Source organism: Stenotrophomonas sp. TWI1409 (genome assembly GCF_039673015.1).
Classification (GTDB): domain Bacteria; phylum Pseudomonadota; class Gammaproteobacteria; order Xanthomonadales; family Xanthomonadaceae; genus Stenotrophomonas; species Stenotrophomonas maltophilia_A.
In genome coordinates this window covers 1-50,749 of the sequence record NZ_JBDJKU010000031.1, presented here as the reverse complement: position 1 = coordinate 50,749, position 50,749 = coordinate 1, and the positions used below count along the sequence as shown (strand labels likewise).

The window sequence follows — 50,749 nt, the reverse complement described above, 5'->3', positions numbered from 1 at the left end:
GGGGATCGCTCGACTCGTCTGTCGGCTAGTATCCGCAGATGCATGCTTGACGGTCCCTCCACCCTGGCTCCTACATACCTCGTAGGAGCCGGGAGGAACATACAAGCCATGCTCGACTGGGGCTTTCCCTACAAGCCTTACCGCACTCAAGCGATATCCAAGCTGCCTCGCCAGCCAATGCTGAGGCATGCCCAGTCCACGTCTCCTGAGAGGCCGTTGGTCGCAACTGCGGAACGTCTACGCGATCACCACTGTCACTCACCAGCGCCATCGGCACTTTGATGATCCACACCAGGCCGCCGTCGTTGTAGCGGGCCTGCAGTGGATTCAGCAGGAGGGTCGATGCCTTAACCTCGCATGGGCGGTCATGCCAGATCATGTGCATTGGTTGATGCAACTGCGCTCAGGAACCCTTGCCGCGTCGGTCCAGATGATGAAATCCCGCTGCAGCCGACTCATAGGCATCGACGGGCCGCTCTGGCAGCGTGGTTACCATGATCACGCTGTGCGATGTGATGAGTCCCTGAGAAACCAAGCTCTGTACATCGCAGCGAATCCTGTGCGCGCCGGGCTGGCGGCACAGCTCGGCGATCATCCGTTTGCCTGGTGCCGGTGGTTCGATCGATCGCCCTAGAGGCGAGTCAGGGATGGCCGACCCTGTAGAGTCGAGCGATGCTCGACTGGGGCTTACCCTGGGATCCGCAAGTCGAGCATGGCTCGACTCTACAGAAAGGCAGTCGAGCATGGCTCGACTCCACAGTTGGGGGCTTACCAGCGCGGGGTCTTGGTCAGCGGCGGGGCCTGGTGCTGGCGGTCGTAGGCGCGCAGCTCGTCACGGATGTGTGCGATGCGCTGGCGGCCCAGGGCATTGCGGCTGTCATCGAGCACCACGCCATCCAGCAGTTCAGCCATGCGCTGCACCGTCGGCAGCATCTTCTCCCAGGCGTCCAGCGCGGTCAGCGGCGCCGGCAGGGTCAGGAAGAAGGCGATGGCCGGGGTTTCCATGGCACGGATGTTGGCCATGTCGAAGCTGCCCGGCTTCATGATGCTGGCCATCGAGAAGATCGGGCCGCGCTCGGGGTGGCCTTCCACCAGACGGTGGAACACGTTCATGTGGCCGAACACCAGGCCGGTCTTCTCAGCCGCCACCACGATGTCCTCACCACGAAGCTGCTCGCCGGCCCGGGCAGCCACGAACAAGGAGACGATCTTGTCGAAATCCTGGGTGGCGCGCTTGCCGAGATCACTGGCGCCCGGGTCGGTTTCGCCCAGACCAAGTTCGGCCTGCTCGCCTTCCGTGCCCATGCCCGGTTCGACGCGGCCATCGGCCACGGCGACGCCGTCTTCGCCCAGTACCGGTTCGCGGCGCTCGCCGCTGGTCGGTTCCGCGCCTTCCACGCGGCGCCCCTGGGGCTTCTTTTTCGGACGGCCAAACAGGAAGATCGCGGCGATCAACAGCAGGCCGGCGGCCAGGATGCCGATGCGCAACAGTGCCGTGTCGGACATTCGATAGGTTCTCCGGCTAGTTCATTCAGGTAACTAGGATGGCACGTCAGGCCGCGCCCGCCAATCGCGCGGCTTCTTCCAGGTCCACGCTGACCAGGCGGCTGACGCCCGGCTCGCGCATGGTCACGCCCGACAGCTGGTGCGCGGCCTCCATCGTCGCTTTGTTGTGGCTGACGAACAGGAACTGCACCTTTTCGCTCATCTCCTTGACCATGTTGGCCAGGCGGCCGACGTTGGCTTCGTCCAGCGGCGCGTCCACCTCGTCCAGCAGGCAGAACGGCGCGGGGTTCAGCTGGAAGATGGCGAACACCAGCGCCACCGCGGTCATCGCCTTCTCGCCGCCGGACAGCAGCGAGATGCTGGACACGCGCTTGCCCGGCGGACGCGCCATGATGGTCACACCGGTGTCGAGCAGGTCTTCACCGGTCAGTTCCAGGTAGGCGTGGCCGCCACCGAACAGGCGCGGGTACAGCGCCTGCACGCCAGCGTTGACACGATCGAAGGTGTCCTTGAAACGACCGCGGGTCTCGCGGTCGATCTTGCGGATCGCATCTTCCAGGGTTTCCAGCGCCGTGGTCAGGTCGGTGTGCTGCGAATCCAGGTAGTCCGAGCGCTGCGAAGCCTCGCCGTACTCGTGGATGGCGGCCAGGTTGACCGGCTCCAGCCGGCGCATGCGGCCATCGATCTGGTGCACGGCCTGCTCCCAGTCACCCAGGCGGGCGTCCTCGGGCAGTGCGTTGAGCACGTCCTGCAGCACGAACCCGGCCTTCTCCACCGCGCCCTGCAGGGTATCCGCGCTGAGCACCAGCGCCTGCTGGTCCAGCTTGCGCTGCGAAATACGCTCGCGCTGGGCCAGCGCCTGTTCGTCACGCTGGTGACGGGTCTGCTCGTAATTGCGCAGCTCGGCGTCGATGCCGTCCAGCAGCGTGCGCGCCTCGGTCAGCACGCGATCGGCACGCACACGCTCTTCCAGTGCGTTCTGGTGCTCGGCCTGCAGCGACTCGACCGGCGAATCACCTTCGTCCAGCTGCGAATGCAGTTCGCCCAGTCGCGAATCCAACTGCCCGCGCTGGGTACCCATGCGTTCCAGCGCTTGGCTCAGTGAAGCCAGCTGCGCCCGCTGCGATTCCAGGGTCAGCGCCAACGAGTGCGAGCGCTCGCGCACCGCTCGCGCGGCGTCTCTGGCCAGGTCGCGGGCCTCGGTCAGCTGGCGGCGCTCACCCTCCAGCCGTTGCCGGGTCGATTCCAGGTCGCCCATGCTGCTGACCGCGTTTTCCAACCGCGACCGCGCTTCACGCGCCTGCTCGTTGTTGGCTTCCAGCGTTTCCTGCAGCTGCTTCAGTTCACCTTCGATGCGGTCGATGCGCGTTCGCGCCGCCTCCACCTTGCCCTGCTGTCCCTGCAATTGGCCAGCCAGTTCAGAGACCGCACGATGGGCCTGGTACAGCGCACGCTGCGCGTCTTCGCGCTGCTGCTCAGCGGCCTGCAACTGCTCGCGGAAACCACTCAGCTGTTCTTCCAGCTCGGCTTCGCGATCCTGCAGTTGCTCGATCTGCTCACGCAGCTCGTTGATCTCACGTTCGCGCAGCAGCGCGCCCTGCTGGGCCGCACCGGAGCGCGACACGCGCAGCCAGCCCTGGCCCAGGCGCTCGCCGCTCTGGGTGATGATCGAATCGCCTTCCGGAAGACTGCCCTGCAACACCTTCGCCTCGGACAGGTCCTTGGCTGCGTGCAGGTGCGCCAGCAGGCGACGGATCGCGGCCGGGCCACGCACGCGGGCCGCCAGCGAGGTTGGCGCGACCTTCAGGTCCGCGCCATCGTTGGCAACCAGCGCGATGTGGCCCTCGCCCAATTCGCCGAGGGCATCGACCAGGCTGGCCGGATCATCAACCAGCACGCCTTCGATCAATTGGCCGAGCGCGCTTTCCACCGCGTTTTCCCAGCCGGCATCAACGTCCAGGCGTTCGCCGACACGCGCCGCCGAATCCAGTCCACGCGCCTTCAACCAGGCCACGGCCGCGCCCTGCTCCTGGCCCAGCGCGGCCTGCTGCAGGGTTTCCAGTGAAGCCAGGCGACCGCGCAGGCCATTGGCCTGCTTGCGCAGTTCGGCCAGTTCGTTCTGGCCATTGCGCTGCTGTTCCTGCACCGCCGCCACGCCCTGCTTGCGCAGCTCGACGTCTTCACTCAGTTCATCCAGCGCGGTCTTCTGCGTGTCGTGCTGCAGGTGCAGCTGCTCGAAGGCTTCTTCCAACGCGTCCACGTCCAGCCCGGCGCGCTCGGCGGCCAGGGCTTCACGACGCCGGTCGGCATCGAGGATCTGCTTGTCCAGGTAGTCCACGCGCGTGCGCTCGACATCGCCGGCGCGCGACGCCTCCGAACTCTGCGAGGTGTGCTGCTCCCAGCGCTGCTGCCAGCTGGCCAGCCGGTCCTCGGCCTCGCGCAGGCTTTCCTGCTTGATCTCGTTCTCTTCCTGCAGTTCTTCCAGCTGCGGGGTGGCGGCCTCCACCGCCTCGCGCAGCACCATCAGCTTGGCCTCGTCGCCGCTGATGTGCTGGCCCAGTTCGGCCAACGCCTGGCGGGTTTCATCGCGCGCCTTGTGCAGGCGCTGCGACAGCTCGCGCTGGTGCTGGATCTGCTGCTCCAGGCGCGCCAGCGTGCTGCCGACCTGGTAAACCGCAGCCTGCGCGGTGTTGAGCGCGTCGGCGGCCTCTTCGCGTCGAACGCGCGAGGTCTCGATGCGGGCCTCGGCATCACGCTGATCGGCGATCAGCTGCTGCAGCTTGGTCTCTTCCTGCGACAGCCCTTCGCGCAGCTTGGACAGGCGACCGTCCAACCCGCGGAATTCCAGGGCCTTCCACTCGGCATCCTTGACCCTGCGCTCTTCCTGCAGCGCCTGGTACTGCTCGGCCTGCTTGGCCTGGCGCTTGAGGTGTTCGAGCTGCTTGCTGATCTCGTCGCGCAGGTCGCCCAGCCGGTCCAGGTTCTCGCGGGTGTGGCGGATGCGGGTCTCGGTCTCCTTGCGGCGCTCCTTGTACTTGGAGATGCCGGCCGCCTCCTCCAGGTACACGCGCAGGTCTTCCGGGCGCGCCTCGATGATCTGGCTGATCATGCCCTGTTCGATGATCGAGTAGCTGCGCGGGCCCAGGCCGGTGCCGAGGAACAGGTCGGTGATGTCGCGGCGGCGGCACTTGGTGCCGTTGAGGTAATAGTTGCTGGTGCCGTCGCGGCTGACCGTGCGCTTGACCGAGATTTCGTTGAACGAGGCGTACTCGCCCGAGATCGTGTGGTCGGAGTTGTCGAAGATCAGCTCGACGGTGGCCTGCGAGACCGGCTTGCGGGCATTGGAACCGGAGAAGATCACGTCGGTCAGCGAGTCGCCGCGCAGGCGGCTGGCCGAGCTCTCGCCCATGACCCAGCGCACGGCGTCGATGATGTTCGACTTGCCGCAGCCATTGGGGCCCACCACGCCGGTCATGTTGGTCGGCAGGTGCAGGGTGGTCGGATCGACGAACGACTTGAAGCCGGACAGCTTGATCGTGGAAAGACGCATAGGGGTTCCGGACTGGGGCCGGCAAGCGGCCTGCGTTTACCCTCCAAGTCATTGATCCTGCTGGGATCGATGCCCGTGGAACGGGTGTGACGCCCTGAGTATACCGATGTGGCCGTGTTCTACGAATGGGCGTGGAACATTGTCCAGCCCCACCCCGTCGGCCGGACGTGGCCCGACGCCACGAAACGGAGCCATAAAACAAAACGGGCACCCTTGCGGGCGCCCGTTCTGCGGTGATTCCAGGCCTTGCGGCGTGGGATCAGGCTTCGGCGACGACGACGACCTTGACGGTGGTCTCGACGTCGGCGTGCAGGTGGACCAGCACGTCGTATTCGCCGATGTTGCGGAAGGCGCCTTCGCCCAGGATGACTTCGCTCTTGCTGACCGGCAGGCCGGCAGCGGTGAAGGCATCGGCGATTTCGCGGGCGCCGACCGAGCCGTACAGCTTGCCTTCGGTCGAAGCGTTGGCCGGGATGGTCACGCTCGCGCCTTCCAGCTTGGCCTTGCGGGCGTCAGCGTCGGCGTGGATGGCCTGGGCCTTGGCTTCGTATTCGGCGCGCTTGGCTTCGAACTCGGCCTTGTTGCTCTCGGTGGCCGGAACGGCCTTGCCCTGCGGCACGAGGAAGTTACGGCCGTAGCCCGGCTTCACGTCGACCAGGTCGCCCAGATTGCCGAGGTTGGTGACTTTCTGCAGGAGGATCAGCTGCATGGTATTGCTCCAGATAAGTTATTCGTTAGCGAGGCGATGCCCCGCAACAAAGGCTGTCCGAATAGCTGGCACAGCGGGGGCGGCACCGGGCCGCCCCGCCGGGCATCAGACGTCGTGGTTGTCGGTGTACGGGATCAGGGCCAGGAAGCGAGCGCGCTTGACGGCGGTCGCCAGCTGACGCTGGTACTTCGACTTGGTACCGGTGACGCGGCTCGGCACGATCTTGCCGTTCTCGGTCAGGTACTGGCGCAGGGTGTTGAGATCCTTGTAGTCGATCTCCTTCACACCTTCAGCCGTGAACTTGCAGAACTTGCGGCGACGGAAGAACTTGGACATGGGAAGGCTCCTTAGGCGGCGGAAGCGGCGTCGTCGCCGGCTTCGTTGTCAGCGGTGGTGGTGGACTCGCCTTCTTCGTCGTCACGACGACGGCGCTCACCGCGCTCCGGCTTGTCACCCTTCTCGTCCTTGCTCTTCATGATCAGCGACTGCTCGGTGTCAGCCTCGTCACGCTTGATGACCAGGTTGCGCAGCACGGCGTCGTTGAAGCGGAAGCTTTCGGTCAGTTCGTTCAGAACGGCCTGGTCGGCTTCGATGTTCATCAGCACGTAGTGGGCCTTCACCAGGTTCTGGATCGGGTACGCCAGCTGGCGGCGGCCCCAGTCTTCCAGACGGTGGATGGTGCCGTTGCCGTTCTCGACCAGCGACTTGTAGCGCTCGATCATGGCCGGGACCTGCTCGCTCTGGTCCGGGTGGACCATGAACACGATTTCGTAATGACGACTCATGTTTTTTCTACCTTTCGGATGTGGCCTCGCGGCCGGACAGCCCCCCGCCGTTGAGACCGCGGTGGGGCAAGGATTCCCGCCAGGAAGGCAGGAAGCCGCGCATTATGGCGCAGATGGGGTGACTGGGCAACCGGCGGGTCACAGGGCAACCTGAACCGGGGGCAGCCTTCATGCCAGCCAAGGCTGGCCGCTACCGGAGCCCCGCACAGTCCACGAATCCGCCTGGATTCACCCCAGGTCGACGTGAAGGCGGTGCTGGCCGCATTCCAGGCACTGGAACAGGCAGCCAATCATCTCCCCGTCCCGGCTCAGGTGTTCAAGCACCCAGTCGGCGTCGCGCGGATTGACCTCGACCACGTCGGGCCGGACCTCGTCGAGGATGGGCAGCAGATCTTCGCTGCCGGCGTAACCGAGGAAGGCGCAGGGCCGCTCACAATGGCTGAGCCAGACCGACTGCTGCCAGGACGAGTAGCCCGGGGTGCGCTCGCAGATCTCCAGCAGCAGCTCGCGGGCGATGGTCGGCGGCGGATCGGCCGGATCCGGGGATACCCCCTCGATATCGCTCCAGCCGGTGAATTCACCCTCGTAACTGACCGCTGCCCTGCCATCGGCAATACACCAGGGGCACAGGTAATCGGGGCTCAGAACGGAGTAGAACGGCCCCCGGTAGCGCAGTGTGCGCGGCTGACCGCAGCAGTCGCAGACCCCGTCGACCTCTTCGAAGGAGAGGGCGTAGGCATTGGGGTGATAAATGAAAAGCGGTCGTTCCATCCGTGGATCCCTTCCCTGCCGACCAAGGTTGGCATCTACCAGCGCCCGGCCATGCCCGGCGGACGCCAGAACCAGCCCTCAGGCCTTGTCGGCGTCGGTGGTGAAGCTTTCACCGCAGCCACACTCGGCGGTGGCGTTCGGGTTGCTGAACGTGAACGTTTCGCTCAGGCCGTGCTTGCCGAAGTCGATCACGGTGCCGTCCACCAGCGCCAGGCTCTTGGCATCGACATAGATCTTCACGCCGTCCTGGTCGAACACGGTATCGCCCTCGCGCTCGTCGCGGGCCAGGTCGGTGATGTGACCCCAGCCCGAGCAACCGGTCTTGGTCACGCCGAAACGCAGGCCCAGCGCGCCGGGGGTCTGGGCGACAAAGCGCTGCACGCGCTCGAAGGCAATGGGGGTCAGGCTGACGGCCATGGGGCTACTCCATAGGTACGGGGACATTATAAGGAGCCGTTGCCACGAAAAATGCCTCGCAAGCAGAACGCTGCAACCGGTAAACTCCCGTGTTCACAGATCGAGTCGATCAGCAGAGGATTCAAGTCATGACGGTGGTCAGCGTTGAACATGCGCTTGCCGGGAAGATCCCGGAAGGCGGCGAAGTCACGGTACGCGGATGGGTGCGCACGGTGCGCGGTTCAGCGAATCTGGCCTTCGTGAATGTGAGCGACGGCTCCTGCTTCGCCCCGATCCAGGTCGTGGCCGGCGACAGCCTGGCCAACTTCGACGAAATCAAGCGCCTGACCAGCGGCTGCTCGGTCATCGCCACCGGCACCCTGGTGAAGTCGCAGGGCAAGGGCCAGTCGTTCGAGATCCAGGCCAGCACGCTGGAAGTGGTCGGCTGGGTCGAAGACCCGCTCACCTACCCGATCCAGCCCAAGCCGATGTCGCCGGAGTTCCTGCGCGAAGTGGCGCACCTGCGCCCGCGCACCAACCTGTTCGGCGCGGTCACCCGCATCCGCAACTGCCTGGCCCAGGCCGTGCACCGTTTCTTCCACGAGAACGGCTTCAACTGGATCAGCACCCCGATCATCACCACCTCCGACGCCGAGGGCGCCGGCCAGATGTTCCGCGTGTCCACCCTGGACATGGTGAACCTGCCGCGTGACGAGAAGGGCGCGATCGATTTCAGCCGCGACTTCTTCGGCAAGGAAACCTTCCTGACCGTGTCCGGCCAGCTGAACGTCGAGGCCTACTGCCTGGCGCTGAGCAAGGTCTACACCTTCGGCCCGACCTTCCGCGCCGAGAACAGCCACACCACCCGCCACCTGGCGGAGTTCTGGATGATCGAGCCGGAAATCGCCTTCGCCGACCTGGCCGAAGACGCGCGCCTGGCCGAAGAGTTCCTGAAGTACCTGTTCCGTGCGGTGCTGAACGAGCGTGGCGACGACCTGGCCTTCATCGCCGAGCGCGTGGACAAGAACGCGATCACCAAGCTGGAAGACTTCATCAATGCGCCGTTCGAGCGCATCGACTACACCGATGCGGTCAGCCTGCTGCAGAAGTCCGGCAAGAAGTTCGACTTCCCGGTCGAATGGGGCCTGGACCTGCAGACCGAGCACGAACGCTGGCTGACCGAAGAACACGTCGGCCGCCCGGTGGTGGTGACCAACTATCCGGAGCACATCAAGGCCTTCTACATGCGCCTGAACGACGACGGCAAGACCGTTGCCGCGATGGACGTGCTGGCCCCGGGCATCGGCGAGATCATCGGCGGCAGCCAGCGCGAAGAGCGCCTGGACGTGCTGGACGCGCGCATGGCCCAGTTCGGCCTGGATCGTGAGCACTACAGCTGGTATCGCGACTTCCGCCGCTATGGTTCGGTGCCGCACGCCGGCTTCGGCCTGGGCTTCGAACGCCTGGTGGTGTACGTCTGCGGGCTGTCCAACATCCGCGATGCGATCCCCTACCCGCGCGCCCCGGGCAGCGCGGACTTCTAAGCCCCACACGACCACGGAGGTACCGCTCCCATGACCCTGTTCTTCGCCCTCTGTTTCGTCGGCGTTGCAGTGGCCGGGTTCAGTGCCTTCGTGATCTTCTGGCCGCTGACCCTGGTGCACGTACGCGATCGCCATCCGGCGCTCGCCGAGCGCTTCGGCAGCGGTGCCTTCCTCAAGCCCGATGCCCTGGCCTGGCTGCTGCGCCGTGACTATCGCCAGCAGCCGGACCGCTCGCTGTCCGGGCTGGCGACGCCGGCCTGGGTATCGCTGCTGACCCTGCTGGCCGGACTGGGCATGGCCGCCCTGCTCTGGCTGGCCTCGCTCTGGTAACACATCCATGAATGACATCACCGCCTCGCGCGACAGCTGGTGGCTGGCCAGCCTCGGCAACACCCTGATCTGGGCGCGCCTGCGCGTGCGCCCGGCCGGCACCGCCGAAGTGCTCGACAGCGATGGCAACACGCTGAGCTATGACAGCGAAGACACCGCGCGTTCGCAGCTGTTCGACGCCGAATTCGTCGAGTACGACGGCCTGGACGAGGAAGACGCGCTGGTGCGCGGCTTCAGTCTGCACGAAGTGCAGCCGCCGCAGGCCGACAGCGATGAGGGCCTGCGCGGCCGCATGATCCAGTCGCTGGGCGGGCGCGCCTGACCCCTGCATGTTCACCCCGCGCGCCTTCGCCGAGACCGACCTGCTCTGGCTGGACCGCCTGCTGGCGCGCGACCCGTTCGTTACCGTGCTTACGCCCGGCAGCGATGGCCTGCCGGAGCTGACCCGGATGCCGGTGCTGTACCGGCGTGACGGCGACCAGATCGAACTGCGCGGCCACTGGGCGCGCGCCAACCCGCAGTCGCGCCACCGCGGCGCGGCCAAGGTACTGATCGATGGTCCGCATGGCTACGTCTCGGCCAGCTGGTATCCGGACAAGGAACCCGCTGCGCGGGTACCCACCTGGAACTACGCCGCTGCCGAGCTGCGTGGCCAGCTGCAGACCTTCGACGATACCGAGGCGCTGGCCGAACTGGTCGGCGGGATCAGCGACCGCTTCGAAGCGAGTGTCGGCCAGGCCTGGCAGTTCGATGCCACGCGTGCCGAACATGGCCCGGAGCTGCGCGCCATCGTCGGCTTCCGTTTCCAGGTCGAACAGGTGCAGCTGAAGCTCAAGCTGAGCCAGAACCATCCCGATGCGAACCAGCGCGCGGTGATCACCGAACTGGAACAGCTGGGCACCCCCGCTTCCACCGAGTTGGCGCAGTGGATGCGCTGGCACCGCGAACAGGCCGCCCGCAGCGACTGAACGCCCCAGATTCCCGCGACGACGCAGCCGGGCGGCTGCGGCGAGCCCCCACCCGACGCCAGGGACCCATACATGAAAGACATCCACAAACTGCTGCAGAACAACCGCGACTGGGCCGACCGCATCGAGAAGGAAGACCCCGAGTTCTTCCACCAGCTCGCCAAGCAGCAGCACCCCGAATACCTGTGGATCGGCTGTTCCGATTCGCGCGTGCCGGCCAACCAGATCATCGGCATGGCCCCGGGTGAAGTGTTCGTGCACCGCAACGTCGCCAACGTGGTCGCCCACACCGATCTGAACTGCCTGAGCGTGGTGCAGTACGCGGTAGACCAGCTGAAGGTGAAGCACATCCTGATCGTCGGCCACTACGGCTGCGGCGGCGTGCATGCCTGCCTGCACAACACCCGCGTCGGCCTGGCCGACAACTGGCTGCGCCACGTTGGCGACGTGATGCAGAAGCACACCGGCATCCTCGATGCGATCGAGACCGACGAGCTAAAGCACGCACGCCTGTGCGAACTGAACGTGATCGAGCAGGTGGCCAATCTGTGCCGCTCGACCATCGTGCAGGACGCCTGGGCCCGCGGCCAGAAGCTGATGGTGCACGGCTGGGTCTACAGCCTGAAGGACGGACGCGTGCGCGAGATGGGCATCGACGTCGGTTCGCAGGAAGAACTGCAGCCGGCCTACGAAAAGGCCCTGTCCTACGTCCCGCGCAAGGGCAAGCGCGACTGATCCCTTACGGATGACCACCATGCTCGCTTCGCCGATCAACCTGCACGCCTGGATCGAAGAAAACCGCCACCTGCTGAAGCCGCCGGTGGGCAACAAGATGATCGACAACGGAGACTTCATCGTGATGGTGGTGGGCGGGCCGAACTCGCGTACCGACTTCCACTACGACGAAGGCCCCGAGTGGTTCTACCAGCTCGAAGGCGAGATGGTGCTGAAGGTGCAGGAAGACGGCGCAGTGCGCGACATTCCGATCCGCGCCGGCGAGATCTTCCTGCTGCCGGCAAAGGTTCCGCACTCGCCGCGGCGCCCGCCCGGTGGTATCGGTCTGGTGGTCGAGCGCAAGCGCCTGCCGCACGAGATGGACGGCGTGATCTGGCATTGCGAACGCTGCAACCACAAGCTGCACGAAGAGTATTTCCCGCTGCAGAACATCGAAACCGACCTGCCCAAGGTATTCGCGCGTTACCACGCCAGCCTGGAACTGCGTACCTGCAGCGAGTGCGGGCACGTGGACCCGCTGCCGGCGCCAGCGGTCGGCTGAGCCTCGAACGGTAGTCGCCCACCCTGGTGGGCGCATGCTCGCCCCCGCTCTGGTAGATGCCCACCTTGTAGATGCCCACCTTGGTGGGCGCTTGCTTGTACGTGCGCCAACCAAGGTTGGCGACAACCGGGTCATGCGGCGCTGGCGTTGGGTTGGCAGCTACCGGGCCATGCCCCAGGCGCTACACTGGCGGTCCCGTTGCAGCCTGTTGCCCGACCATGTCCGACCTGCTCAGCCGCACCCACGCCATTGCCCTGGACGCCGCCGATCCGCTGCGCCCGCTGCGCAATGAATTCCTGATTCCGCGCCATGGCGGCGGCGAGCAGACCTACTTCGTCGGCAACTCGCTGGGCCTGCAGCCGCGTGGCGCGCAGGCGGCCGTGCAGGAAGTGATGAAGCAGTGGGGTGAGCTGGCGGTGGAAGGCCACTTCACCGGCCCGACGCAGTGGCTGTCCTACCACCGCCTGGTGAGCGCGCAGCTGGCCCGCGTGGTCGGTGCGCTGCCCAGCGAGGTGGTTGCAATGAACACGCTGAGCGTGAACCTGCACCTGATGATGGTCAGCTTCTACCGGCCCACGGCCGAGCGCCCGGTGATCCTGATGGAAGCCGGCGCATTCCCGACCGATCGCCACGCGGTGGAAGCACAGATCCGCTTCCATGGTTTCGACCCGGCCGAGTGCCTGGTGGAAGTGCAGCCGGACGAGGCCAACGGCACGATTTCACTGACCGCGATCGAGCATGCCATCGCCGAGCACGGTTCACGCCTGGCGCTGGTGCTGTGGCCCGGCGTGCAGTACCGCACCGGCCAGGCCTTCGACCTCGATGCGATCACCCGCGCCGCACGCCTGCAGGGCGCGCGTATCGGCTTCGACCTGGCACACTCGGTCGGCAACCTGCCGCTGCGCCTGCATGACGTGGCCCCTGATTTCGCCGTGTGGTGCCACTACAAGTACCTCAACAGCGGCCCGGGCGCGGTTGCCGGCGCCTTCGTCCACGAGCGCCATCACCGCGACACCAGCCTGCCGCGCTTTGCCGGCTGGTGGGGCCATGAGGAATCCACCCGCTTCCAGATGGCACCGCAGTTCACGCCGGCCATCGGTGCCGAAGGCTGGCAGCTGAGCAATCCGCCAATCCTCGGCCTGGCGCCGCTGCGCGCCTCGCTGGACCTGTTCGAGCGCGCCGGCATGGAGGCGCTGCGCAGCAAGTCGCTGGCACTGACCGGCATGCTCGAAGCACTGGTCCGTGCGCGCCTGTCCGGCGTGCTGGACATCATCACCCCGGCCGAGCCGCAGCGCCGTGGCTGCCAGTTGTCGCTGCGCGTGATCGGTGGCCGCGAGCGCGGCCGTGCGCTGTTCGAGCATCTGCGCGGCATCGGCGTGCTCGGCGACTGGCGCGAACCCGACGTGATCCGCATCTCGCCCACGCCGCTCTACAACCGCTACCTGGACGTGCACCACTTCGTCGAGGAAGTGGAAGCCTGGGCCGGCCTCTAAGCCGGCCCCTCCCCTACTGCTGGACAGTTCGTTGATCGCACACGCTTCCCGCTCGTTGAGCATTATCGGTGCCGGCCTTGCCGGGTCCCTGCTGGCCATCCTGCTGTCACGCCAGGGCTGGCGCATCACCTTGTACGAACGCCGCGGCGATCCACGCGTGGCCGACTACGAGAGCGGCCGCTCGATCAACTTGGCGTTGGCCGAGCGTGGGCGCAACGCACTGCGTCAGGCGGGCGTGGAAGACGAGGTGATGGCGCGCGCGGTGATGATGCGCGGGCGCATGGTGCACCCGCGCGAGGGCGAACCGCAGCTGCAGCGCTATGGCCGCGACGACAGCGAAGTGATCTGGTCGATCCACCGCAGCGACCTGAACACCACGCTGCTGGAGCTGGCCGAACAGGCCGGCGCCACCGTGCACTTCCATCGCCGCCTGCACACCGTCGATTTCGATGCGGGTTACGCACGCTTCATCGATGACCGTGACGACAGCCCGCACGACATCCGTTTCGACACCCTGATCGGTGCCGACGGTGCCGGTTCGGCACTGCGTGCGGCGATGAACCGGCGCGCGCCGCTGGGTGAGGACATCGCCTTCCTCGACCACTCCTACAAGGAGCTGGAGATCCCGCCGGCTGCCGATGGCAGCTTCCGCATCGAGCGCAATGCACTGCACATCTGGCCGCGCGGCCACTACATGTGCATCGCCCTGCCCAACCATGAAGGCACCTTCACCGTCACTCTGTTCCTGCCCAACCAGGGCGACCCCAGCTTCGCCACGGTCAACACCGGCGCACAGGCCGAGGCGCTGTTCGCGCGCGAGTTCGCCGACACCCTGCCGTTGATCCCGAACCTGCGCGCGGACTGGGAGCAGCATCCGCCGGGCCTGCTTGGCACGCTCACTCTGGAACGCTGGCACCAGCAGGGCCGCGCCGTGCTGATCGGCGACGCCGCGCATGCGATGGTGCCGTTCCATGGCCAGGGTATGAACTGCGCGTTCGAGGACTGCGTTGCGCTGGCCCGTCACCTGATGGAGGCCGATGATCTGGAAGGCGCGTTCGCCGCGTTCGAAGCCGAGCGCAAGCCAAATGCGCGCGCAATCCAGCAGATGGCGCTGGAGAACTACCTGGAGATGCGCGACCGCGTGGCCGATCCCGCCTTCCTGCTGCAGCGCGAGCTGGAACAGGAACTGCAGCGGCGCTGGCCGACCCGCTTCGTACCGCACTACACGATGGTCACTTTCCTGCACACGCCGTACGCCGAGGCGCTGCGCCGCACCGAACTGCAGCGCGACATGCTGGTGGCCGCCACCGCCGGTCACGATTCACTGGACAACATCGACTGGACCGCACTGGAAGCACAGATCCACGCCCAGCTGCCGGTCCTGGAGGGCGCGCACTGATGGCTGACAGCTTCCTGTTCTACGACCTGGAAACCTTCGGCCAGGACCCGCGGCGCACGCGCATCTCGCAGTACGCCGCCATCCGCACCGACGCCGACCTCAACGAAATCGACACCCCGGTCAGCTTCTTCGTGCGCCCGGCCGATGACCTGCTGCCCTCACCGATGGCCACCCTGGTCACCGGCATCACCCCGCAGCAGGCACTGGCCGAGGGCATCAGCGAGGCCGAAGCCTTCGATCGCATCAACGAGCAGCTGTCGCGCCCCGGCACCTGTGCGCTGGGCTACAACACGCTGCGCTTCGACGATGAGTTCGTACGCTACGGGCTGTTCCGCAACTTCCACGACCCATACGAACGCGAGTGGCGCAACGGCAATTCGCGCTGGGACCTGCTGGACATGCTGCGGCTGATGCGCGCGATGCGCCCGGAGGGTATCCAGTGGCCGCTACGCGAGGACGGCGCCACCTCGTTCAAGCTCGAACACCTGGCCGAAGCCAACAACGTGCGCGAAGGCGATGCGCACGAAGCGCTGTCCGACGTGCGCGCCACCATCGGCATGGCGCGGCTGTTCAAGCAGTCGCAGCCACGCCTGTGGGACTACGCACTGAAGCTGCGTGACAAGCGCTTCGTCGGCAGCCTGCTGGACGTGGCCGCGATGAAGCCGGTACTGCACATTTCCATGCGCTACCCGGCCAGTCGCCTGTGCGCAGCCCCGGTGCTGCCGCTGGCCGCGCACCCGACCATCAACAACCGGGTGATCGTGTTCGACCTGGAAGGCGAGATCGACGACCTGCTGGAACTGCCGGCCGAGGTGATCGCGCAGCGCCTGTACATGCGCGCCAGCGAGCTGCCCGAAGGCGTGGCGCGGGTGCCGCTGAAGGAAGTACATCTGAACAAGGTGCCGGCGCTGATCGCCTGGAACCACCTGCGTGCCGATGACCACGCGCGCCTCGGCCTGGACGTGGCTGCGATCGAGGCCAAGGTGGAACGGCTGCGCGCGTTCGCCCCACAGCTGGCCGAGAAGGCCCGGCAGGTCTACAACCAGCCCCGCGCCGCCATCGTGGCCGACGTCGATGGCTCGCTGTACGACGGCTTCCTCGGCAATGGCGACAAGCCGCTGCTTGCACTGGCACGCACCACCGCGCCGGAGCAGCTGGCCGCGCTGGAAGGCCGTTTCCGCGACCCGCGCCTGCCGGAGCTGCTGTTCCGCTACCGCGCGCGCAATCATCCCGACAGCCTCGCGCCGGCTGAACGCCAGCGCTGGCAGGATTACCGCCGCCAGCGCCTGCTCGGAGATGGCGGGCTGGGCGAACTCAACCTGCCCCAGTACCAGCAGCAGCTCGATGCACTGGCCGCTGAAGCGCCCGACGACGCGCGGCGCCAGGCCCTGCTGCAATCGCTGCGCGACTGGGGCCAGCACCTGCAGGAGACCTTGTGAGTACCTATTTCTCGGACGCCAGCTTCAAGTTCCTGCGCAGCCTGGCGCGGCATAACGACAAGGCGTGGTTCAACGACCACCGCCAGCAGTATGAAGACCACGTGCGGCAGCCATTCCTGCGCCTGCTGGGTGACCTGCAGCCGGCGCTGGCCGAGGTCAGCGACCACTTCCGCGCCGATACCCGCGGCGTCGGCGGCTCGCTGTTCCGCATCCATCGCGACGCGCGCTTCTCCAACGACAAATCCCCGTACAAGACCTGGCAGGGTGCACGCCTGTTCCATGAGCGCCGCCGCGAGGTGGCCGCGCCCTCGTTCTACGTGCACCTGCAGCCGGGCGAGAGCTTCGTCGGTGCCGGCCTGTGGCATCCGGAACCGGAGACCCAGCGCCGCGTGCGCCACTTCATCCTCGACAACCCGGGCAGCTGGAAGGCCGCAGCGCATGCACCGGCCCTGCGCAAGCGCTTCGACTTCGAAGAGAGCGAGAAGCTGGTGCGTCCGCCGCGCGGCTTCCCGGCCGACTTCGAATTCATCGACGACCTCAAGCACCGCAACTGGGTGATGTGGCGCTCGCTGGACGACGCCACCATGACCAGCCCGCGCCTGCTGTCCACGCTGGGCAAGGACCTGGCCGCGCTCGGCCCGTTCGTCGACTACCTGTGCGCGGCGCTGGACCTGGAATTCTGATGCCGTTGGCACAGCAACGCCGCACGCTGGGCCGCACCGGCCTGGCGGTTTCGCCGGTGGGCCTTGGCTGCTCCGGCTTCTGGGGGCATCGCCGCTTCCCGGAACAGTCGGCCGCGCACGTGGTCGAGCAGGCACTGGCACAGGGCGTGAACCTGTTGGACACCGGCCACAACTATTCCGGTTTCCACGCCGAGCCGCGACTGGGCCGCATCCTGCGCCCGTTGCTGAAGCGATACCCGCGCGAGTCGCTGGTGATTTCCAGCAAGGGCGGCACGCTGACCGGCCAGGCCGGCGTCAGCGGCGCCGAGCAACGCAATTTCTCGCCGGCAGCCATCACTGCCAGCTGCGAGGCCTCGCTGCGCAACCTCGGCCTGGATTACCTGGATATCTACCAGCTGCACGGTGCCAGCCAGCACGACATCAACGATGACCTGCTGGCCGCGCTGCAACGCCTGCGCGAACGCGGGCTGATCCGGCACACCGGCATCAATACGCACACGGCATCGACCCTGCGCTGGATGATCGACCATCCCACGCTGTTCGACGTGGTGCTTCTGGACTACAACGCCCTGCAGCAGGACCGTGAACCCCTCATCGACCAGTTGCACGCGGTGGGCATCGGCGTACTGGCCGGCACCGTGCTGGCGCAGGGCCATCTGCTGCCACCACGCCCGCGCCTGCCACGACCGGCGGATGCCTGGTACCTGGCCAGGGCCTGGCTCAAACCGAGCAGCCGCACACTGATGCACAGCGCACGCAACATGCGGAAGGCACTCGCCGCCATCCGCAGCCAGCGCCCGGCCCAGACCGCGTTTGCCTACGCCCTGGGCCATCCCGGCGTGGCCAGTGGCATCCTGGGCACCACCCGCACCGGCAGCCTGGACGAAGTACTGGCGACGCGGCTTGAGGCACTGACCGCAGCCGAACGCCAGCAGCTGGTGGACGCCTTCGGTGATGGCCGCGGATCTCCCAGTCATTGAGTCTTCACCCCATGCTGCTGCGGTTGCGGCAGTCTGGGCGGCATGAAGAAACTCACCGCACTCGTTGGGCTGCTGGTCCTGGCCTTGGCCGCCTGGTGGTTCGGCGGCCCGTACATGACCGTCAATGGCCTGTCCAAGGCCATTGAGCAACGCGACACCGCGCGCCTGGAGCGTTACGTCGATTTCCCGCGCGTGCGCAGCAGCCTGCGCGCGCAGCTCAATGACTATCTGGTGCGCCAAGCCGGCCCGGATGTGGCGGCCAGCCCGTTCGGTGCCCTGCTGTACGGGCTGGGCGACCAGCTTGGTGGTGCCGCGGTGGACACCATGGTGACCCCGACCGGGATCGGCGCGATGCTGCAGGGTCACGTGCTGTGGAAGCGCGGCCGCAATGAACTGCAGGGCGGCGATGCCTTCGGCGCGACCGAACCCGCACGGCCGCTGAAGCATGCCGAACATCATTTCGAAGCGCTGGACCGCTTCGTGATCGATGTCGATCGCGGCCCCGGCCAGCCGCCGATGAAGGTGGTGCTGGAACCGCAGGGCCTGCGCTGGAAAGTGGTGGACCTGCAGCTGGGGATGTCGGGCAGCCCTTGACGGGACCCGTGGCCTGACGGCAATGCCAACCAAGGTTGGCGACTACCAGGGCACGGCGCTCTGGTAGGTGCCCACCTTGGTGGGCATGGATGCATGGCAGTGCCAACCAACGGTTGGCACCCACCCGGCATGGTTTCACCCCTCGTTGGCAACGCCATGCGGCACGTGGCCGGCGGCTACATGCTCTCGGGCGCTGTCGATGTTGTGCTGCGAATCATCGAAGAAGATGTCGGCGCCGAACGCCTGCAGGAACGGGCCCTTGTGGCGGCCACCGAGGAACAGCGCTTCGTCCAGGCGCACACCCCACTCACGCAGGGTGCGGATCACCCGTTCGTGCGCAGGTGCCGAACGCGCGGTCACCAGTGCGGTGCGGATTGGTGCACTGTCTCCGGCCGGGAACACTTCCTGCAGCGTGTGCAGCGCCGACAGGAAGCCACGGAACGGCCCGCCGCTGAGCGGCTCGCGGGCGCGCTCGCGTTCGTGGCGGCCAAAGGCTTCCACGCCCTGCTCGCGCGAAATGCGCTCACTCTCGTCGCCGAAGATCACGGCGTCACCGTCAAAGGCGATGCGCAGCTGGCCGGCCGGGCGACCGGTATCGATCTGGTCGGCCGCCGCAGCGGCGGTCTCGCCCGGCGGCTTGGGCAGGATGGTCGCCGCCGCGATGCCATGGCGCAGCGCGCTGCGCACCGATTCGGGGTTGGCCGACAGGAACAGGTCGGTGCCGAATGGCTTCACGTACGGCCAGGTCGGCTCGCCGGCGGTGAACGTTGCGCGGATGATGCCCAGGCCGTAGTGCTGGATCGAATTGAAGATGCGCAGGCCGGTATCGGCCGAATTGCGCGACAGCAGGATCACCTCGACCCGCGGGTTCTCCGGGCTGGCGCCCTGATTCAGCGCCAGCAACTTGCGCACCACCGGGAAGGCCACGCCGGGCCCGAGGATATCGTCCTCGTGCTGGCGCTGGAATTCGGCATAGGCCGCCACGCCATCGCTCTCGAACAGCGCATGGCTTTCCTCGAGGTCGAACAGGGCGCGCGAGGTCACCGCGACGGTCAGCAAACGGGGGGAGTTGTCGCCCATCGGTGGGGGTCCTTCAAGCGGTCGGCGGGGCCGGCCGCCTATTGTCGTCAAAAAACGAACTGTTCGCTCAGGATCCGGTCTTCCAGGTTGTGCTCCGGGTCGAACAGCAGGGTCACGCGGCGGTCCTTCGACTCGCGGATGGTCACCTCGACCACGTCGCGGGTCTCGTGCGAATCCGCTGTAACGCTGACCGGGCGCTTGTACGGATCAAGCACGCGGAAACGCACCTCGGTGTCGGCCTTGAGGATCGCCCCGCGCCAGCGTCGCGGCCGGTAAGGGGCCAGCGGCGTCAGCGCGATGGTATGCGAGCCCAGCGGCAGCACCGGTCCGTGCGCGGAATAGTTGTAGGCGGTACTGCCTGCCGGGGTGGCCACCAGCACGCCGTCTCCGATCAGTTCGGCCACACGTTCCTGGCCGTTGAGGTCGATGCCGATATGCGCCGCCTGCCGGGTCTGGCGCAGCAGCGACACATCGTTGTAGGCCAGCGAACCGGTACTGGTGCCCGACTCGGTCAGCGCCACCATTTCCAGCGGGCGCAGGTTGGCCGGTTCGGCACGGGCAATGCGGGCCTGCACGTCGTCGTCGCCGCGGTACTGGTTCATCAGGAAGCCGACGGTGCCCAGTTTCATGCCGAACACCGGCTTGCCCAGGTGCCCGTGCCGATGCAGGGTCTGCAGCATGAAGCCGTCGCCGCCCAGTGGGCACAGAACGTCGGCCTGCTCCGGCGCGTGATCGCCATAGCGCGAGACCATGGCCGCGCGGGCCATCTGCGCGGGCTCGGTGGTGCTGGCCAGGAAAGCGATGCGGGGGGTGTCGCTCATCGGTGGATCCGGGGGGGACTGGTGAAGAGCATAACCGAGCGCCGGGGGGTGGACCGCGCGGGGCGGATGACCGGCATATCCGCCGGGACACGCCGTAAACCCGTCCCTGGGGGCTCGATCGCGCCATCCATGGCGCTCACGGTCCCGGCGGATATGCCGGTCATCCACCTGACAGGTCGACGGCCGGCGTCGGGTCAGTGATCGCAGAAAAACAGGCAGAAACAGAACGGCCCCGCTTTCGCGGGGCCGTTCCTCCAACTGCTGCAGATCAGGAGCCCCCCCTGAGTCCGGGGGGCGCGCCACCGGCGCGGGGGTCTGGGAGCATGGTTGGCATGGGGCCCACGGTTTGCAGAGCAAACCGTGGGGCGTCAGCGCGAATGCGCTTACGCACCATGCGCGGCCAGCTGGCCCAGGCGCTGGACGGCGACCGAGACGGTCGGGTAGTCCAGGGTCTTCTGCTCGGCCAGTTCGGCCAGCATCGCCAGGGTGAAGCGCAGGCTGTTGTCGTCGCGACCCATCCAGGCCGCCACCTTGGCTTCGGCACTGCCACCCTTGGTGCCCAGCACCTGGCCCGCCAGGTTGCGGTGGTTGGCGGCCAGCTCGTCACGCAGCACGCCACGTGCCACGGCGTGCCAACGGCCATTGACCTCCAGCGCGTCGACCTGCTCGAACAGCCATGGCAGCTGCAGGGCATCGCCCAGGCGGAAGTGGACCTTGGACACGTCCACCGGCTTCAGCTTGCGGGTACGGGCCAGTTCGATGATGTCGAACGCCGGCTCCAGGAAGTGCAGTTCGGCCAGCTGCTGTGCCAGCGCGGACGGCAGGCCCTTTTCCTTCCACTCGGCCACCAGGGCTTCGTAGGTCGGACGCTGCGAATCCGGCAGCACACCCGAAGCAACGCGGATGTCGTTGAACGGACCCTGGTAGCGGTTGACCGCTTCGGTGATGCCCGGCATCGCGCCCGGGCGCGACAGCAGCCAGCGCACGAACGAGCGCTGCAGCTTCCAGATCACTTCCAGTGCATCGATCTGCACCGACTCCGGCACCTTGCCGTCGAGGGCATCGATCTGTGCCCACAGCGCGCGCGCATCCAGCGTTTCACGGCTGATGGTGTAGGCCTTGGCGACCTCGGCGATGGAACGACCGGTGTCTTCCTGCATGCGCATCAGGAAGGTGGCGCCCATGCGGTTGATGGTCTGGTTGGTCACGGCCGTGGCGATGATTTCGCGCTTCAGGCGGTGACGCTCCATTGCGTCGGCGTACTTCTTCTGCAGCGGGGTCGGGAAGTAGCGCTGCAGCTCCTTGGACAGGTACGGATCTTCCGGAATGTCCGAATCCAGCAGCTGGGCGAACGCCACCAGCTTGGAGTAGGACAGCAGCACCGACAGCTCCGGACGGGTCAGGCCCTGGCCGCGTGCCTTGCGCTGCGACAGCTCGGCATCGGACGGCAGGAACTCGATCTGGCGATCAAGCAGGCCCTGCTGCTCCAGGGTACGGATGAAGTGCTGCTTGGAACCCAGGCGCTTGACCGCCATCCGCTCCATCAGGCTCAGCGCCTGGTTCTGGCGGTAGTTGTCGTTGAGCACCAGCTCGGCGACTTCATCGGTCATCGAAGCCAGCAGCTTGTTGCGCTGCTCGACGGTCAGCTTCTTGGCCCGCACCACATCGTTGAGCAGGATCTTGATGTTGACTTCATGGTCGGAGGTGTCGACACCGGCCGAGTTGTCGATGAAGTCGGTGTTGAGCAGCACGCCGGCCTGGGCAGCTTCGATGCGGCCCAGCTGGGTCATGCCCAGGTTGCCGCCCTCGCCCACCACCTTGCAGCGCAGCTCGCCACCGTTCACGCGCAGCGCGTTGTTGGCGCGGTCGCCGACATCGCTGTGCTGCTCGCTGGCGGCCTTGACGTAGGTACCGATGCCGCCGTTCCACAGCAGGTCGACCGGTGCCTTCAGGATCGCGCTCATCAGGTCGTTCGGCGACAGCGCCTTGACGTTCTCGTCCAGGCCCAGCACTTCACGCACCTGCGGGGTGATCTCGATCGACTTCAGGCTGCGCGGGTACACGCCGCCACCCTTGCTGATCAGCTTGGCATCGTAGTCCGCCCAGCTCGAACGCGGCACGGTGAACAGGCGCTCACGTTCGACGAACGTGGTGGCTGCATCCGGGTTCGGGTCCAGGAAGATGTGGCGGTGATCGAACGCGGCGACCAGGCGGATGTGGCGCGACAGCAGCATGCCGTTGCCGAACACGTCGCCGGACATGTCGCCGACGCCGACTGCGGTGAAGTCCTGGCTCTGGCTGTCACGGCCCAGCGCACGGAAGTGGCGCTTGACCGACTCCCACGCACCGCGTGCGGTGATGCCCATGCCCTTGTGGTCGTAACCCACCGAACCACCAGAGGCGAACGCATCGCCCATCCAGAAGCCGTGCGCGATGGCCAGGCCGTTGGCAATGTCGGAGAAGGTCGCGGTGCCCTTGTCGGCAGCCACCACCAGGTACGGATCGTCCATATCGTGGCGCACGACATCCACCGGCGGCACTATCTTGTTGTTGACGATGTTGTCGGTGATGTCCAGCAGGCCCTGGATGAACAGCTTGTAGCAGGCCACGCCGTTAGCGAAGATCGCGTCGCGGTCGCCGTTCACCGGCGGGGTCTTGGCGAAGAAGCCGCCCTTCGCGCCGACCGGCACGATGACGGTGTTCTTGACCATCTGCGCCTTGACCAGGCCCAGCACTTCGGTACGGAAGTCTTCGCGACGGTCCGACCAGCGCAGGCCACCACGGGCGACCGCGCCGAAGCGCAGGTGGGTACCTTCCACGCGCGGGCCGTAGACGAAGATTTCGCGGTACGGGCGCGGCTTCGGCAGGTCCGGCACCAGCGCCGAATCGAACTTGAAGCTGATGACATGGCCGTGCTGGCCGTTGGCATCGGTCTGGTAGTAGCTGGTACGCAGGGTCGCGTCGATCACGCCCATGAACGAGCGCAGGATGCGGTCCTCGTCCAGGCTGGACACGCGGTCCATCAGCTTCAGCAGCGCATCGCGCGCGGCCTGCATCTGCGCGTCGCGGTCACCCTTGCGGGCATCGACCACGGTCTTGAGCACCTTCAGGGTGGCGTCGTCGCCAGCAGCCAGCACATCGAAGTGGGCCTTCAGCTGGGCCTGGCCGGCGGCGATATCGTCCTTGCTCTCCTGGCCGGTAGCCGGATCGAAGCGGGCTTCGAACAGCTCGACCAGCAGGCGGGCCAGCAGCGGGTAGCGCGCGAAGGTGCCTTCCACGTAGGCCTGCGAGAACGGCACGCCGGTCTGCAGCAGGTACTTGCAGTAGCCACGCAGCATGGCGACCTGGCGCCAGTGCAGGCCAGCGGCCAGCACCAGGCGGTTGAAGCCGTCGTTCTCGGCATCGCCGTGCCAGACGCGGGCGAAGGTCTCGCCGAAGGCTTCATCGACGCTGGCGGCATCGATCGCGCCGGCGGTCGACTCGACCTCGAAGTCCTGCACGTACACCGGCGCGTTGTCGACCGACAGGCGGTACGGACGCTCGGCGATCACGCGCAGGCCCATGTTTTCCATCATCGGCAGCGCGTCCGACAGCGGAATGTCGTCCAGCTGGCGATACAGCTTCAGGCGCAGGCCATCGCCGCTTTCGCGCGGCACGGCCTGCAGGCTCAGGCGCAGGTCGTCCGGGCCGGTCAGGGCATCGAGCTGGCTGACATCGTTGGCGGCAACGGCGGTGCTGTTGTCTTCAATGTAGCCGGCCGGCAGTGCCTTGCCGATACGGGCAGCGATGCGCAGGCCTTCGGTTTCGCCATGGCGGGTCACCAGCGCTTCGCGCAGGTCGTCCTGCCAGTTGCGCAGCACCTGGGCCAGCTTCTGCTCCAGTTCGGCGGTATCGACGTCCAGCATTTCGCCCGGCTTCGGGCGCACGATCAGGTGCACCTGGGCCAGCGGCGATTCGCCCAGCACCACCGAGCTGTCCACGTACTCGCCGTGCAGCGCGTCCTTCAGCATCGCTTCGATGCGCAGGCGCACGTCGGTGTTGAAGCGCTCACGCGGCAGGTAGACCAGCGCGGAGATGAAACGACTGTACTTGTCACGGCGCAGGAACAGGCGGCTGCGCACGCGCTCCTGCAGGCCCAGCACGCCCATGGCAGTGCGGAACAGTTCGTCCTCGCTGGACTGGAACAGTTCTTCGCGCGGCAGGGTTTCCAGGATGTGGCGCAGGGCCTTGCCGCTGTGGCTGGCCGAGGCCAGGCCCGACTGCTTCATCACGTGCTCGTGGCGCTGGCGCACCAGCGGGATTTCCCACGGGCGACGGTTGTAGGCGCTGGAGGTGAACAGGCCGAGGAAGCGCTGCTCGCCGATGATCTTGCCCTTGGCGTCGAATTCCAGCACGCCGATGTAGTCCATGTAGCCGGCGCGGTGCACGCGCGAACGGGCATTGGTCTTGGTCAGGATCAGCGCGTCCTTCAGCCCGGACGTGGTGTTCAGGCCCTGCGCGGCCAGGGTCTTGACCGGACGGGCGGCGGACTTGTCCTTGCCGCGCATCAGGCCCAGGCCGGTGTCGTTCAGCGGCGCCAGCACCTCTTCCTTGCCCTGCTTCTCGACGCGGTACTCGCGGTAGCCGAAGAAGGTGAAGTGGTTGTCGGCGGCCCAGCGCAGGAATTCCTGTGCTTCCTTGCGCGACGCGTCGTCGACCGGCAGCTGGCGGCTGCCCAGGTCGTCGGCCAGCGCCAGTGCCTTGTCCTTCATCGGCTGCCAGTCGCGCACGATCGCACGCACTTCGTCCAGCGCCTTGCTGATGGCCTGCTCGATGGCCGCCATGGCTTCAGCCGGCTGGCGGTCGATCTCCAGCAGCATCACCGACTCGGCATCACCCTCGCCGACCTTGACCAGCTTGCCGGCCTTGTCGCGGGTGAAGCGCAGCACCGGGTGGCCCAGCACGTGGACGCCCACGCCCTGTTCGGCCAGCGACATGGTGACGGTGTCGACCAGGAACGGCATGTCGTCGTTGACGATCTGCAGCACGGTGTGCGGCGATTCCCAACCGTTGGCCTTCGCGGTCGGATTGAACACGCGGACGTTGGCCTTGCCGGCCTTGCGGGCACGGGCGAATTCCAGCGTCTCAGCCGCGAGAGCGGCCCACTCTTCAGCGCTGTGGTGCGGGAACTCGTCCGACTCCATGCGCTTGTAGAAGTCAGTGGCGAAGGCCACCGCTTCGGCCTGTGCGGCCGCGGGGTAACGCTTGCGCAATGCCGTGTACACCGGCTCCAGGGAGAAACCAGCGGTCACTGCGACCTCCGACTCTGCTGGTTTGGTCTTGTTTTTCACGGTCTTGGCTGCGGTTTTTTGCGGTTTCATGGCAGAGCGATGCGCTTGCTCAGTTGGGAAAATGAAATTGTAGCCCTACCGCACGAAAAGGCCTTGCTGCAGGACGGAATAAGCAGATTCGGGTTTGCTGCGGTTTAGACGCCTATTCAGTTCGCACCGGTATGGTGCTGGCGCCCGCTTCAGCACTGCCGACAGGATCGGCAAAGCGTGTTACCGGAAGACACACGCGGCGACGCCGATTCGATTCCACAATCCTGAACTGGACGGTATAGTCCACCGCGTGAACCCGGCCTACCTCCCCGTTGCCCTCGACGCACGCGATGAGCGCGTGTTCGATGCCGTGCGCGAGCTGTTGGCCCAGCAGGGCATGCAGATGAGCATGGACGCTGTGGCCCAGCATGCCGGCTGCTCCAAGCAGACCCTGTATTCGCGCTACGGCAACAAGCAGGAACTGCTGCGCCGGGTGATGCAGCGCCATGTCGGCCACGCTACCGGAGCCATGGTTCGTGCACTCCGCACTGACGACCTGCGTGCCAGCCTGCTCCAGTTCGCCACCGACTTCCTGGAGCATTTCAACCAACCGCACGTAGGGCAGGCCTGTCGGCTGATCGCCGCCGACGCGGCCCAGTTTCCCGAAGAGGCGCGTACGCTGTACCGGCATGGCGCCGGCGCGCTGACGCTTCATCTTGCTGAATGGATTGAAACCGTTTGCATGCGTGGCCAGCTCCGGCATGACGACCCGCACTTCATGGCCGAACTGCTGCTGAGCATGATCGCCGGTCAGGATTTCGACAAACAGCGTTTCCATACCCCCCATCGTGATGACGCGCAGCTGCGTCGGCGCTGGGCAGAGTTCTCCGTCGACAGCTTCCTGCGCGCGTTCGCGCCTCAGCCGTCGGCGGCCCCGTCTTCAAACCAACCCCGGAGTTCCTCCTGATGACCGCCCCACTCCGCACCCTTGCCCTGACGTGCGCCGTTGCTGTCGCGCTGGCTGCCTGCAAGAAGCCGGAACAGCAGACGCCCCCGCCGCCGGAGGTGGGCGTGATCGACGCCAAGCCGCAGACCCTGCCGCTGCAGCGTGAGCTGGTCGGCCGCCTGTCGCCGTTCCGCAGCGCCGACGTCCGCGCGCGCGTGCCGGGCGTACTGCTCAAGCGCGTCTACCAGGAAGGCTCGCAGGTCAAGCAGGGCCAGCCCCTGTTCCTGATCGACCCGGCGCCGCTGCGTGCTTCGCTCAATGCCTCCGAGGCCCAGCTGGCCTCGGCCCGCGCCACCTACGCCAACGCCAAGGTCGCCGCCGACCGCGCGCGTTCGCTGGCGCCGCAGCAGTTCGTCTCCAAGTCCGACCTGGACAACGCCGAATCGGCCGAGCGCACCGCGCTGGCCGCGGTCAAGCAGGCCGAAGCGGCGGTGACCTCTTCGCGCATCAACCTGGGCTACACCGAAGTGACCGCACCGATCAGCGGCGTGGCCAACAAGCAGCAGGTCACCGAAGGTGCGCTGGTCGGCCAGGGCGATGTGACCCTGCTGACCACCGTCGACCAGCTCGACCCGCTGTACGTCAACTTCTCGCTGAGCGTGGACGAGTTGACCCAGCTGCGCGCGCAGCAGGCCAAGGGTGCGCTGGCGCTGTCTGGTGACGGCAAGGCTACGGTCAACGTCAAGCTGGCCGACGGCAGCACCTACAGCGAACCGGGCACGCTGGACTTCTCTTCGACCACGGTCGACCCGGCCACCGGCGCGGTGTCGCTGCGCGCGCTGCTGCCGAACCCGCAGCAGATCCTGCTGCCCGGCGCCTTCGTCAGCTTCCAGGCCAACCTCGGCGAGCGCAACAACGCCTACCTGGTGCCGCAGCAGGCGCTGCTGCGCGACACCACCGGCGGCTACGTGATGGTGGTCGGTGCCGACGGCAAGGTGGTGCGCAAGAACGTGAAGACCGATGGCGCGCAGAACGGCAACTGGCTGGTCAGCGACGGCCTGGCCGCCGGTGACAAGGTGATCGTGGCCGGCGTGCAGAAGGTCAAGGAAGGTGCGCCGGCGGTGGCCAAGCCGTGGACCCCGGGGCAGGACGCCAACGGCAAGCCTGCCGCAGGCGGCGCCGCTCCGGCGGGCGCAGCACCGGCCGCAGGCAAGGCACCGGCCGACGCGGCCAAGCCCGAGCAGGCCGATGCGGCCAAGCCGGCCGCCAACGATTCGAACAAGCAGTAACGGGAACCTTCCGTCATGCCTAAATTTTTCATCGAACATCCAGTCTTCGCCTGGGTGGTTGCGATCCTGATCTCGCTCAGCGGCGTGATCGCGATCCTCAACCTGGGCGTGGAGTCCTATCCCAACATCGCCCCGCCGCAGGTCACCGTCTCGGCGACCTACCCGGGCGCCAGTGCGGACACCACCGAGAAATCGGTCACCCAGGTGATCGAGCAGCAGCTGACCGGTATCGATCACCTGCTGTACTTCAGCTCATCGTCCGCCTCCAACGGCCGCGCGCAGATCACCCTGACCTTCGAGACCGGTACCGATCCGGACATCGCCCAGGTGCAGGTGCAGAACAAGGTCTCGCTGGCCACGCCACGCCTGCCTTCGGAAGTGACCCAGCAGGGCGTGGTGGTGGCCAAGGCCAACGCCGGCTTCCTGATGGTGATCGCGCTGCAGTCCGATACGCCGGCCATCAACCGTGACGCCCTGAACGACATCGTCGGCTCGCGCGTGCTCGACCAGGTCTCGCGTATTCCCGGCGTCGGCAGCACCCAGCAGTTCGGTTCCGAGTACGCCATGAACATCTGGCTCAACCCGGAGAAGATGCAGGGTTATGGCCTGTCGGCCAGCCAGGTGCTCGCCGCGGTGCGTGCGCAGAACGTGCAGTTCGCCGCCGGTGCGCTGGGTTCGGACCCGTCGCCGGAAGGCCAGCACTTCACCGCCACGGTCTCGGCTGAAGGCCGCTTCAGTTCGCCGCAGGAGTTCGAGAACATCATCCTGCGGGCAAATCCGGATGGTTCGCGGGTGCTGATGAAGGACATCGCCCGCGTTGCCTTCGGTGCCAACAACTACGGTTTCGACACCCAGTACAACGGCAAGCCGACCGGTGCCTTCGCCATCCAGCTGCTGCCGGGCGCCAACGCCCTGAACGTGGCCGATGCGGTGCGCGCCAAGATGGACGAGCTGCAGCCCAGCTTCCCGTCCGGGGTGACCTGGTTCTCGCCGTACGACAGCACCACCTTCGTCAAGATCTCCATCCAGGAAGTGGTCAAGACACTGTTTGAAGCAGTGTTCCTGGTGTTCCTGGTGATGCTGATCTTCCTGCAGAACTTCCGCGCCACCCTGATCCCGACCCTGGTCATCCCGGTGGCCCTGCTCGGCACCTTCCTGGGCATGTGGATGATCGGCTTCACGATCAACCAGCTGACCCTGTTCGCGATGGTGCTGGCGATCGGCATCGTGGTCGATGACGCGATCGTGGTGATCGAGAACGTCGAACGCATCATGACCGAGGAAGGCCTGGCGCCGAAGCCGGCCACGCAGAAGGCGATGACCCAGATCACCGGCGCGGTGGTGGCGATCACCGTCGTACTGGCCGCGGTGTTCATCCCGTCCGCCCTGCAGGGCGGCGCCGCCGGTGAGATCTACAAGCAGTTCGCGCTGACCATCGCCATCTCGATGGCGTTCTCGGCGTTCCTGGCTCTGGGCTTCACCCCGGCGCTGTGCGCGACCTTCCTCAAGCCGACGCACAACGACAACCCGAACATCATCTACCGCACCTTCAACAAGTACTACGACAAGATCAGCCATACCTATGTGGGGCACATCACTTCGGCGGTGCGCCATGCACCGCGCTGGATGATCCTGTTCGTGGTGCTGACCGCACTGTGCGGCTTCCTGTTCACCCGCATGCCGGGCAGCTTCCTGCCGGAAGAAGACCAGGGCTATGCGCTGGCGATCGTGCAGCTGCCGCCGGGCTCGACCAAGGGCCAGACCAACGAAGTGTTCGCGCAGATGCGTGGCATCCTGGAAAAGCAGGATGGCTATGAAGGCATGCTGCAGGTGGCCGGTTTCAGCTTCGTCGGTTCCGGCGAGAACGTCGGCATGGGCTTCATCCGCCTGAAGCCATGGGAGGAACGCAAGTTCACCGCGCCCGAGTTCATCCAGAACATGAACGGCGCGTTCTACGGCATCAAGGAAGCGCAGATCTTCGTGGTCAACCTGCCCACCGTGCAGGGCCTCGGCCAGTTCGGCGGCTTCGACATGTGGCTGCAGGACCGCAGCGGTGCCGGCTACGAGCAGCTGACCCAGGCGCGCAACATCCTGCTTGGCCAGGCTGCGCAGAAGCCCGACCATCTGGTGGGCGTACGCCCGAACGGCCTGGAAAACGCCCCGCAGCTGCAGCTGCATGTCGACCGCGTGCAGGCGCAGTCGATGGGCATGTCGGTGTCGGACGTGTACAGCACCATCCAGCTGATGCTGGCCCCGGTGTACGTGAACGACTTCTTCTACGAAGGCCGCATCAAGCGCGTGACCATGCAGGCCGATGGTCCGTACCGCACCGGCCAGGAATCGCTGAAGAGCTTCTACAGCCCCTCCAGCCTGACCAAGAACGCCGATGGCACCAGTTCGATGATCCCGCTCAATACGGTGGTCAAGTCCGAATGGGTGTCGGCACCGCCGTCGCTGAGCCGCTACAACGGCTACTCGGCGATCAACATCGTCGGCTCGCAGGCACCGGGCACCAGCTCGGGTGAGGCGATGCAGACCATGGAAGGCATCGTCAACGACGATCTGCCGGCTGGCTTCGGCTACGACTGGTCGGGCATGTCCTACCAGGAAATCCTGGCCGGCAACGCGGCGACGCTGCTGCTGGTGCTGTCGATCGTGGTGGTGTTCCTGTGCCTGGCCGCGTTGTATGAAAGCTGGTCGATCCCGGTGGCGGTGCTGTTGGTGGTGCCGCTTGGCGTGCTTGGCGCCCTCGGCCTGTCGATGCTGCGTGGCCTGCCGAACGATCTGTTCTTCAAGATCGGCCTGATCACCGTGATCGGCCTGGCCGCCAAGAACGCGATCCTGATCGTGGAGTTCGCGGTGGAGCAGCGCGCAGCAGGCAGGACCCTGCGCGATGCCACCATCGAGGCGGCACGCCTGCGTTTCCGACCGATCCTGATGACCTCGTTCGCGTTCATCATGGGCGTGATTCCGATGGCGATCTCCACCGGCGCCGGCGCCAACTCCCGCCACGCCATCGGTACCGGCGTGATCGGCGGCATGCTGTTCGCCACCCTGCTCGGCCTGCTGATGATCCCGGTGTTCTTCGTGGTCGTGCGCCGCATGCTGGGTGACAAGCTGGATGAGTCCTCCAAGGAATTCATGGAGCGCCAGCGCGACGCGGAAGCCGCGCATCGTCCGGATCGTTGATCCGGTAGTGAGTTGAAACGAAAAGGCCCCGGAGCGATCCGGGGCCTTTTCATTCGTGCCATGAAGCCGGTAGTCGCCAACCTTGGTTGGCGCCGCTGGATCCATGCCAACCAAGGTTGGCGCATGCCAAGCCGGCGTCTCAGCGCAGCAGTGCAACCACCACGCACACCACCACGAGAGCCAATGCAGCCCATTGCATCGGCACAAAGAAGAAATGATGGGGTGCAGCCATACCCTTCTGCCGGGGCGCACGGTTGAGCCACAAACCCAGCAATACGTTCACCGCTGCGCCGATGCCTGCACCCAACAGAACCTGGGGCAGCGGCGTGTTGCCCCTGGAGCCTTCATGCGGAAAGAAGTACGCCAGCAGCAGGATGGCTGCAATCGGCGTCACCAGCGTCATGAATCCCCAACCTCGATAGATCATCTTTGCAGACCGCGTAAAAACCGGCTTGCATTGGACCAGATCGGGTATCGCTCGGCCAAGAAGACCGTGTATCCACGCATGGCGTGGATCTACTGGCCGCGCCGCCGTTGCAGCGGCGCGGCCGGTCGAACTCAGCGCAGCCCGGTCTCGTTGCGGGCGATCACCAGGCGCTGGATTTCCGAGGTGCCCTCGTAGATCTCGGTGATCTTGGCATCACGGAAGTAGCGCTCCAGCGGCATTTCCTTCGAGTATCCCATGCCGCCATGAATCTGCACGGCCTGATGGGTGATCCACATCGCCGCTTCCGAGGCCGTCAGCTTGGCCACCGCCGCTTCGGTGCTGAAGCGCTTGCACTGGCCCTTCACCCACGCCGCGCGCAGGGTCAGCAGCAGCGCTGCGTCCAGCTTGCACTTCATGTCGGCGATCTTGGCCTGGGTCATCTGGAAGGTACCAATGGCCGCGCCGAACGCCTTGCGCTCCTTCACGTACTCCAGGGTCGCTTCATAGGCGGCACGGGCGATGCCGATGGCCTGCGAGGCGATACCGATGCGGCCAGCATCGAGCACGCTCATGGCGATCTTGAAGCCCTCGCCTTCCTGGCCCAGCACGTCTTCAGCCTGCGCCACGTAGTCGTTGAACTCGATCTCGCAGGTGGCCGAGGCGCGGATGCCCAGCTTCGGCTCGGTCTTGCCGCGGCCGAAGCCGGCCTTGTCGGTGTCGATGAGGAAGGCGGTGATGCCGCGTGCGCCCTTGTCCGGCTCGCTCATCGCGAACAGCACGATGTACCTGGCCACCGGGCCGGAGGTGATCCAGCTCTTCTTGCCATTGATGACAAAGGTGCCGTCTGCCTGCTTCACCGCGCGGCAGCGCATGGCCGTGGCGTCGGAGCCGGACTGCGGCTCGGTCAGCGCAAACGCGCCGATGGCCTCGCCCTCGGCGATGGCACGCACGTAGGTCTGCTTCTGCTGCTCGGTACCGTGGGTGAGGATGCCATTGCAGAACAGCGAGTTGTTGACCGACATGATGGTCGAATGGGCCGCGTCGGCGGCGGCGACCTCCACCATCGCCAGCACGTACGCCACCGGGTCCATGCCCGCGCCACCGTATTCGGTCGGCACTTCGATGCCCATCAGGCCGTTCTCGCCCAGCAGGCGGATGTTGTCGAGCGGGAACTCGCCGGTACGGTCATGGTGCTCCGCGCTCGGGGCGATCTTCTCCTGCGCGATGCGCCGCGCAACGTCCTGCAGCATCAACTGCTCTTCGGTAAAGCTGAAATCCACAACACCCTCCCGGGTACATGAAGTTATGGGCTACATACGGCGCGCCCAGGTGCCCCGATTGTACCGGGGCCCGGCTGTTTCCGTACGCTGGCGACTTGACCGCGACGGGCCCTTTCAGCGAATATATCTCTATATCGCGATAGGTAGATATTTATGGATCTTGAAGACTGGTCGACCCGCCTGAAGGTGTTCGCCGATGCGACCCGCGTGCGCCTGCTGGCGCTGCTGGAGCAGGAGGAACTGACCGTGGCCGAACTGTCGGCGATCACCCGGCTGGCACAGCCGCGCGTCTCCACCCACCTGGCGCGCCTGAAGGAAGCCGGCCTGGTCCGCGACCGCCGTGCGGGCGTATCGGCCTATTACCGCTTCGACGAGGCCCAGCTGGACCCGGCGCAGCGTGCATTGTGGCATGCCTTGAGCAACGGAAGCGATGACCCGCTGCTGCGCCAGGACGCTGAACGCGTCGCTGCCGTGCTGGCCCACCGCGCCTCCGACCAGAACTGGGCCGACAGCGTGGCCGGCGACATGGAACGCCACTACTCCCCGGGGCGCACCTGGGAAGCCCTCGCCCGCACCGCGCTGCCGCTGCTGGAGACCGGCGACGTGCTGGACATCGCCTCTGGTGACGGCGTGCTGGCCGAACTGGTGGCCCCGCATGCCAAGCGCTACATCTGCATCGATACCAGCGCGCGCGTGGTTGCCGCCGCCAGCGAGCGCCTGCGCCGCCTGCCCAATGTGGAAGTGCGCGAGGGCGACATGCATGCGCTGCCGTTCAAGGACGGCAGCTTCGACCTGGTGGTGCTGATGCATGCGCTGACCTACGCCAGCAAACCGGCGCAGGCGGTGACCGAAGCCGCGCGCGTGCTGCGCTCCGGCGGCCGCCTGCTGCTGTGCAGCCTGGCCCGCCACGAGCACAAGGCGGCGGTCGAGGCCTACGGCCACGTCAACCTCGGCTTCAGCGACAAGGAGCTGCGCAGGTTCGTCGACAAGGCCGGCCTGCAGGTATCCAGCCTGGAGACGGTCACCCGCGAAAAGCGTCCGCCGCACTTCGAAGTGATTTCACTGATCGCCAACAAGCCCTGAGCCCGAGATCGCCATGCCTGCCCTGCCCTGGTTGCATCCTGATCGTGCCAACGCCCTGCTCGACGCCCTGCGCGAGCGGATCCTGATCATCGACGGCGCGATGGGCACCATGATCCAGCGCCATGGCCTGCAGGAAGACGACTACCGCGGCGAGCGCTTCGCCGGTGGCTACGATCATGTGCATGGCCCCGCTTGCGACCACGCCGTGCAGGAAGGGCATGACCTGAAGGGTAACAACGATCTGCTGCTGCTGACCCGGCCGCAGATCGTCGCCGAGATCCATACCGCCTACCTGGAAGCGGGCGCGGATCTGGTCGAGACCAACACGTTCAACGCCACGTCGGTCAGCCAGGCCGACTACCACCTCGAACACCTGGTGTACGAACTGAACAAGGCTGGCGCAGCGGTGGCACGCGCCTGCTGCGATACGGTAGCCGCAACCACACCAGGCAAGCCACGCTTCGTGATCGGGGTGATCGGCCCGACCAGCCGCACCGCCTCGATCAGTCCCGATGTCAACGATCCGGGCTTCCGCAACACCAGCTTCGACGAGCTTCGCGACACGTACCGCGAAGCCATTGACGGCCTGATCGACGGCGGCGCCGACACCATCATGGTCGAGACCATCTTCGACACGCTCAATGCCAAGGCCGCGCTGTATGCACTGGAGGAGGCCTTCGATGCACGCGGTGCAAGGTTGCCGGTGATGATCTCCGGCACCATCACTGATGCCTCGGGACGCACGCTGTCCGGGCAGACCGCCGAGGCCTTCCACGCGTCGCTCGCGCATGCGCGCCCATTGTCGATCGGCCTGAACTGCGCACTGGGTGCCGATGCGATGCGCCCGCACGTGGAAACCCTTTCGCAGGTCGCCGACTGCTACGTCAGCGCGCACCCCAACGCAGGCCTGCCCAATGCCTTCGGCGAGTACGACGAGACGCCCGAGGACATGGCCAGCACCCTGCGCGGTTTCGCCGAGGATGGCCTGTTGAACCTGGTCGGTGGCTGCTGTGGCTCCACCCCTGACCACATCCGCGCAATCGCCGAGGCCGTGGCCGGGCTGCCGCCGCGCGCCCTGCCCGGTGTCCAGGAGCAGGCCGCATGAATGTCGCCGCCACCGTTCCGCACTTCCCGCCCTATTGCTGTTGAGCCGACGCCTGCCATGACGCCTGTCCGCCCTACCCGCCTGTCCGGCCTGGAACCTCTGGTCATCACTCCGGACCTGCTGTTCATCAACGTCGGCGAACGCACCAACGTCACCGGCAGCGCGCAGTTCCGCAAGCTGGTCAAGGAAGGCCGCTACGAAGAAGCGGTGGACGTGGCCCGCCAGCAGGTGGCCAGCGGTGCGCAGATCCTCGACGTCAACATGGACGAGGGCCTGATCGATTCGGAAGCGGCGATGACCCGCTACCTCAACCTGATCATGTCCGAGCCGGACATCGCCCGTATTCCGGTGATGGTCGACTCCTCCAAGTGGAGCGTGATCGAGGCCGGCCTGAAGTGCCTGCAGGGCAAGAGCGTGGTCAATTCGATCTCGCTGAAGGAAGGCGAGGCGCTGTTCCGCGAGCACGCACGCAAGGTCCTGCGCTATGGCGCGGCCGCGGTGGTGATGGCATTCGACGAAAGCGGCCAGGCTGACACCTGCGCACGCAAGGTCGAGATCTGCACCCGCGCCTACCGCATCCTGGTCGACGAGATCGGCTTCCCACCGCAGGACATCATCTTCGACCCGAACATCTTCGCCGTCGCCACCGGCATCGAAGAGCACGACAACTATGCGGTGGACTTCATCGAAGCCACCCGCATCATCAAGCAGACGCTGCCGCACTGCCATGTGTCCGGCGGTGTTTCCAACGTCTCGTTCTCGTTCCGCGGCAACGAAACGGTGCGCCAGGCCATCCACTCGGTGTTCCTGTACCACGCCATTGCCGCCGGCATGGACATGGGCATCGTCAACGCCGGCGCCATGCCGATCTACGACGAACTGGAACCGGAACTGCGCGAGCGCGTGGAGGATGTGATCCTCAACCGCCGCAGCGATGCCACCGAGCGCCTGCTGGAAATCGCCGAGCGCTACAAGGGCAAGAAGGGCGCGGCGAAGACCGAAGACCTCGCCTGGCGCGAGAAGCCGGTGGCGCAGCGCCTGGCGCACGCGCTGGTGCACGGCCTGGATGCCTTCGTGGAAGAAGACACCGAACTGGCCCGGCAGGCGTCCAGCCGCCCGCTGGACGTGATCGAAGGTCCGTTGATGGATGGCATGAACGTGGTCGGCGACCTGTTCGGCGCCGGCAAGATGTTCCTGCCGCAGGTGGTGAAATCCGCGCGCGTGATGAAGAAGGCCGTGGCCTACCTGCTGCCCTACATCGAGGCAGAGAAGGCGCGCAGTGGAGACACCGCCAAGAGCAACGGCAAGATCATCATGGCCACGGTGAAGGGGGATGTGCATGACATCGGCAAGAACATCGTCGGCGTAGTCCTGGCCTGCAACAACTTCGAGGTGGTCGACCTTGGCGTGATGGTGCCGGCGCAGAAGATCCTCGATGCCGCGCGCGAGCACAACGCCGACCTGATCGGCCTGTCCGGCCTGATCACTCCATCACTGGAAGAGATGAGCCACGTGGCCCGGGAGATGCAGCGCCAGGGCTTCGACCTGCCGCTGCTGATCGGTGGAGCGACCACCTCGCGCGCGCACACCGCGCTGAAGATCGACCCACATTACAAGGCGCCCACGGTGTGGGTGAAGGACGCCTCGCGCGCGGTCGGCGTCGCCCAGTCGCTGATCTCGCGTGACCTGCGCGAGGCCTTCGTAGCCGCCAACGAGGCCGACTATGCCGAGATCCGCGCGCGTCATCGCAACCGTGGCGATGCCAAGCGCCTGGTTTCTCTGGAACACGCGCGTGGGCAGAAATTCCAGGGCGGCTGGGACACCTACACGCCGCCGGCACCGAACCAGCCCGGCCTGCACGTATTTGACGACTACCCGCTGGCCGAACTGGTCGACTACATCGACTGGACGCCGTTCTTCCAGGCCTGGGAGCTGGCCGGCAAGTTTCCGGCCATCCTCACCGACGAGATCGTCGGCACCCAGGCCAGCGATCTGTACAGGGACGCCCGCGCGATGCTCGAGCGCATCGTCAATGAGAAATGGCTGACCGCCAAGGCCGTGTTCGGCCTGTGGCCGGCCAACAGCATCGGCGACGACGTGCGCGTGCAGCACCCGCAGGGCGAAACCACCCTGCACTTCCTGCGCCAGCAGGTGGACAAGCCGGCCGAGCGCCCGGATTTCTGCCTGGCCGATTTCATCGCCCCGGCCGACAGCGGCAAGCAGGATTGGATCGGCGCCTTCGCCGTCACTGCCGGCATCGGCATCGACGCGCACGTAGCGCGCTTCGAAGCCGACCACGATGACTACAACGCGATTCTGCTGAAGGCCCTCGCCGATCGCTTCGCCGAAGCGCTGGCCGAGCGCCTGCACCAGCGCGTGCGTACCGAATTCTGGGGCCATGAGCACGCCGAGACGCTGGACAACGAGGCGCTGATCGACGAGGAGTACCGTGGCATCCGCCCGGCACCGGGTTACCCCGCCTGCCCGGAGCACAGCGAAAAGCGACGCCTGTTCGACCTGCTGCAGGCCGAAGCCAACGCCAGCATGGAACTGACCGAGAGCTTCGCGATGCTGCCTACGGCGGCCGTTTCGGGCTACTACTTCAGCCATCCGCAGAGCCAGTACTTCGTGGTCGGCCGCCTCAGCCGCGAGCAGGTCAGCGACTACGCCCGCCGCAAGGGCGTGGACCGCGCCCAGGCCGAGCGCTGGCTGGCCTCCAACCTCGACTATGACCCCGAATGACACAAAAAGGGGACGGAGGGGATTAAGTCGTTTGTGCCTAAAACGACTTAATCCCCTCCGTCCCCTTTTCGCTTCATCATTGCGCTGGGCTTTGACGGTTTCTCGTCCGGTGTCGTTTGCCCTGGTCGGCGCACTGCTGTGCTTCTTCGCACCGAGCCTGCCACTGATCCGCGCACGCCGGAGCCGCTTCAAGGCCTGACGCCGGCGCGGTCCTACTGCTGCAGCAGTACCTGCTGCAGCGACGGCAGCAGCACACGGTTGCCATGCGCGCTGAGGTGATCGCCATCGAAGAACAACGGCCGGCCATCGCGCTGCGCCGGGCACAGCACGTCATCACACAGCACCGGCATCGGATCCCACAGCACACCCCCTGGCAGGCCATCGACCACCTGCTGCAGGCTGCCCAGCATCGGCGCACGCAGCGTTTCCATCGCCTCACGCGTGCTGTCCAGGCCGTTGCGGCAGACCTCGTTGCGTGAATTGAAGCGGTCAGAGCAGCGATACGGCGGCGCCGGCAGCACCGGTTTGGGCGCCTCCAGCACAATTCGCACACCGCGCTCGGCCAACGGTTTCCACTGGGTGATCGCCTCGGCCACTTCGGCCTCGCGTCCTGCAGTGGCTTCCGGGGTCAGCTCGCCCGCCAGCTGCGCCTGCGCATCGAACAATACGAACTGATCGGACAAGCGCGGTATCCGCAGCGACACCAGCACCACGGCATCACCTGGCTGCGCACGCTGCGTGACATCGGCGAGCATCGCTGCGTCGAAATCACTGCAACCGGCACCCGCGCCGCGCCACTTCTGCAGGCTCACCTGCGGGCATCCACCACGACCGTAGAGAATCACCTCCGAGCCACTCTCAAGCGCCAGCCGCTGCAGCAGCTCGATGTAGGCCATTGCATGCGAATCGCCAGCAACGAACACCTGCTTCGGCGCACCGGCGGGCGCCGGCCGATCGCAGTCACCACGCGCATAGGTCCGCATGCTGCCACCTTCGAAGCGTCGCTTGGTGGTCACCAGGCTGCAGTCGGGATAGTCGCCTGCCACGCTCTTGCCGTTGGGATACCAGTCGCCGGGATGCCGACTGACCGTGCTCAGTGATATCCGCGGTGCCTGCAGGTACAGCAGCGTCTGGGTGCCGGCCGCGACCAGCAGCACAGCCGAACCTGCCAGCACCCAGCGACCCGGGCGCAGACGCTGCGCCAAGGGGCCCCGGAACGGTTGCTCCACCCAGCGCCACGACAACCACGACAGCAGCAGCACCAGCGCCATCGCAGCGCTCATCTGCAGGGGTGTCTGCAGGCCCACGGTCCAGCGCATCAGCACGAATACCGGCCAGTGCCACAGATACAGCGAGTACGACAGCAGGCCGATGGAGCGCATCGGCCTGCTGGCCAACAGGCGTGCCACCCAGGACCGGGGATGATGATGCAGCGCCCACAGCAGGCCTGCCGCCGCAAAGGTCGGCAGCAGGCCATCAGGCCACGGCGAACGTCCGGCCCGTGCGGTCCACAATGCCCAGCACAGCAAGGCCAGCGCCACCATCGCGAGCAGCGAGAACACGGGCGCAGCGCGCTTCAGTGCAATCGTCGTCACCGCATCCACTGGCTGGCGAACATGCAGCAGCTGGAACAGCAGTACGCCAACACCCAGCTGCCACAGCCGCGTAGTGGTGGCGTAGAACGCCCACGATGGCGGCGCCTCGCGCAGGCCCAGCACCGCCGCATGCAGCAGCGACGCCGCGCTGACCACGGCAAACAGGCCAAGGCTGATCCAACGCCCGCGCACGCCGCGCGCCCAGGCCAGGAACAGCAGCGGGAACAGCAGGTAGAACTGCTCCTCCACGCCCAGCGACCAGGTATGGGTATAGGGATTGAATTCGGCCTTGGGCGCGAAATAATCGTTGCCGATCAGCGCCAGCACCCAGTTGCTGAAGCCGAAGAATGCCATCAGCCCGGTCTTGTCACTGGCCTCGCTGAGCCAGGACTCGGGAATGAACAGCACGCTGCCGACAGCGGTCAACAGCAGGCAGCTGATCAGCGCAGGTGCGATGCGGCGGATGCGGCGCGAATAGAAGCGCAGCATCGACTGCCACAGCGACAACGGCGGCAGCCGGTGCACCGACGCGCTGACCACGAACCCGGAAATGACGAAGAACACGTCTACGCCGGTGAACCCGCCCGGCAACCAGGCCGGGTCCAGGTGGAACACGATGACGGCCAGCACGGCAATCGCGCGCAGGCCGTCAATGTGCGGCACGTAGCCGCGGCTTGGATCAGCGGTCATCCCTTCCCCCCAACCGCGGAGGCAGTGCCGTCCGCGGTGGTTGCGCCTTTACCAGACCAGGTCGTCCGGCACCTGGTACTGCGGATCCGCATACGGATCTTCCTCGGCCGGCGCATTCGGATCGACCTTCAGCGCCACCGAGGCAGCGAACACCGCCTCGGACTGTGCCAGCACGTCGGCCGTTACCAGCAGGTAGCGGCCATTGAGCTGGACCACACCCAGCTCACCGGCATTGAGCGCGGTCAGCTGTTCGGCGGTCACATAGATGCGCTTGATCTTGCCGCCATACGGGAAGTGGCGGGCGATGTCCGCTGCCTCGGCGTTGAGGCTCTTGTCCTTCAGCAGTTCTTCCAGCTTGGCCTTCGCCTCGCGGCGCACGCGTGCTTCTTCCTGCTTCAGGCGCTCGGTCTCGATGCGCTCTTCCTTCTCCCGCTGCGCCCGGATGGCATAGGCCTTGGCCAGGTCCATCTCTTCGGTGCTGCGCGGCTTGCGCGGGCCCTGCTGGCCCTGGCCACCGCGCGCATGCCCGCCGGGCTTGCCCGCGCCATGGCCCTGCCCACGACGCTCACCGGGCTTGTGCTCGCCCTTGCCTGCGCCCTGCGGCTTTCCATTGCCGTTGCCGTTGCCACCCTTGCCCTGCGGGCGGCCATCACGGCGGGGGCCATCATTCTTGCGCTCGGGCTTGGGCGCGGGCTTGAAGCCCAGGCCCATCAGCTGGTCGCGGAGGGTATCGCTCATAGGATTCGGATCAGTAGTGCGGCGGCGGCGGTTCGCTCGCCGGATCGGAAGAATTCAGTGCGTTGCGGACCTTGCCCAGGTCTTCCAGCAGCACGCGCAGCACATCGGCGTTGCGCATGCCCTGCATGCGGGCATCAGCCAGCGCGTCGCTCAGCTCGGCCAGCGCCTGTTCCTGGAAGGACACGCGCATTTCCAGCTCGACCAGGCGCGCTTCCAGCGCCTGCTCGCGTTCAGTGGGCAGATCAGACATGCAACGAGCGCCCCCGGCCAATGCCGTAGTACGCAAGACCTGCGGCTTCCACTTCGCCCGGCTCATACAGGTTGCGGCCGTCGAACACCGCCGCATCCTTCAGCTGCTCGCGCAGCTTCTGGAAGTCGGGGCTGCGGAACTGCTTCCACTCGGTGACCACCACCAGCGCGTCGGCACCCTGCAGCGCTTCATCGGCACTGTTGCAGAACACCAGGTCATCGCGTTCGCCGAAGATGCGCTGCGACTCGTGCATCGCCTCCGGATCGTAAGCACGCACCGTCGCACCGCCTTCCCACAGCTGCGCCAGCAGTCGACGGCTGGAGGCCTCACGCATGTCGTCGGTGTTCGGCTTGAAGGCCAGACCCCATACGGCGAAGGTCTTTCCACGCACGCCCTCGTCCTCGCCCTTGTCGTAATGACGCTGGATGAGGGCAAACAGATGACCCTTCTGCGCATCGTTGACCGCTTCAACCGCATTGAGCAGCTTCGGCTCAAGGCCATACTGCTGGGCGGTACGGGCCAATGCCTGCACGTCCTTGGGGAAGCACGAGCCGCCGTAACCGGCACCCGGATAGATGAAGTGCCAGCCGATGCGTGGATCCGAACCAATGCCCTGGCGGACCTGCTCGACATCGGCACCGACGCGTTCAGCGATGTTGGCGATTTCATTCATGAACGAAATCTTGGTCGCCAGCATCGCATTGGCGGCGTACTTGGTCAGTTCGGCCGAACGCACGTCCATTTCCACCACGCGGTCGTGGTTGCGGTTGAACGGCGCGTACAGGCGACGCATCACCGCCACCGACTCTTCGTTCGCCGCACCGATGATGATGCGGTCCGGGCGCATGCAGTCCGCAACCGCATCGCCTTCCTTCAGGAATTCCGGGTTGGACACCACGTCGAAGGCGATGTCCGCGCCACGCGCGGCCAGCTCTTCGGCAATGGCGGCACGCACCTTGTCGGCGGTGCCGACCGGCACCGTCGACTTGTTCACCACCACGGTCGGCACACTCATGTGCCGACCAATGGTTCGGGCTACGGCAAGCACGTATTGAAGATCGGCACTGCCATCCTCGTCCGGCGGCGTACCAACGGCGATGAACACCACCTGGCCGTGATCGATGGCGGCCGCGGCATCCGTGGTGAACGCCAGCCGCGCTGCGGCATGATTGGCCTTCACCATCGGCTCCAGGCCGGGTTCATAGATCGGGATGATGCCCTGGTTGAGGCCATCCACCTTGGCCTGGTCGATATCGACACAGACCACCTGATGACCAACATCGGCCAGGCAGGTACCGGTCACCAGTCCAACGTAGCCGGTACCAAAAATCGCAACGCGCATATCCGTATTCGCTCCTGAATGACTTACGGCAGAACGCCCAGCAGCTCGACGTCGAACGTCAGAGTCGCGTTCGGGCCGATCGGGCCGCCCGGGGTGCCGTTCTCACCGTAGGCGAGTTCGCCCGGGATCCAGAAGCGGTACTTCGAACCGACCGGCATCAGCGCGACGCCTTCGGTCCAGCCCTTGATCACCTGGTCCAGGCCGAACTCGGCCGGCTGGCGGCCGTAGGAACTGTCGAACACGGTGCCGTTGAGCAGCTTGCCTTCGTAGTTCACGCGCACCTTGCTGCTCGGCAGCGGGCGCTCGCCGCTACCCGGGCGGATCACCTGGTACTGCAGGCCCGACGAGGTGGTCACCACGCCCGGCTGGGTCTTGTTCTTGGCCAGGAATGCGTTGCCTTCCGTGCGGTTGGTCTGCGCAGCCTGGGCGGCCTTGGCCTGCATTTCAGCCTGCTTGGCACCCATGAAGGCCTGGATGGTGGCGGTCGCGTCAGCTTCCGTCATCTTCGGCTGGCCCTTGGTCAGGCCGGTGCTGATTGCGTCAAACAACGAGGCGACATCGATATCGTCCTTCAGCTGCGCCAGCGACGGACCCACCGAGTAGGAGCCGATCATCTGCGACACCTTGACGCGGTCGACCTTCGGCGGCTGCGAGCCCGGTGCCACGCCCGGCACCTGCTGGCCGCTGCGGGCCATAACGACCTGGCGCAGGGCGGCATCGGTGGCCTTGGCCTGTTCCTGGGTGATCTGCGGCTGCAGGCCCTCGAACGAACGCTCAACGGCGGTGCGCAGGGCGGCCACATCGATCTCATCGGCGATCGGGGTGAACGACTTGGCGACATCAAGGCCGATGGCGTAGCCGAGCTTCTGCTTGGGGGAATTCAAGGTTGCGGTCTCCTTGGCGGCTGCGGGGGCAGCCGGTTGTTGCGACAGAGCGACACCCGAAGTGCCCATCGCCAGAATCAGAACCGACGCCGCGGCGCCGCGCATTCCCATCTTCATTCGCTGCATTCCTGGAAGTGTCTGGGCGCCGACGTCGGCGCGAAAAGAAACATTGTCGCACGCATGCCGTCGATGTCGAGGCATGCGTGCCGGATATCAATGCGTGGCGGCTGCCGCCAGCGCCTTGTCGATGGCCGCGGTCAGCTGCGGATCGTCCGGCGTCACCTTGCTGGCGAACTGGGCAATGACCTTGCCATCGCGGCCCACGAGGTACTTGTGGAAGTTCCAGGCCGGCGCAACGCCGGTCGCTGCGGTCAACCGCTGGTACAGCGGCGTGGCCTGCGTGCCGACCACATGCACCTTCTCGAACATCGGGAACTTGACGCCGTAGGTCAGGGTGCAGAAGTCCTGGATCTGCTTCTCGTCACCCGGTTCCTGGCCCTTGAAGTCATTGGAAGGAAAGCCCAGCACCGCAAAACCGCGGCCTGCATAGCGCTTCTGCAGCGCCTCCAGCCCTTCGTACTGCGGCGTGTAGCCACACTTGCTGGCGGTGTTGACCACCAGCAGCACCTGCCCGTGATAGCGCTGCTGCAGATTCACCTGCTGCTTGCTGGCCAACGGCCGGTATTCCAGATCGAGCAGGTCGGCCGCCAGCGCACTGGCGGAACCGGCGGCGCCGGCCACCATCAGGGCCAGCAGGGACAGGCCGCGCAGGCGGCACGGGGAAACGGTCGGCAGGGGCATCAGAGGCGGTCCGCGGTAGCCATTCACAAGGCCCGGCCAGTGCTGGCCGGGAATCGGCCGAACTATAGCACCGGGCTCTGGAGCCCCTGATGGCACAGGTCCACCCCGGGCTTTGCGCGGCGTGGCGAATGTGCTGCCCGGGCGCCATCGAAGGCGCAGTGATGACATAGCATGGACATCACTGAATGGAAGGTCGCCCCGAAAAGCCCCCTGCAGAAGATTCATTTCCCTTTTAAATCAATCGACTAAAGGGATGTTTCAGCAATCTGACCACCCCTGCCATCAGTTGGGGACGGCAAGGGGTTGCACGTAGGCGTGCCGGTGTTATAGTTGCATACAACACCAGTCACCTGAGACAGGGGGAAGCCATGAACGTCCGGATCCGTCGCAACCTCACCGCACCCGCGGCCGTCGCTGTTTCGACCCTGCTCGTGCTGGCCTGGTGGGCCACGCCCACCGCCCCTGTTTCCGCCGCTGCTGAAAGTGCGCAGGACGCGACTCTCTCCCCCGCAGGGAACGCCCCCTCCTCCTCCCCCCCTCCCCCGCGTCGGCTGCACAGCGCGCTGTCCATGCCGTATTTCTCGTTCGCCCAGCCGCTGACCCCACGGAGCTGAATATGAGCGACATCCAGTGGAGCGACGGCGCTCCCATCTACCGTCAGTTGAAGGAGCGCGTGATCGCCATGATGCTCGACGGAATCCTCAAGCCGGGCGATGCCCTGCCTTCGGTGCGCCAGGTGGCCGCCGACTATCAACTCAACCCCATCACCGTTTCGCGCGCTTACCAGGAGCTGGCCGACGAAGGCCTGGTCGAGAAGCGCCGCGGCCTGGGCATGTTCATGACCGAGCAGGCGGCCACGCAGCTGCGCAGCAGCGAACGCGACCGTTTCCTCAACGAAGAATGGCCGGCGGTTCTGGAGCGCATCCAGCGCCTGGGCCTGAGCCTCGACGAATTGCTGCCCCAGGGGAAAGTCTGATGAATAGCACTGCAAGTGAGTCGGTCATCACCGCCCGAGGCCTGCGCAAGGCCTACAAGACCACGGTCGCCCTCGACAACGCCAGTTTCAGCATTCCAAGCGGGCGCATCGTCGGCCTGATCGGGCCCAATGGCGCCGGCAAGACCACCGCGCTGAAGGCCATTCTTGGGCTGACCTCGGTGGAGGGTGAACTGAGCGTGCTCGGCCGCGACCCGCGACTGCACCGCGACGAACTGATGAACGACATCTGCTTCATCGCCGACGTCGCCGTGCTGCCGCGCTGGCTGAAGGTGCGCGAGGCGATCGATTTCGTGGCCGGCGTCCACCCGCGCTTCGACCGCGCCCGCTGCGAGCGCTTCCTGGCCAACACCAAGCTGCAGCCGAAGCAGCGCGTGCGCGAGCTGTCCAAGGGCATGATCGTGCAGCTGCACCTGGCGCTGGTGATGGCCATCGATGCCCGCATCCTGGTGCTGGACGAGCCGACCCTCGGCCTGGACATCCTGTACCGCAAGGAGTTCTACCAGCGCCTGCTGGAAGACTACTTCGACGAACAGAAAACCATCATCGTCACCACCCACCAGGTGGAGGAGATCGAGCACATCCTCAGCGACGTGATGTTCATCCGCGATGGCCGCATCGTGCTCGACGCGGAAATGGACGACGTCGGCCAGCGCTATACCGAGCTGCTGGTCAATGCCGACCAGCTGGACACCGCGCGCGCCCTGAAGCCGATCGACGAGCGCAGCCTGGCGTTCGGCAAGACGGTGATGCTGTTCGATGGCGTGCCGCGCACCCAGCTTTCCTCTCTCGGCGAGACCCGCATCCCGGGCCTGGCCGACCTGTTCGTCGCCATCATGAAGGGGACCTACGCATGAATGCCATCAAGCACCCCATCAGCCCGATCGGCACCCTGCGCTGGCTGCTCAAGCGCGAGTACTGGGAGAACCGCGGCGGCTTCCTGTATGCCCCGTTGATCGCGGGCCTGATCTCACTGGTGATGAGCATCGCCGGCATTGCCTTCGGCCTGTTCGCGCTGAACCGTGCGGCACGCGACGGCGGCCTGCACATCGATGGCGAGAACGTGAACATCAACGGCCTGAACCTGGCCCTGCTCACCCGTGACATCAGTGCCAAGGACCTTGCTGATCTTGGCAACGGCCTGGACCTGACTCTGGTACTCAGTTCAAGCTGGCCGTTCGTGGTGCTGGCCTTCGTCGTGTTCTTCTACTGCCTGGGCGCCCTGTACGACGATCGCCGCGACCGCAGCATCCTGTTCTGGAAGTCGTTGCCGCTGTCGGACACGCAGACCGTGCTGTCCAAAGTGATCAGCGCACTGATCGTGGCACCGTTGATCGCGGTCATCGCCGGCATCCTCACCATGTTCGGCTTCATGCTGATCATCAGTGCCGTCGCGCTGCTGCACGGTGGCAGCCCGATGACCCTGATCTGGGGCCCGGCCAGCCCGCTGACCCTGGCCGCTGGGCACCTGTCCTGGATTCCGGTCTATGCCCTGTGGGCCCTGCCCACCGCCGGCTGGCTGTTGCTGTGCTCGGCATGGGCCAGGAGCAAGCCGTTCCTGTGGGCGGTAATGTTGCCGCTGTTTGCCGGCATCATTGTCAGCTCCACCAAGATGATGCCGCTGTTCGGCCTGACCACCGGCTGGTTCTGGCAGAACATCGTCGGCCGCCTGCTGCTGGGCGGCGTGCCCGGCATGGACCTGCTGTATCGCCTCGGCGCCGACGAAGCATCGCACCGCGATCTGGACTCGGTCGTCAGCCTGATGTCCCCCGCCTCGCAGCTGAAGTCGCTGGCGATGCCGGAGCTGTGGATCGGCGCCGTCGTCGGTGCAGTGTTCATCTTCCTTGCCATCCGCCTGCGCAAGCGCGCCGGCGAGATCTGATCCCATCCATCCGGAGGCACCACCCATGCGTTCTTTGCTCGCCTGTTCTGCGTTGTTGCTGTTGCCGTTGTCGGCGCTGGCCGCCGATGCTCCGAACTGCAAGTTCACTGCCGCCCGCGCACTGAAGCTGGACGTGGCTGGTGCCAGGACGGTGGTGTTCGAGGTCAATCAGCATGACCTGAAGGTGGTCGCCAGCGCTGGCGGCGGCCAGCTGGACGGCCGCGCCTGCGCGTCCAGCCAGGAATGGCTGGACCAGCTGGTGCTGGAGCAGCGCAAGGTCGGCGACAAGCTGGTGGTGAGCCTGCGCCGCGACGGCCGCCAAAGCGGCATCAGCCTGGGCAACAGCTACGCCTGGCTGGATATCCGTGGCAGCGTGCCGGACAACATGCCGCTGCAGTTCAAGATCGGCTCGGGCGATGCCAGCGTGGAGAACGCACAGTCGCTGAGCGTGGATGTGGGTTCCGGTGATGCCGTGGTCCGCGGTACCCGCGGCAGCATCCACGCTGCAGTGGGTTCGGGCGACCTCAACATCGATGGCGGCAGCTCCCTGAATCTGCTGTCGCTGGGTTCCGGCGACGTCACCGTACGCAACATCAGCGGCGATGCCAGCACCGGTACCGTCGGCTCCGGTGACCTGAAGATCAGCGATGTGCGTGGCAACGCGCGGCTGGATACCGTGGGCTCGGGTGATATCGAGTTCAAGCGCGTGCAGGGCAGCGTTGAAGTGGGCGTGGTCGGCTCCGGCGGGGTCGATCTGGCCGACATCGGCGGCAATGTGCATGTCCGCAGCCACGGCTCGGGCGACATCAACGTCGACGGCGTGCGCGGCACCCTGACCGTCGACCACAGCGGCAGCGGTGACGTCGATCATCGCAACGTCAGCGGCCGGGTCACTCTGCCGCGCAGCAAGTAAACCCTCTTCCAGACACTACCAGGGGAACACCATGAACCTGTTGCGCCTGTTGCCCACTGTGCTGCTGTCCCTGCCGCTGATCGCCTGCGGCGGCACGTCGTCAGCACCCGACAAGACCGTTGGCAAGAGTGTGGCCGAAGCCACAGGCGGCGTCGGCGAGACCGTCAGGAACGCCATGGACGATGCCCGCAAGGATATCGCCCAGGGCAACATCAAGATCTCGGCGGACAAGCAGCCGCGTGCGGAGATCACGCCGGATGGCCGCCTGCTGATCGCGGGCAAGGAGATCGCCGCCAACGATATCCAGCGCCGTCATCTGCAGGACTACCGCGGCCACGTGGTCGCCATCGCGATGGACGGCATGGATGTCGGCCTGGCCGGCGCCAAACTGGGTGCCAGTGCTGCCGGCGAAGCGCTGAAGGGCATTTTCAGCGGCGACAGCGAAGGTGTTGAAAAGCGCATCAATGCCGAAGCCGAGAAGATCGAAGCCCAGGCCAAGCGCATCTGCGACCGCCTTCCGGCGATGCTGGCCAGCCAGCAGGCGCTCGCACGTGAACTGCCGGCATTCAAGCCCTACGCGACCATGGACCAGAGCGACGTGGACGACTGCGGCAAGGACACCGTGGTCCAGCGCTAGGCCTGTGACAGATCAGCGCACCCGGCCGGCAGCGGCGTCCGGCTGCCGGCCGTAGTGCGCCGCCCGGCTTACAATGGCGGCCCCGGACGCCCCCGAACCGAATGTCATGAAGAAGTTGTTTCTGCTGTTGACCGCCCTGCTCTGCCTTGGCCTGGCCGGCTGTGACCAGGAGTACCGCAACCACCGCGCCGAGCGTGGCAAGCCCAAGATTTCCGTCAGCGAAGGCATGGTCACCGTGCGTCGCCCGCCCGCGCCGAACATCATCATCCTCGCCGACGGCACGATGAAGATGGACGAGATCCAGATTCCGCTGGACGACGGGCAGAAACAGATGCTGCAGACCATGTTCGGCAAACTGCAGGTGCTGCGCCAGAACACCCTGGTGGCCGCACCGGCCGATCCCAACATGCAGCCGGTGAAGATCCAGCCGCCGGAGGGCATGGACGTGATTCCGGCGGACCTGATCCAGCGCATCCCGGAGTTCAAGGATTACACCGACACCTTCGGCAACATCGTCGCCGACCGTCGCTGAAAAAAAACGCCGCCCAAAGGGCGGCGTTTCTGCTTTCTGTAGAGTCGAGCCACGCTCGACTCCGGAACAACAGTCGAGCATGGCTCGACTCTACAACCGGCCGATCAACCGCCGGCGCCGCCGCCACCGGCCTGGATGCCACCGGCGGTCAGCGCGGTCGGGTCCAGCAGGCGACGCAGCTCGGCCTCCTCCAGTCCACTGTCCTCCAGCGCCACATCCAGCACCGGGCGCTGTTCCTTGTACGCACGCTTGGCAATCGCCGCAGCCTTCTCGTAGCCGATGATCGGGTTGAGGGCGGTAACCAGGATCGGGTTGCGCGCCAGCGCCTCGGCAACGCGGTCCTCGCGCACCTTCAGCCCGGCAATCGCACTGTCGGCCAGCAGGGTGGACACGTTGGCCAGCAGGCCGATGCCATCGAGCAGGTTCACTGCGATCAGCGGCAGGGTGACGTTGAGCTGGAAGTTGCCGGTCTGCCCGGCCACGGTGATCGCAGTGTGGTGACCGATCACCTGTGCACAGGCCATCACCGTCGCTTCCGGAATCACAGGGTTGACCTTGCCCGGCATGATCGAGCTGCCCGGCTGCAGCGCCGGCAGTTCGATCTCGCCCAGCCCGGCCAGCGGACCGGCGTTCATCCAACGCAGGTCGTTGGCGATCTTGATCAGCGCCACCGCCAGCGCATTGAGCTGACCGGAAAGCTCCACCGCGTCGTCCTGTGCGGCCAGGCCTTCGAACTTGTTCTCGGCACTGTCGAACTTGAAACCGGTCTGCTGCTTCAGTGCCTTGGCCACCTGTGCACCGAAGCGCGGATCGGCATTGATGCCGGTGCCGATGGCGGTGCCACCCAGCGGCAGCCGGCGCACGCGCTTGAGGCTGTCTTCGATACGCTCCTGCGCCGACGCCAGCTGCGCCGACCACGCGCCGAATTCCTGCTCGAAGGTCAGCGGCATCGCATCCATCAGGTGGGTGCGGCCGGTCTTGACCACCTTGCGCAGGCTGCGGCCCTTCTTGTCCAGGGTCTTGCGCAGGTGCACCAGCGCCGGCAGCAGCTGCTCATGCGTCGCCAACACCGCCGACACCCGCAACGCGGTCGGAATCACGTCGTTGGAGCTCTGCCCCTGGTTGACGTGGTCATTGGGGTGCACACTGGTCTTGCCCGCCTTGCCGGCACGGTTGGCCAGGGTGGCGATGACCTCATTGGCATTCATGTTCGACGACGTGCCAGAACCCGTCTGGTAGACATCGATCGGGAACTGCGCGTCCCAGTTGCCGGCGGCCACTTCGGCGGCAGCGGTCTGGATGGCCTTGGCCACGTTCTTCGGCAGGTGGCCCAGTTCTGCGTTGACGCCCGCGGCGGCGCCCTTGACCAGGCCCAGGGCACGGATGAAACCGCGCGGCATGCGCTGGCCCGACACCGGGAAGTTCTGCACGGCACGCTGGGTCTGGGCGCCCCACAGGGCGTCCGCAGGCACCTGCAGCTCGCCCATGCTGTCGTGTTCGATTCTGAAACCCTTGCTTGCAGCTTTGCTCATTGCATCAACTCCGCACTACTTCAGTTGGGGAAAGGGAAGCGGCGGCTGGCAGGGTGTCGCTTCCCGGGCTGGCGGCTGCGCCAACGATACTCCCTTGCCCGCAGCGTGGGATGACGAGGGCGGGCCAGATCGTTTCATCCGCAGGGCCGATCTGCACGCGCAAGGGGTAGTGGCCGCCGCAGGCCAGCAAACCAAGGCCACGGGGGGCGGGGCGGGGTTCCGGCCCCCGGCCGGCCCCACCACCCCCGCCCGGGGGAGAAAATAGCCCCCCCCG

General features: G+C 66.0%; 44 protein-coding genes. 25 read left to right on the top strand and 19 right to left on the bottom strand.

Annotated elements, in window-relative coordinates; translation table 11 throughout:
- Nucleotides 1-187: 187 nt before the first annotated feature.
- Nucleotides 188-634 carry a transposase gene (locus ABE423_RS11955; RefSeq protein ID WP_080103081.1) on the top strand — a complete coding sequence of 149 codons (447 nt, stop codon included), beginning with the start codon at nucleotides 188-190 and terminating at the stop codon, nucleotides 632-634.
- Nucleotides 635-768: 134 nt separating this feature from the next.
- Here ABE423_RS11955 and zipA read toward each other — a convergent pair whose 3' ends face one another.
- The 7 genes from zipA to ABE423_RS11920 form a co-directional block, all read right to left on the bottom strand.
- Complete coding sequence (zipA, locus tag ABE423_RS11950; protein WP_006376490.1) at nucleotides 769-1,506, bottom strand: cell division protein ZipA; 738 nt, start codon at nucleotides 1,504-1,506, stop codon at nucleotides 769-771.
- Between the two features lie 46 nt (nucleotides 1,507-1,552).
- A complete protein-coding gene (smc, locus tag ABE423_RS11945; RefSeq protein WP_346486144.1) occupies nucleotides 1,553-5,056 on the bottom strand; it encodes a chromosome segregation protein SMC in 3,504 nt (1,167 codons plus the stop codon).
- Between the two features lie 259 nt (nucleotides 5,057-5,315).
- On the bottom strand, nucleotides 5,316-5,765 hold the full coding sequence (gene rplI / locus ABE423_RS11940) for a 50S ribosomal protein L9 (protein WP_014037734.1): 450 nt from the start codon (nucleotides 5,763-5,765) through the stop codon (nucleotides 5,316-5,318).
- A 105-nt stretch (nucleotides 5,766-5,870) separates the two neighbouring features.
- The gene (rpsR, locus tag ABE423_RS11935) at nucleotides 5,871-6,101 is read right to left on the bottom strand and encodes a 30S ribosomal protein S18 (RefSeq protein WP_002804494.1); all 231 of its coding nucleotides are present in this window, start codon (nucleotides 6,099-6,101) and stop codon (nucleotides 5,871-5,873) included.
- 11 nt (nucleotides 6,102-6,112) lie between these two features.
- A complete protein-coding gene (gene rpsF / locus ABE423_RS11930) occupies nucleotides 6,113-6,550 on the bottom strand; it encodes a 30S ribosomal protein S6 (RefSeq protein WP_006452997.1) in 438 nt (145 codons plus the stop codon).
- 228 nt (nucleotides 6,551-6,778) lie between these two features.
- The gene (locus ABE423_RS11925) at nucleotides 6,779-7,321 is read right to left on the bottom strand and encodes a CbrC family protein (protein WP_346486142.1); all 543 of its coding nucleotides are present in this window, start codon (nucleotides 7,319-7,321) and stop codon (nucleotides 6,779-6,781) included.
- 78 nt (nucleotides 7,322-7,399) lie between these two features.
- Entirely contained in the window at nucleotides 7,400-7,738 is a 339-nt protein-coding gene (locus ABE423_RS11920) for an iron-sulfur cluster assembly accessory protein (RefSeq protein WP_006376495.1), read from the bottom strand.
- 128 nt (nucleotides 7,739-7,866) lie between these two features.
- Here ABE423_RS11920 and asnS point away from each other — a divergent pair, with 128 nt between their 5' ends.
- The 12 genes from asnS to ABE423_RS11860 all read left to right on the top strand — a co-directional run bounded on the left by asnS (nucleotide 7,867) and on the right by ABE423_RS11860 (nucleotide 18,423).
- On the top strand, nucleotides 7,867-9,261 hold the full coding sequence (asnS, locus tag ABE423_RS11915; protein WP_049400203.1) for an asparagine--tRNA ligase: 1,395 nt from the start codon (nucleotides 7,867-7,869) through the stop codon (nucleotides 9,259-9,261).
- Nucleotides 9,262-9,291: 30 nt separating this feature from the next.
- Nucleotides 9,292-9,591 (top strand): hypothetical protein, encoded by a 300-nt coding sequence (locus tag ABE423_RS11910; RefSeq protein ID WP_005417403.1) that lies wholly within the window; start codon nucleotides 9,292-9,294, stop codon nucleotides 9,589-9,591.
- Between the two features lie 7 nt (nucleotides 9,592-9,598).
- Nucleotides 9,599-9,913 (top strand): hypothetical protein, encoded by a 315-nt coding sequence (locus tag ABE423_RS11905; protein WP_006453002.1) that lies wholly within the window; start codon nucleotides 9,599-9,601, stop codon nucleotides 9,911-9,913.
- Between the two features lie 7 nt (nucleotides 9,914-9,920).
- Nucleotides 9,921-10,559, top strand: coding sequence for an FMN-binding negative transcriptional regulator (locus ABE423_RS11900; RefSeq protein WP_346486139.1), 639 nt, complete (start codon nucleotides 9,921-9,923; stop codon nucleotides 10,557-10,559).
- Nucleotides 10,560-10,631: 72 nt separating this feature from the next.
- Complete coding sequence (gene can, locus ABE423_RS11895) at nucleotides 10,632-11,294, top strand: carbonate dehydratase (protein ID WP_014037740.1); 663 nt, start codon at nucleotides 10,632-10,634, stop codon at nucleotides 11,292-11,294.
- A 19-nt stretch (nucleotides 11,295-11,313) separates the two neighbouring features.
- The gene (locus ABE423_RS11890; protein WP_032127723.1) at nucleotides 11,314-11,835 is read left to right on the top strand and encodes a 3-hydroxyanthranilate 3,4-dioxygenase; all 522 of its coding nucleotides are present in this window, start codon (nucleotides 11,314-11,316) and stop codon (nucleotides 11,833-11,835) included.
- Nucleotides 11,836-12,053: 218 nt separating this feature from the next.
- Nucleotides 12,054-13,328, top strand: a complete 1,275-nt coding sequence (gene kynU, locus ABE423_RS11885) for a kynureninase (RefSeq protein ID WP_032127677.1) — start codon at nucleotides 12,054-12,056, stop codon at nucleotides 13,326-13,328.
- Nucleotides 13,329-13,359: 31 nt separating this feature from the next.
- The gene (locus ABE423_RS11880; RefSeq protein ID WP_032127676.1) at nucleotides 13,360-14,727 is read left to right on the top strand and encodes an NAD(P)/FAD-dependent oxidoreductase; all 1,368 of its coding nucleotides are present in this window, start codon (nucleotides 13,360-13,362) and stop codon (nucleotides 14,725-14,727) included.
- On the top strand, nucleotides 14,727-16,166 hold the full coding sequence (gene sbcB / locus ABE423_RS11875; protein WP_346486136.1) for an exodeoxyribonuclease I: 1,440 nt from the start codon (nucleotides 14,727-14,729) through the stop codon (nucleotides 16,164-16,166). Before ABE423_RS11880 ends, sbcB begins: the two co-directional genes overlap by 1 nt.
- Nucleotides 16,163-16,849 (top strand): DUF2461 domain-containing protein, encoded by a 687-nt coding sequence (locus ABE423_RS11870; protein ID WP_346486134.1) that lies wholly within the window; start codon nucleotides 16,163-16,165, stop codon nucleotides 16,847-16,849. The genes sbcB and ABE423_RS11870 overlap by 4 nt, the downstream gene beginning before the upstream one ends.
- The gene (locus tag ABE423_RS11865) at nucleotides 16,849-17,829 is read left to right on the top strand and encodes an aldo/keto reductase (RefSeq protein ID WP_346486133.1); all 981 of its coding nucleotides are present in this window, start codon (nucleotides 16,849-16,851) and stop codon (nucleotides 17,827-17,829) included. The genes ABE423_RS11870 and ABE423_RS11865 overlap by 1 nt, the downstream gene beginning before the upstream one ends.
- Before the next feature lie 42 nt (nucleotides 17,830-17,871).
- Complete coding sequence (locus tag ABE423_RS11860) at nucleotides 17,872-18,423, top strand: DUF2939 domain-containing protein (RefSeq protein WP_071227460.1); 552 nt, start codon at nucleotides 17,872-17,874, stop codon at nucleotides 18,421-18,423.
- 135 nt (nucleotides 18,424-18,558) lie between these two features.
- Here the strand turns inward: ABE423_RS11860 and ABE423_RS11855 are convergent, their stop codons facing one another.
- The 3 genes from ABE423_RS11855 to ABE423_RS11845 all read right to left on the bottom strand — a co-directional run bounded on the left by ABE423_RS11855 (nucleotide 18,559) and on the right by ABE423_RS11845 (nucleotide 25,684).
- Nucleotides 18,559-19,503 carry a 5'-nucleotidase gene (locus tag ABE423_RS11855; protein WP_005417414.1) on the bottom strand — a complete coding sequence of 315 codons (945 nt, stop codon included), beginning with the start codon at nucleotides 19,501-19,503 and terminating at the stop codon, nucleotides 18,559-18,561.
- 47 nt (nucleotides 19,504-19,550) lie between these two features.
- Nucleotides 19,551-20,324, bottom strand: coding sequence for an NAD kinase (locus tag ABE423_RS11850; protein WP_006376667.1), 774 nt, complete (start codon nucleotides 20,322-20,324; stop codon nucleotides 19,551-19,553).
- A 383-nt stretch (nucleotides 20,325-20,707) separates the two neighbouring features.
- Nucleotides 20,708-25,684 (bottom strand): NAD-glutamate dehydrogenase domain-containing protein, encoded by a 4,977-nt coding sequence (locus tag ABE423_RS11845; RefSeq protein WP_180837519.1) that lies wholly within the window; start codon nucleotides 25,682-25,684, stop codon nucleotides 20,708-20,710.
- A gap of 250 nt (nucleotides 25,685-25,934) precedes the next feature.
- On the opposite strand from ABE423_RS11845, the gene ABE423_RS11840 reads away from it, so the two are divergent.
- The 3 genes from ABE423_RS11840 to ABE423_RS11830 are packed head-to-tail and all read left to right on the top strand — an operon-like array spanning nucleotide 25,935 to nucleotide 31,048.
- Complete coding sequence (locus tag ABE423_RS11840; RefSeq protein WP_032127669.1) at nucleotides 25,935-26,591, top strand: TetR/AcrR family transcriptional regulator; 657 nt, start codon at nucleotides 25,935-25,937, stop codon at nucleotides 26,589-26,591.
- Nucleotides 26,591-27,859, top strand: coding sequence for an efflux RND transporter periplasmic adaptor subunit (locus ABE423_RS11835; protein WP_293792733.1), 1,269 nt, complete (start codon nucleotides 26,591-26,593; stop codon nucleotides 27,857-27,859). The genes ABE423_RS11840 and ABE423_RS11835 overlap by 1 nt, the downstream gene beginning before the upstream one ends.
- A 15-nt stretch (nucleotides 27,860-27,874) precedes the next feature.
- Nucleotides 27,875-31,048, top strand: coding sequence for a multidrug efflux RND transporter permease subunit (locus ABE423_RS11830; RefSeq protein ID WP_346486129.1), 3,174 nt, complete (start codon nucleotides 27,875-27,877; stop codon nucleotides 31,046-31,048).
- A gap of 139 nt (nucleotides 31,049-31,187) precedes the next feature.
- On the opposite strand, the gene ABE423_RS11825 is transcribed toward ABE423_RS11830, so the two are convergent.
- Complete coding sequence (locus ABE423_RS11825) at nucleotides 31,188-31,451, bottom strand: hypothetical protein (protein ID WP_080355173.1); 264 nt, start codon at nucleotides 31,449-31,451, stop codon at nucleotides 31,188-31,190.
- A gap of 155 nt (nucleotides 31,452-31,606) precedes the next feature.
- The gene (locus ABE423_RS11820) at nucleotides 31,607-32,755 is read right to left on the bottom strand and encodes an acyl-CoA dehydrogenase family protein (RefSeq protein WP_180837517.1); all 1,149 of its coding nucleotides are present in this window, start codon (nucleotides 32,753-32,755) and stop codon (nucleotides 31,607-31,609) included.
- Between the two features lie 153 nt (nucleotides 32,756-32,908).
- Between ABE423_RS11820 and ABE423_RS11815 the strand changes: the two genes are divergently transcribed.
- Genes ABE423_RS11815 through metH form a run of 3 tightly spaced genes read left to right on the top strand, consistent with a single transcriptional unit; the run spans nucleotide 32,909 to nucleotide 37,685 of the window.
- Nucleotides 32,909-33,838, top strand: a complete 930-nt coding sequence (locus tag ABE423_RS11815) for a metalloregulator ArsR/SmtB family transcription factor (protein ID WP_032127664.1) — start codon at nucleotides 32,909-32,911, stop codon at nucleotides 33,836-33,838.
- Nucleotides 33,839-33,851: 13 nt separating this feature from the next.
- The gene (locus tag ABE423_RS11810; RefSeq protein ID WP_219630851.1) at nucleotides 33,852-34,943 is read left to right on the top strand and encodes a homocysteine S-methyltransferase family protein; all 1,092 of its coding nucleotides are present in this window, start codon (nucleotides 33,852-33,854) and stop codon (nucleotides 34,941-34,943) included.
- Nucleotides 34,944-35,000: 57 nt separating this feature from the next.
- A complete protein-coding gene (gene metH / locus ABE423_RS11805; protein ID WP_346486126.1) occupies nucleotides 35,001-37,685 on the top strand; it encodes a methionine synthase in 2,685 nt (894 codons plus the stop codon).
- Between the two features lie 212 nt (nucleotides 37,686-37,897).
- Here the strand turns inward: metH and ABE423_RS11800 are convergent, their stop codons facing one another.
- The 6 genes from ABE423_RS11800 to ABE423_RS11775 all read right to left on the bottom strand — a co-directional run bounded on the left by ABE423_RS11800 (nucleotide 37,898) and on the right by ABE423_RS11775 (nucleotide 43,985).
- Nucleotides 37,898-39,970 (bottom strand): acyltransferase family protein, encoded by a 2,073-nt coding sequence (locus tag ABE423_RS11800; RefSeq protein WP_346486124.1) that lies wholly within the window; start codon nucleotides 39,968-39,970, stop codon nucleotides 37,898-37,900.
- A 48-nt stretch (nucleotides 39,971-40,018) separates the two neighbouring features.
- Entirely contained in the window at nucleotides 40,019-40,708 is a 690-nt protein-coding gene (locus tag ABE423_RS11795; RefSeq protein ID WP_032127660.1) for a DUF2058 family protein, read from the bottom strand.
- 10 nt (nucleotides 40,709-40,718) lie between these two features.
- The gene (locus ABE423_RS11790) at nucleotides 40,719-40,958 is read right to left on the bottom strand and encodes a SlyX family protein (RefSeq protein ID WP_019660397.1); all 240 of its coding nucleotides are present in this window, start codon (nucleotides 40,956-40,958) and stop codon (nucleotides 40,719-40,721) included.
- Nucleotides 40,951-42,300 (bottom strand): UDP-glucose/GDP-mannose dehydrogenase family protein, encoded by a 1,350-nt coding sequence (locus ABE423_RS11785; RefSeq protein WP_032127659.1) that lies wholly within the window; start codon nucleotides 42,298-42,300, stop codon nucleotides 40,951-40,953. The genes ABE423_RS11790 and ABE423_RS11785 overlap by 8 nt, the downstream gene beginning before the upstream one ends.
- Nucleotides 42,301-42,323: 23 nt before the next feature.
- Entirely contained in the window at nucleotides 42,324-43,301 is a 978-nt protein-coding gene (locus ABE423_RS11780) for an FKBP-type peptidyl-prolyl cis-trans isomerase (protein ID WP_019337358.1), read from the bottom strand.
- Between the two features lie 96 nt (nucleotides 43,302-43,397).
- Complete coding sequence (locus ABE423_RS11775; RefSeq protein ID WP_019337359.1) at nucleotides 43,398-43,985, bottom strand: glutathione peroxidase; 588 nt, start codon at nucleotides 43,983-43,985, stop codon at nucleotides 43,398-43,400.
- A 616-nt stretch (nucleotides 43,986-44,601) separates the two neighbouring features.
- Here ABE423_RS11775 and ABE423_RS11770 point away from each other — a divergent pair.
- From ABE423_RS11770 to ABE423_RS11745, 6 genes are all read left to right on the top strand, one after another.
- Nucleotides 44,602-44,961, top strand: a complete 360-nt coding sequence (locus tag ABE423_RS11770) for a GntR family transcriptional regulator (RefSeq protein ID WP_006453095.1) — start codon at nucleotides 44,602-44,604, stop codon at nucleotides 44,959-44,961.
- On the top strand, nucleotides 44,961-45,836 hold the full coding sequence (locus tag ABE423_RS11765; RefSeq protein WP_032130455.1) for an ABC transporter ATP-binding protein: 876 nt from the start codon (nucleotides 44,961-44,963) through the stop codon (nucleotides 45,834-45,836). Before ABE423_RS11770 ends, ABE423_RS11765 begins: the two co-directional genes overlap by 1 nt.
- Entirely contained in the window at nucleotides 45,833-46,861 is a 1,029-nt protein-coding gene (locus ABE423_RS11760) for an ABC-2 transporter permease (protein WP_346486121.1), read from the top strand. Before ABE423_RS11765 ends, ABE423_RS11760 begins: the two co-directional genes overlap by 4 nt.
- Before the next feature lie 25 nt (nucleotides 46,862-46,886).
- Nucleotides 46,887-47,774 (top strand): DUF4097 family beta strand repeat-containing protein, encoded by an 888-nt coding sequence (locus tag ABE423_RS11755; RefSeq protein ID WP_032130457.1) that lies wholly within the window; start codon nucleotides 46,887-46,889, stop codon nucleotides 47,772-47,774.
- A 31-nt stretch (nucleotides 47,775-47,805) separates the two neighbouring features.
- Nucleotides 47,806-48,411, top strand: coding sequence for a hypothetical protein (locus tag ABE423_RS11750; protein ID WP_071227453.1), 606 nt, complete (start codon nucleotides 47,806-47,808; stop codon nucleotides 48,409-48,411).
- Between the two features lie 106 nt (nucleotides 48,412-48,517).
- Nucleotides 48,518-48,943 (top strand): hypothetical protein, encoded by a 426-nt coding sequence (locus tag ABE423_RS11745; RefSeq protein WP_125892130.1) that lies wholly within the window; start codon nucleotides 48,518-48,520, stop codon nucleotides 48,941-48,943.
- Nucleotides 48,944-49,047: 104 nt separating this feature from the next.
- Here the strand turns inward: ABE423_RS11745 and ABE423_RS11740 are convergent, their stop codons facing one another.
- Nucleotides 49,048-50,475: a class II fumarate hydratase gene (locus ABE423_RS11740; RefSeq protein ID WP_049462122.1), complete on the bottom strand. Its 1,428-nt coding sequence runs from the start codon at nucleotides 50,473-50,475 to the stop codon at nucleotides 49,048-49,050.
- Nucleotides 50,476-50,749 lie beyond the last annotated feature (274 nt).

Excerpts from the sequence above, each read along its gene's own strand:
- ABE423_RS11750 (WP_071227453.1), top strand. The coding sequence starts at position 47,806 with ATGAACCTGTTGCGCCTGTTGCCCACTGTGCTGCTGTCCCTGCCGCTG.
- ABE423_RS11855 (WP_005417414.1), bottom strand. The coding sequence starts at position 19,503 with ATGGGCGACAACTCCCCCCGTTTGCTGACCGTCGCGGTGACCTCGCGC.
- can (WP_014037740.1), top strand. The coding sequence starts at position 10,632 with ATGAAAGACATCCACAAACTGCTGCAGAACAACCGCGACTGGGCCGAC.
- ABE423_RS11900 (WP_346486139.1), top strand. The coding sequence starts at position 9,921 with ATGTTCACCCCGCGCGCCTTCGCCGAGACCGACCTGCTCTGGCTGGAC.
- rplI (WP_014037734.1), bottom strand. The coding sequence starts at position 5,765 with ATGCAGCTGATCCTCCTGCAGAAAGTCACCAACCTCGGCAATCTGGGC.
- ABE423_RS11890 (WP_032127723.1), top strand. The coding sequence starts at position 11,314 with ATGCTCGCTTCGCCGATCAACCTGCACGCCTGGATCGAAGAAAACCGC.
- ABE423_RS11845 (WP_180837519.1), bottom strand. The coding sequence starts at position 25,684 with ATGAAACCGCAAAAAACCGCAGCCAAGACCGTGAAAAACAAGACCAAA.
- ABE423_RS11835 (WP_293792733.1), top strand. The coding sequence starts at position 26,591 with ATGACCGCCCCACTCCGCACCCTTGCCCTGACGTGCGCCGTTGCTGTC.
- ABE423_RS11810 (WP_219630851.1), top strand. The coding sequence starts at position 33,852 with ATGCCTGCCCTGCCCTGGTTGCATCCTGATCGTGCCAACGCCCTGCTC.
- ABE423_RS11765 (WP_032130455.1), top strand. The coding sequence starts at position 44,961 with ATGAATAGCACTGCAAGTGAGTCGGTCATCACCGCCCGAGGCCTGCGC.
- ABE423_RS11745 (WP_125892130.1), top strand. The coding sequence starts at position 48,518 with ATGAAGAAGTTGTTTCTGCTGTTGACCGCCCTGCTCTGCCTTGGCCTG.
- ABE423_RS11955 (WP_080103081.1), top strand. The coding sequence starts at position 188 with ATGCCCAGTCCACGTCTCCTGAGAGGCCGTTGGTCGCAACTGCGGAAC.
- ABE423_RS11860 (WP_071227460.1), top strand. The coding sequence starts at position 17,872 with ATGAAGAAACTCACCGCACTCGTTGGGCTGCTGGTCCTGGCCTTGGCC.
- zipA (WP_006376490.1), bottom strand. The coding sequence starts at position 1,506 with ATGTCCGACACGGCACTGTTGCGCATCGGCATCCTGGCCGCCGGCCTG.
- ABE423_RS11775 (WP_019337359.1), bottom strand. The coding sequence starts at position 43,985 with ATGCCCCTGCCGACCGTTTCCCCGTGCCGCCTGCGCGGCCTGTCCCTG.
- ABE423_RS11760 (WP_346486121.1), top strand. The coding sequence starts at position 45,833 with ATGAATGCCATCAAGCACCCCATCAGCCCGATCGGCACCCTGCGCTGG.
- ABE423_RS11790 (WP_019660397.1), bottom strand. The coding sequence starts at position 40,958 with ATGTCTGATCTGCCCACTGAACGCGAGCAGGCGCTGGAAGCGCGCCTG.
- asnS (WP_049400203.1), top strand. The coding sequence starts at position 7,867 with ATGACGGTGGTCAGCGTTGAACATGCGCTTGCCGGGAAGATCCCGGAA.
- ABE423_RS11910 (WP_005417403.1), top strand. The coding sequence starts at position 9,292 with ATGACCCTGTTCTTCGCCCTCTGTTTCGTCGGCGTTGCAGTGGCCGGG.
- ABE423_RS11815 (WP_032127664.1), top strand. The coding sequence starts at position 32,909 with ATGGATCTTGAAGACTGGTCGACCCGCCTGAAGGTGTTCGCCGATGCG.
- rpsF (WP_006452997.1), bottom strand. The coding sequence starts at position 6,550 with ATGAGTCGTCATTACGAAATCGTGTTCATGGTCCACCCGGACCAGAGC.
- ABE423_RS11770 (WP_006453095.1), top strand. The coding sequence starts at position 44,602 with ATGAGCGACATCCAGTGGAGCGACGGCGCTCCCATCTACCGTCAGTTG.
- ABE423_RS11850 (WP_006376667.1), bottom strand. The coding sequence starts at position 20,324 with ATGAGCGACACCCCCCGCATCGCTTTCCTGGCCAGCACCACCGAGCCC.
- kynU (WP_032127677.1), top strand. The coding sequence starts at position 12,054 with ATGTCCGACCTGCTCAGCCGCACCCACGCCATTGCCCTGGACGCCGCC.
- smc (WP_346486144.1), bottom strand. The coding sequence starts at position 5,056 with ATGCGTCTTTCCACGATCAAGCTGTCCGGCTTCAAGTCGTTCGTCGAT.
- ABE423_RS11920 (WP_006376495.1), bottom strand. The coding sequence starts at position 7,738 with ATGGCCGTCAGCCTGACCCCCATTGCCTTCGAGCGCGTGCAGCGCTTT.
- ABE423_RS11795 (WP_032127660.1), bottom strand. The coding sequence starts at position 40,708 with ATGAGCGATACCCTCCGCGACCAGCTGATGGGCCTGGGCTTCAAGCCC.
- sbcB (WP_346486136.1), top strand. The coding sequence starts at position 14,727 with ATGGCTGACAGCTTCCTGTTCTACGACCTGGAAACCTTCGGCCAGGAC.
- ABE423_RS11905 (WP_006453002.1), top strand. The coding sequence starts at position 9,599 with ATGAATGACATCACCGCCTCGCGCGACAGCTGGTGGCTGGCCAGCCTC.
- ABE423_RS11830 (WP_346486129.1), top strand. The coding sequence starts at position 27,875 with ATGCCTAAATTTTTCATCGAACATCCAGTCTTCGCCTGGGTGGTTGCG.
- metH (WP_346486126.1), top strand. The coding sequence starts at position 35,001 with ATGACGCCTGTCCGCCCTACCCGCCTGTCCGGCCTGGAACCTCTGGTC.
- ABE423_RS11865 (WP_346486133.1), top strand. The coding sequence starts at position 16,849 with ATGCCGTTGGCACAGCAACGCCGCACGCTGGGCCGCACCGGCCTGGCG.
- ABE423_RS11800 (WP_346486124.1), bottom strand. The coding sequence starts at position 39,970 with ATGACCGCTGATCCAAGCCGCGGCTACGTGCCGCACATTGACGGCCTG.
- ABE423_RS11780 (WP_019337358.1), bottom strand. The coding sequence starts at position 43,301 with ATGAAGATGGGAATGCGCGGCGCCGCGGCGTCGGTTCTGATTCTGGCG.
- ABE423_RS11825 (WP_080355173.1), bottom strand. The coding sequence starts at position 31,451 with ATGACGCTGGTGACGCCGATTGCAGCCATCCTGCTGCTGGCGTACTTC.
- ABE423_RS11755 (WP_032130457.1), top strand. The coding sequence starts at position 46,887 with ATGCGTTCTTTGCTCGCCTGTTCTGCGTTGTTGCTGTTGCCGTTGTCG.
- ABE423_RS11925 (WP_346486142.1), bottom strand. The coding sequence starts at position 7,321 with ATGGAACGACCGCTTTTCATTTATCACCCCAATGCCTACGCCCTCTCC.
- ABE423_RS11785 (WP_032127659.1), bottom strand. The coding sequence starts at position 42,300 with ATGCGCGTTGCGATTTTTGGTACCGGCTACGTTGGACTGGTGACCGGT.
- rpsR (WP_002804494.1), bottom strand. The coding sequence starts at position 6,101 with ATGTCCAAGTTCTTCCGTCGCCGCAAGTTCTGCAAGTTCACGGCTGAA.
- ABE423_RS11740 (WP_049462122.1), bottom strand. The coding sequence starts at position 50,475 with ATGAGCAAAGCTGCAAGCAAGGGTTTCAGAATCGAACACGACAGCATG.